General features: G+C 66.7%; 51 protein-coding genes and 1 tRNA gene (1 of these 52 cut by a window edge). 23 read left to right on the forward strand and 29 right to left on the reverse strand.

What is annotated here, in order from left to right; translation table 11 throughout:
* The 9 genes from DIE13_RS14680 to nagE all read left to right on the forward strand — a co-directional run.
* Nucleotides 1–22 carry the final stretch of an ABC transporter ATP-binding protein gene (locus tag DIE13_RS14680; protein WP_096507389.1) on the forward strand. Its footprint begins 773 nt before the window's first position, so only the last 22 of its 795 coding nucleotides appear in the window; its start codon lies beyond the left edge, outside the window; it ends in the stop codon at nucleotides 20–22.
* Nucleotides 23–301: 279 nt separating this feature from the next.
* Entirely contained in the window at nucleotides 302–1,009 is a 708-nt protein-coding gene (gene imuA, locus DIE13_RS14685) for a translesion DNA synthesis-associated protein ImuA (protein WP_124827868.1), read from the forward strand.
* Entirely contained in the window at nucleotides 942–2,429 is a 1,488-nt protein-coding gene (locus tag DIE13_RS14690; protein WP_124827869.1) for a DNA polymerase Y family protein, read from the forward strand. The genes imuA and DIE13_RS14690 overlap by 68 nt, the downstream gene beginning before the upstream one ends.
* A gap of 6 nt (nucleotides 2,430–2,435) precedes the next feature.
* The gene (locus DIE13_RS14695) at nucleotides 2,436–5,654 is read left to right on the forward strand and encodes an error-prone DNA polymerase (protein WP_124827870.1); all 3,219 of its coding nucleotides are present in this window, start codon (nucleotides 2,436–2,438) and stop codon (nucleotides 5,652–5,654) included.
* 318 nt (nucleotides 5,655–5,972) lie between these two features.
* Complete coding sequence (locus tag DIE13_RS14700) at nucleotides 5,973–6,707, forward strand: GntR family transcriptional regulator (RefSeq protein WP_124827871.1); 735 nt, start codon at nucleotides 5,973–5,975, stop codon at nucleotides 6,705–6,707.
* Nucleotides 6,708–6,803: 96 nt separating this feature from the next.
* Nucleotides 6,804–7,907: an N-acetylglucosamine-6-phosphate deacetylase gene (nagA, locus tag DIE13_RS14705; protein ID WP_124827872.1), complete on the forward strand. Its 1,104-nt coding sequence runs from the start codon at nucleotides 6,804–6,806 to the stop codon at nucleotides 7,905–7,907.
* Complete coding sequence (locus DIE13_RS14710) at nucleotides 7,900–8,907, forward strand: SIS domain-containing protein (RefSeq protein WP_124827914.1); 1,008 nt, start codon at nucleotides 7,900–7,902, stop codon at nucleotides 8,905–8,907. The genes nagA and DIE13_RS14710 overlap by 8 nt, the downstream gene beginning before the upstream one ends.
* A gap of 15 nt (nucleotides 8,908–8,922) precedes the next feature.
* Nucleotides 8,923–11,505, forward strand: a complete 2,583-nt coding sequence (gene ptsP, locus DIE13_RS14715) for a phosphoenolpyruvate--protein phosphotransferase (RefSeq protein ID WP_124827873.1) — start codon at nucleotides 8,923–8,925, stop codon at nucleotides 11,503–11,505.
* A gap of 87 nt (nucleotides 11,506–11,592) precedes the next feature.
* Complete coding sequence (gene nagE / locus DIE13_RS14720; protein ID WP_124827874.1) at nucleotides 11,593–13,356, forward strand: N-acetylglucosamine-specific PTS transporter subunit IIBC; 1,764 nt, start codon at nucleotides 11,593–11,595, stop codon at nucleotides 13,354–13,356.
* Between the two features lie 189 nt (nucleotides 13,357–13,545).
* Here the strand turns inward: nagE and cydX are convergent, their stop codons facing one another.
* From cydX to rpoH, 5 genes are all read right to left on the reverse strand, one after another.
* Nucleotides 13,546–13,668 carry a cytochrome bd-I oxidase subunit CydX gene (gene cydX, locus DIE13_RS14725; RefSeq protein WP_014895987.1) on the reverse strand — a complete coding sequence of 41 codons (123 nt, stop codon included), beginning with the start codon at nucleotides 13,666–13,668 and terminating at the stop codon, nucleotides 13,546–13,548.
* Nucleotides 13,669–13,722: 54 nt separating this feature from the next.
* Entirely contained in the window at nucleotides 13,723–14,859 is a 1,137-nt protein-coding gene (cydB, locus tag DIE13_RS14730) for a cytochrome d ubiquinol oxidase subunit II (RefSeq protein WP_124827875.1), read from the reverse strand.
* A 31-nt stretch (nucleotides 14,860–14,890) separates the two neighbouring features.
* Nucleotides 14,891–16,471, reverse strand: coding sequence for a cytochrome ubiquinol oxidase subunit I (locus tag DIE13_RS14735; RefSeq protein WP_124827876.1), 1,581 nt, complete (start codon nucleotides 16,469–16,471; stop codon nucleotides 14,891–14,893).
* Nucleotides 16,461–16,739, reverse strand: a complete 279-nt coding sequence (cydP, locus tag DIE13_RS14740; protein ID WP_098550538.1) for a cytochrome oxidase putative small subunit CydP — start codon at nucleotides 16,737–16,739, stop codon at nucleotides 16,461–16,463. Before cydP ends, DIE13_RS14735 begins: the two co-directional genes overlap by 11 nt.
* Nucleotides 16,740–17,073: 334 nt before the next feature.
* Entirely contained in the window at nucleotides 17,074–18,009 is a 936-nt protein-coding gene (gene rpoH / locus DIE13_RS14745) for an RNA polymerase sigma factor RpoH (RefSeq protein WP_124827877.1), read from the reverse strand.
* A 360-nt stretch (nucleotides 18,010–18,369) separates the two neighbouring features.
* Here rpoH and DIE13_RS14755 point away from each other — a divergent pair, with 360 nt between their 5' ends.
* Entirely contained in the window at nucleotides 18,370–18,939 is a 570-nt protein-coding gene (locus DIE13_RS14755) for an acyloxyacyl hydrolase (RefSeq protein WP_124827879.1), read from the forward strand.
* Nucleotides 18,940–18,985: 46 nt separating this feature from the next.
* Complete coding sequence (locus tag DIE13_RS14760) at nucleotides 18,986–19,369, forward strand: nuclear transport factor 2 family protein (RefSeq protein WP_124827880.1); 384 nt, start codon at nucleotides 18,986–18,988, stop codon at nucleotides 19,367–19,369.
* A gap of 143 nt (nucleotides 19,370–19,512) precedes the next feature.
* Here DIE13_RS14760 and leuA read toward each other — a convergent pair whose 3' ends face one another.
* Together leuA and ybiB are read right to left on the reverse strand one after the other, a co-directional pair.
* Nucleotides 19,513–21,159, reverse strand: a complete 1,647-nt coding sequence (gene leuA / locus DIE13_RS14765) for a 2-isopropylmalate synthase (protein ID WP_124827881.1) — start codon at nucleotides 21,157–21,159, stop codon at nucleotides 19,513–19,515.
* Nucleotides 21,160–21,540: 381 nt separating this feature from the next.
* A complete protein-coding gene (gene ybiB / locus DIE13_RS14770) occupies nucleotides 21,541–22,515 on the reverse strand; it encodes a DNA-binding protein YbiB (protein ID WP_124827882.1) in 975 nt (324 codons plus the stop codon).
* A 200-nt stretch (nucleotides 22,516–22,715) separates the two neighbouring features.
* Here ybiB and maiA point away from each other — a divergent pair, with 200 nt between their 5' ends.
* The gene (gene maiA, locus DIE13_RS14775; protein ID WP_124827883.1) at nucleotides 22,716–23,360 is read left to right on the forward strand and encodes a maleylacetoacetate isomerase; all 645 of its coding nucleotides are present in this window, start codon (nucleotides 22,716–22,718) and stop codon (nucleotides 23,358–23,360) included.
* 77 nt (nucleotides 23,361–23,437) lie between these two features.
* Here maiA and ftsY read toward each other — a convergent pair whose 3' ends face one another.
* A complete protein-coding gene (gene ftsY, locus DIE13_RS14780; RefSeq protein ID WP_124827884.1) occupies nucleotides 23,438–24,577 on the reverse strand; it encodes a signal recognition particle-docking protein FtsY in 1,140 nt (379 codons plus the stop codon).
* A 201-nt stretch (nucleotides 24,578–24,778) separates the two neighbouring features.
* Here ftsY and rsmD point away from each other — a divergent pair, with 201 nt between their 5' ends.
* The 3 genes from rsmD to DIE13_RS14795 all read left to right on the forward strand — a co-directional run bounded on the left by rsmD (nucleotide 24,779) and on the right by DIE13_RS14795 (nucleotide 26,328).
* Entirely contained in the window at nucleotides 24,779–25,393 is a 615-nt protein-coding gene (gene rsmD, locus DIE13_RS14785; protein WP_124827885.1) for a 16S rRNA (guanine(966)-N(2))-methyltransferase RsmD, read from the forward strand.
* A 111-nt stretch (nucleotides 25,394–25,504) separates the two neighbouring features.
* Entirely contained in the window at nucleotides 25,505–26,002 is a 498-nt protein-coding gene (gene coaD, locus DIE13_RS14790) for a pantetheine-phosphate adenylyltransferase (protein ID WP_124827886.1), read from the forward strand.
* Between the two features lie 59 nt (nucleotides 26,003–26,061).
* Nucleotides 26,062–26,328, forward strand: a complete 267-nt coding sequence (locus DIE13_RS14795) for a YfhL family 4Fe-4S dicluster ferredoxin (protein ID WP_039321670.1) — start codon at nucleotides 26,062–26,064, stop codon at nucleotides 26,326–26,328.
* Nucleotides 26,329–26,417: 89 nt separating this feature from the next.
* On the opposite strand, the gene hisC is transcribed toward DIE13_RS14795, so the two are convergent.
* From hisC to DIE13_RS14835, 8 genes are all read right to left on the reverse strand, one after another.
* On the reverse strand, nucleotides 26,418–27,485 hold the full coding sequence (gene hisC / locus DIE13_RS14800; RefSeq protein WP_124827887.1) for a histidinol-phosphate transaminase: 1,068 nt from the start codon (nucleotides 27,483–27,485) through the stop codon (nucleotides 26,418–26,420).
* Between the two features lie 130 nt (nucleotides 27,486–27,615).
* Nucleotides 27,616–28,215: an aminoacyl-tRNA hydrolase gene (gene pth / locus DIE13_RS14805; protein ID WP_124827888.1), complete on the reverse strand. Its 600-nt coding sequence runs from the start codon at nucleotides 28,213–28,215 to the stop codon at nucleotides 27,616–27,618.
* Between the two features lie 119 nt (nucleotides 28,216–28,334).
* On the reverse strand, nucleotides 28,335–28,940 hold the full coding sequence (locus tag DIE13_RS14810) for a 50S ribosomal protein L25/general stress protein Ctc (protein ID WP_124827889.1): 606 nt from the start codon (nucleotides 28,938–28,940) through the stop codon (nucleotides 28,335–28,337).
* Between the two features lie 163 nt (nucleotides 28,941–29,103).
* Nucleotides 29,104–30,066, reverse strand: a complete 963-nt coding sequence (locus tag DIE13_RS14815; protein WP_059233164.1) for a ribose-phosphate pyrophosphokinase — start codon at nucleotides 30,064–30,066, stop codon at nucleotides 29,104–29,106.
* Nucleotides 30,067–30,110: 44 nt separating this feature from the next.
* Nucleotides 30,111–30,187 (reverse strand) — tRNA-Gln (locus tag DIE13_RS14820).
* Between the two features lie 53 nt (nucleotides 30,188–30,240).
* A complete protein-coding gene (gene ispE / locus DIE13_RS14825) occupies nucleotides 30,241–31,122 on the reverse strand; it encodes a 4-(cytidine 5'-diphospho)-2-C-methyl-D-erythritol kinase (protein WP_124827890.1) in 882 nt (293 codons plus the stop codon).
* Between the two features lie 27 nt (nucleotides 31,123–31,149).
* Nucleotides 31,150–31,770 carry a lipoprotein insertase outer membrane protein LolB gene (gene lolB / locus DIE13_RS14830; protein WP_124827891.1) on the reverse strand — a complete coding sequence of 207 codons (621 nt, stop codon included), beginning with the start codon at nucleotides 31,768–31,770 and terminating at the stop codon, nucleotides 31,150–31,152.
* Entirely contained in the window at nucleotides 31,770–33,593 is a 1,824-nt protein-coding gene (locus tag DIE13_RS14835) for a tetratricopeptide repeat protein (protein WP_124827892.1), read from the reverse strand. Before DIE13_RS14835 ends, lolB begins: the two co-directional genes overlap by 1 nt.
* Nucleotides 33,594–33,679: 86 nt before the next feature.
* Here DIE13_RS14835 and mutM point away from each other — a divergent pair, with 86 nt between their 5' ends.
* Together mutM and mutY are read left to right on the forward strand one after the other, a co-directional pair.
* Complete coding sequence (gene mutM, locus DIE13_RS14840) at nucleotides 33,680–34,507, forward strand: bifunctional DNA-formamidopyrimidine glycosylase/DNA-(apurinic or apyrimidinic site) lyase (protein ID WP_124827893.1); 828 nt, start codon at nucleotides 33,680–33,682, stop codon at nucleotides 34,505–34,507.
* A gap of 36 nt (nucleotides 34,508–34,543) precedes the next feature.
* Nucleotides 34,544–35,644 (forward strand): A/G-specific adenine glycosylase, encoded by a 1,101-nt coding sequence (gene mutY / locus DIE13_RS14845; RefSeq protein WP_124827894.1) that lies wholly within the window; start codon nucleotides 34,544–34,546, stop codon nucleotides 35,642–35,644.
* A gap of 111 nt (nucleotides 35,645–35,755) precedes the next feature.
* Here mutY and DIE13_RS14850 read toward each other — a convergent pair whose 3' ends face one another.
* The 11 genes from DIE13_RS14850 to kdsD form a co-directional block, all read right to left on the reverse strand.
* A complete protein-coding gene (locus tag DIE13_RS14850; protein WP_124827895.1) occupies nucleotides 35,756–36,391 on the reverse strand; it encodes an LON peptidase substrate-binding domain-containing protein in 636 nt (211 codons plus the stop codon).
* 26 nt (nucleotides 36,392–36,417) lie between these two features.
* Nucleotides 36,418–37,326 carry an RNase adapter RapZ gene (gene rapZ / locus DIE13_RS14855; RefSeq protein WP_124827896.1) on the reverse strand — a complete coding sequence of 303 codons (909 nt, stop codon included), beginning with the start codon at nucleotides 37,324–37,326 and terminating at the stop codon, nucleotides 36,418–36,420.
* A 75-nt stretch (nucleotides 37,327–37,401) separates the two neighbouring features.
* Entirely contained in the window at nucleotides 37,402–38,370 is a 969-nt protein-coding gene (hprK, locus tag DIE13_RS14860; protein ID WP_006483133.1) for an HPr(Ser) kinase/phosphatase, read from the reverse strand.
* A 129-nt stretch (nucleotides 38,371–38,499) separates the two neighbouring features.
* The gene (locus tag DIE13_RS14865; protein ID WP_059451610.1) at nucleotides 38,500–39,012 is read right to left on the reverse strand and encodes a PTS sugar transporter subunit IIA; all 513 of its coding nucleotides are present in this window, start codon (nucleotides 39,010–39,012) and stop codon (nucleotides 38,500–38,502) included.
* 195 nt (nucleotides 39,013–39,207) lie between these two features.
* Nucleotides 39,208–39,567 carry a ribosome hibernation-promoting factor, HPF/YfiA family gene (gene hpf, locus DIE13_RS14870; protein WP_006477786.1) on the reverse strand — a complete coding sequence of 120 codons (360 nt, stop codon included), beginning with the start codon at nucleotides 39,565–39,567 and terminating at the stop codon, nucleotides 39,208–39,210.
* 159 nt (nucleotides 39,568–39,726) lie between these two features.
* Entirely contained in the window at nucleotides 39,727–41,232 is a 1,506-nt protein-coding gene (locus DIE13_RS14875; protein ID WP_124827897.1) for an RNA polymerase factor sigma-54, read from the reverse strand.
* Nucleotides 41,233–41,402: 170 nt separating this feature from the next.
* On the reverse strand, nucleotides 41,403–42,179 hold the full coding sequence (gene lptB, locus DIE13_RS14880) for an LPS export ABC transporter ATP-binding protein (protein WP_124827898.1): 777 nt from the start codon (nucleotides 42,177–42,179) through the stop codon (nucleotides 41,403–41,405).
* Nucleotides 42,176–42,841: a lipopolysaccharide transport periplasmic protein LptA gene (gene lptA / locus DIE13_RS14885; protein WP_124827899.1), complete on the reverse strand. Its 666-nt coding sequence runs from the start codon at nucleotides 42,839–42,841 to the stop codon at nucleotides 42,176–42,178. Before lptA ends, lptB begins: the two co-directional genes overlap by 4 nt.
* Before the next feature lie 20 nt (nucleotides 42,842–42,861).
* Complete coding sequence (gene lptC / locus DIE13_RS14890; protein WP_096507356.1) at nucleotides 42,862–43,476, reverse strand: LPS export ABC transporter periplasmic protein LptC; 615 nt, start codon at nucleotides 43,474–43,476, stop codon at nucleotides 42,862–42,864.
* A gap of 3 nt (nucleotides 43,477–43,479) precedes the next feature.
* Nucleotides 43,480–44,016 (reverse strand): HAD family hydrolase, encoded by a 537-nt coding sequence (locus DIE13_RS14895; RefSeq protein ID WP_124827900.1) that lies wholly within the window; start codon nucleotides 44,014–44,016, stop codon nucleotides 43,480–43,482.
* On the reverse strand, nucleotides 44,016–44,999 hold the full coding sequence (gene kdsD, locus DIE13_RS14900) for an arabinose 5-phosphate isomerase KdsD (RefSeq protein ID WP_124827901.1): 984 nt from the start codon (nucleotides 44,997–44,999) through the stop codon (nucleotides 44,016–44,018). Before kdsD ends, DIE13_RS14895 begins: the two co-directional genes overlap by 1 nt.
* Nucleotides 45,000–45,124: 125 nt before the next feature.
* On the opposite strand from kdsD, the gene DIE13_RS14905 reads away from it, so the two are divergent.
* The 5 genes from DIE13_RS14905 (at nucleotide 45,125) to purU (ending at nucleotide 50,255) form a co-directional block, all read left to right on the forward strand.
* Nucleotides 45,125–47,131, forward strand: coding sequence for a monovalent cation:proton antiporter family protein (locus DIE13_RS14905; protein WP_124827902.1), 2,007 nt, complete (start codon nucleotides 45,125–45,127; stop codon nucleotides 47,129–47,131).
* An 87-nt stretch (nucleotides 47,132–47,218) separates the two neighbouring features.
* Nucleotides 47,219–47,785: an adenine phosphoribosyltransferase gene (locus DIE13_RS14910; RefSeq protein WP_124827903.1), complete on the forward strand. Its 567-nt coding sequence runs from the start codon at nucleotides 47,219–47,221 to the stop codon at nucleotides 47,783–47,785.
* Between the two features lie 34 nt (nucleotides 47,786–47,819).
* Nucleotides 47,820–48,434 (forward strand): LysE family translocator, encoded by a 615-nt coding sequence (locus DIE13_RS14915; protein WP_124827904.1) that lies wholly within the window; start codon nucleotides 47,820–47,822, stop codon nucleotides 48,432–48,434.
* Between the two features lie 5 nt (nucleotides 48,435–48,439).
* On the forward strand, nucleotides 48,440–49,297 hold the full coding sequence (locus DIE13_RS14920) for a DUF4743 domain-containing protein (RefSeq protein WP_124827905.1): 858 nt from the start codon (nucleotides 48,440–48,442) through the stop codon (nucleotides 49,295–49,297).
* Between the two features lie 73 nt (nucleotides 49,298–49,370).
* Nucleotides 49,371–50,255: a formyltetrahydrofolate deformylase gene (gene purU / locus DIE13_RS14925; protein ID WP_124827906.1), complete on the forward strand. Its 885-nt coding sequence runs from the start codon at nucleotides 49,371–49,373 to the stop codon at nucleotides 50,253–50,255.
* A 112-nt stretch (nucleotides 50,256–50,367) separates the two neighbouring features.
* On the opposite strand, the gene DIE13_RS14930 is transcribed toward purU, so the two are convergent.
* Complete coding sequence (locus DIE13_RS14930) at nucleotides 50,368–51,450, reverse strand: AI-2E family transporter (protein ID WP_175750995.1); 1,083 nt, start codon at nucleotides 51,448–51,450, stop codon at nucleotides 50,368–50,370.
* 260 nt (nucleotides 51,451–51,710) lie between these two features.
* Nucleotides 51,711–54,596 (reverse strand): excinuclease ABC subunit UvrA, encoded by a 2,886-nt coding sequence (uvrA, locus tag DIE13_RS14935; protein ID WP_124827907.1) that lies wholly within the window; start codon nucleotides 54,594–54,596, stop codon nucleotides 51,711–51,713.
* 253 nt (nucleotides 54,597–54,849) lie between these two features.
* Here uvrA and DIE13_RS14940 point away from each other — a divergent pair.
* Nucleotides 54,850–55,211 (forward strand): MFS transporter (locus DIE13_RS14940; protein ID WP_124827908.1); only part of this gene is annotated, 362 nt, incomplete at its 3' end.

The following is a 55,211-nucleotide window of genomic DNA, read 5'->3' on the forward strand; positions in this document are numbered from 1 at the left end:
CGATGCGCTGCTGCTCGGCTGACGCGCGACAGGCGGATCGGCGCGGTGTGCGGTGCGGGCATCGTGCCGGTTTGCTTGCCGGACCGCCGGCGCGATCCGGTTTCGCCGGCGTCGCCCGGGCCGGGGTGGGGGGCGTTCGGCCGGTGCGAGCCGGCCACGCCCGGGCCGGTTCGCCTTGAGATGACAGGCACGCCGGCTTTTCTTCCGCGGTTCATCTGACGAAATACTGGTTTCATACCAGTACTGTGCGACGCGGGCGCATTGCCATATACTGTATATCCATACAGTTGTGGGTGGCGTCATGCTCGCATCCTCCATTTCTCCCGAATCCCTTCATCCGTCGTTGTGGCGCGGCTCGCAGCTCGCGCGCGGCGGTCAGCGCACGATCGACACGGGCTTTGCGCCGTTGTCGGCCGAGCTGCCGGGCGGCGGCTGGCCGGTCGGCGGGCTCGTCGAACTGCTGGCAGCGCAGCCGGGCAGCGGCGAGATGCGGCTGCTCGCGCCGGCACTCGCGCGCACTGTTAGCGCGCGGCGTCCGCTGGCGCTCGTCGCGCCGCCGCAGTCGCCGCATGCGACCGCGCTCGCCAGTCTAGGCGTGCCGTCCGACGCGCTGCTGTGGCTGCGCACCGGCAACCGCGCCGATGCGTTGTGGGCCGCCGAGCAGGCGCTCAGGACGGGCTGCTGCGGTGCGCTGCTGCTCTGGCAGGACGCGCGCCCCGATGCGTTGCGGCGCCTGCATCTCGCGGCCGCGCGCACCGGCGACATGCTGTTCGTGATGCTGCGCCCGCTGTCGGCAGCACGCCAGCCGTCGCCGGCCGTGCTGCGCGTCGCGCTGTATCCGGTGCCGGGCGGCGTATCGCTCGACATCGTCAAGCGTCGCGGGCCCGCGCGCAGCGAGCCGCTTACGCTCGATTTGCCGTCGCCCATCGTGGAGAGCCGCTATGCGCGTCTTGCTCGGCATCCATCTGCCGCGCCTGCCGCTCGACGTGTGCGCCCCGCCGCCGTCTGACGCTGCGGCCGGCGATGCCGGCTGTGCGGTGCTCCAGCAGGGCGTCGTGCTGATTGCCGACGCGCCGGCGCGCGGGCAGGGCGTGCGTGCGGGCATGAAGCGCGGCGGCGTGCTGACGCTTGCGCCCGATACGCGGCTCGTCGAACGCGATCCCGCGCGCGAGACCGATGCGCTGCGCGCGGTCGCGCTCGCGTTGCTGCGTTTCTCGCCGTGCGTCGCGCTCGACGACGAAGCCACGCTGATCGTCGACGTCGGCCCGAGCCTGCGCCTGTTCGGCGGCCTGCCGTCGCTGTGCCGCCAGGTGCGCGCGACGCTCGCTGCGCTCGGTTATGCGGCGCGCTTGTCCGCCGCGCCGACCGGGCGCGGCGCGTGGCTGCTCGCACGCACGTCGGCGCGCGCCCGCATCCGGCGTCGCGTGGCCGCGCCGGCCTCGCTCGTTCGTGCGCTCGATCGCTTGCCGTGCGTGCTGTTGCCCGAGGCGCGCCCGTATGCGGGCTGGCTCGACGGCCTCGGTTGCCGCACGCTTGCCGATCTGCGTCGCCTGCCGCGCGCGGGGCTGCAGCGTCGTTGCGGCCCCGCGCTGCTGGCCGCGCTCGATCGCGCATACGGCGATGCGGTCGAACCGCTTGCGTGGATGGCGGTGCCGCCGGTGTTCGACGTGCGGCTCGAATTGCCGGAGCGCGTCGAATACGCGGAAGCCGTGCTGTTCGCCGCACGGCGGCTCGTCGTGCAGTTGTGCGGGTGGCTGGCCGCGCGACAGTTGTCGCTGGCCGCGATGACGTTCGATCTCGAGCACGAGCGCGGCCGCCAGGCCGTGCCGCCGACGCCGCTCGAACTCGCGTTCGCCGCGCCCGTGCGCGACGAGGCGCATTTCATGCGGCTGCTCGGCGAGCGGCTCGCGCGCGTCGAACTGCCGGCCGCGGTGATCGCGGTTCGGCTGAAGGCCACGCGCGTCGAATCGGTCGCGCCGCCGGCCGACGATCTCTTTCCGGAACCGGGCGGCACGAAAGAGACGCGAGCACGATTGTTCGAACTGCTTGTCGCGCGGCTTGGCGCGGACAACGTACTGCGCGCGGCGCCCGTCGCCGATTACCGCCCCGAGGCCGCGAACCGCTGGCTGCCGCTCGATGCGCAAGCGGGCAAGCCGGCTGGCGGGGCGCCCGCCGCGCCGCCGCGTCCCGCTTGGCTGCTGGCCGAGCCGCTGCCGTTGTTGATGCGCGGCGAGCGGCCGGTATTTCATACGCCGCTCAGGATGATGTCGTCGGCCGAGCGGATCGAAGCCGGGTGGTTCGACGGGCAGTTGGTCGCACGCGATTACCACGTCGCGCAGGACGAAGAGGGGGCGTGCTACTGGGTGTTCCTGGAGCGTTCGAGCAGCCAGGCCGTGCCGCGCTGGTTCCTGCACGGCCTGTTCGGGTGAGCGGCGATGGTTACGGAATTCAGTTGGCTGCCCGATTACGCGGAGTTGTTCTGCCGCTCGAACTTTTCGTTTCTGCATGGCGCGTCGCATGCGGAGGAACTGGTCGAGCGCGCGGCCGAGCTAGGCTATCGCGGGATCGCGATCACCGACGAATGCTCGCTCGCGGGCGCGCCGCGCATGCATGTCGCGGCGAAGGCGAAAGGGCTCCCGCTCGTCATCGGTTCGTATTTCGAAGTCACGCCGGATGAAGTCGCACCGGGCCACGATCCGGGCCCCGGCGCGTTCGGACTCGTGCTGCTCGCGCTGAACCGCGAAGGCTACGGCAACCTGTCCGAGCTGATCTCGTGGCGGCGGATGGCCGCACCGAAGGGCACCTACACGCTCACGTCGCGGATGCTGTCGGCACCGCCCGCGGAGTTTGCCCATCTGCGCGGCATGCCCGACTGCTTTGCGATCCTCGTACCCGCGTATCCGGTGCGCGCCGACGTACTCGATGCGCAGGTCGCGTGGTTTCGCACGACGTTCGGCGAACGTGCGCGGCTCGGGCTCGTGCAGCTGCAGCGTGCGCTGGACGGCGTGCAGCGCGACGAGATCCGCGCGGCCGGCGAGCGGCGTGGCGTGCGGATCGTCGCGCTCGGCGACGTGACGATGCACCGGCGCTCGTGCAAGGCACTGCAGGACGTGATGACGGCGATCCGGGTCGGGATGCCGGTTTCGGAGTGCGGCTACGTGCTCGCGCCGAATGCGGAGCAGCACTTGCGTTGGCGACAGCGCATCGGACAGTTGTATTCGGCGGGCGAGATCGCGGAGACATGTGCGATTCTCGATGCGTGCGATTTCGAACTCGGCGAGTTGAAGTATGAATATCCACTCGAACTTGTGCCGCGCGGACATACGCCAACCAGTTACTTGAGGCAGGAGACATGGGCTGGCGTAGCTCGACGCTATTGGAATGGTGTGCCGGCAAAAGTGGCAAAACAGATTCGGTATGAGCTTGCCCTGATCGAGAAACTGGAATACGAGCCGTTCTTCCTGACCGTCTACGACATCGTCAAATACGCGCGCAGCCAGAACATCCTGTGCCAGGGCCGCGGCTCGGCCGCGAACTCGGTCGTCTGCTACTGCCTCGGCATCACCGAGGTGAATCCGGATCAAAGCACGATGCTGTTCGAGCGTTTCATCAGCGCGGAACGCGGCGAGCCGCCCGATATCGACGTCGACTTCGAGCACCAGCGCCGGGAAGAAGTGATTCAGCATATCTACCGGAAATACGGCCAGGACCGCGCCGCACTCGCGGCGGCCGTGTCGACGTATCGTCCGCGCGGCGTGCTGCGCGAAACCGGCAAGGCGCTCGGCGTCGATCCGATGCTGGTCGACCGCGTCGCGAAGGGGCATCGCTGGTTCGACGGCAGTCGCGACCTGCTGCAGCAATTCGCGTCGACCGGACTCGATCCGGCGACGCCGATCATTCAGACATGGGCCGAACTGGCGGGGCGGCTGCTCAACTTCCCGCGTCACCTGTCGCAGCACTCGGGCGGTTTCGTGATCAGCCGCGGCAAGCTCACGCGGCTCGTGCCGGTCGAGAACGCGGCGATGGACGGGCGGCGCGTGATCCAGTGGGACAAGGACGATCTCGAAGCGCTCGGGCTGATGAAGGTCGACGTGCTCGCGCTCGGCATGCTGTCGGCGCTGCATCGCGCGTTCGACATGCGCACCGCGTGGCGCGGGCCGCCGTCGCCGGACGGCAAGCCGTTTACGCTGAAGCACATTCCGCAGGATGACGAAGCAACCTACGACATGATCTGCCGCGCCGATACGGTCGGCGTGTTCCAGATCGAATCGCGCGCGCAGATGTCGATGCTGCCGCGGCTGAGGCCGCGCAACTACTACGATCTCGTCGTCCAGGTGTCGATCGTGCGGCCCGGCCCGATCCAGGGCGGCGCGGTGCATCCGTATCTGAAGCGGCGCAGGATCGTCGCCGGCGAAGAAGCGGGCGAGGTCACGTACCCGAGCGACGCGCTCAAGGCCGTGCTCGAACGCACGCTCGGCGTGCCGATCTTCCAGGAGCAGGTGATGCAGATCGCGATCGTCGCGGCGGGCTTCACGCCCGGCGAGGCCGACGAATTGCGCCGGGCGATGGCCGCGTGGAAACGCAAGGGCAACCTCGAGAAGTATTACGACAAGATCGTCGACGGGATGCTCGAGCGCAACTACACGCGCGAATTCGCCGAGCAGATCTTCGAGCAGATCAAGGGCTTTGGCGAATACGGTTTCCCTGAGAGCCACGCGGCCAGCTTCGCGAAGCTCGCGTACGCGAGCAGTTGGCTCAAATGCCACGAACCGGCGATCTTCCTCGCCGCGCTGCTGAACAGCCAGCCGATGGGGTTCTACCCGCCGTCGCAACTCGTGCAGGACGCGAAGCGTCACCGTGTGAAGGTGCTGCCGATCGACGTCACGCGAAGCGGCTGGGAAGCGTCGCTCGAAGCGCTGCCGGGCCAGCCGCCACCGCGCGGCCAGCCGGCGGTGCGGCTCGGCCTGTCGCTCGTGCGCGGCCTCGGCGAAGCTGCCGCGCGGCGCATCGAGGCCGCGCGCGCAGACGGCCCGTTCGGGAACGTCGATACGCTCGCGCGTCGCGCGCGGCTCGAACGGCGCGATCTCGAAGCGCTCGCCGCCGCGAACGCGCTCGCGACGCTTGCCGGCCATCGCCGCGATGCGCTGTGGCAAGCCGTCGCCGCGGCGCCCGAACGCGACCTGCTCGCCGCCGCGCCGATCGACGAAGCGGAGAAACCCGCGCTTGGCGCGCCGTCGGAAGCCGACGACATCCTCGCCGACTACGACACCACCGGTCTCACGCTGAACCGCCACCCGGTCGCGCTGCTTCGGCCCGCGCTGCGCGCGCAGCGGCTGTTGTCCGCGGCCGAGCTGCGCGATCGTCCCGACGGCCGGCTCGCGCGCGCGTGCGGGATCGTGATCGCACGACAGATGCCGGGCACCGCGAAGGGCGTGATGTTCATGACGCTCGAGGACGAAACGGGCTGCGTGAACGTGATCGTGCGGCCCGAGCTGCTCGCGCGGCAGCGTCGCGAAACACTCGATTCGCGGCTGCTCGCGGCGTCGGGCGTGTGGCAGGTCGTCAGCGACGTGAGGCACCTCGTCGCGCAGCATTTCGAGGATCTGACGCCGTTGCTCGGCGGCCTGCGCACGTCGAGCCGCGAGTTCCATTGACGCAACGTGCCGGCACGCGTGCGGTTGCCGCGATTCATGCATACCAGTAGGCCGAACTGGTTCTATTCCGGTATCGTTTTAAGCCCGGTCAAACAGTCGAGTCCGGTGTCTGAACTGTCCCCTTGCATACCAATTCGGGTAAATCCCTATCCCGCATCATGTTGTAAACAAAGGCTTTACCGCTACTAAAACGCTTGCCGGGCAAGGCTTTCGGCGATTTTGGCACGGCTAATACCAGTTTGTTGACTGGTATTATTGTGGTTATATAATGCGTTCACTTTCGACGGTCCGAGATCATCGTCCGACACCTGGAGGCACATGGAAACCGGCTGGTCCGAACTGGCGCCCGATCCCGTCAACGACACGCCGCTGTATCTGCAGCTCGCCCGCAATCTGGCGAGCGCGATTCACGCTGGCGCGTGGCGAGCCGGAGAGGCGCTGGCGTCGGAGCGGTTGCTGTCGGTGTCGGTCGGCGTGTCGCGGATCACGGCGCGCCGTGCGCTCGCGCTGCTGGTCGAACAGGGGCTGATCAAGCGGGCGCGCGGTGCGGGCAGCTTCATCACGCCGCGTGTCGCCGATCCGCTGTCGCGTCTCGTCGGCTTCACCGCGAAGATGCAGCAGCGCGGCTTCAGGCCCGATTCGGTGTGGCTGTCGCGCAAGCTGCGCGCCGCGCGCCGCGACGAGATCACGCGGCTCGGTCTCGCGCCCGGCGCGACGGTTGCGCGGCTCGAACGGCTGCGTCGCGCGGACGGCATCGTGATGGCCGTCGAGCATTCGACGCTGCCGGCCGCGGTGGTGCCGGATCCGCAGGCGCTCGGCGCGTCGCTGTACGAATACCTCGAAGCGCGCGGGATGACCGTCGTGCGCGCGCTGCAGCACTTTCGCGCGGCCAATGCGACGCACGAGATCGCGAAGTGGATGGCGGTGAAGCCGGGCTCGGCCCTGCTGGTGATCACGCGCATCGGCTATGGCGCCGACCAGCGCGCGATCGAAGTGACCGAAACGTATTGCCGCGACGATTACTACGACTTCGTCGCCGAACTGAAACGCTGACGCGCGAGACTGCCCGCGCGCCACGCGCAAGAAACGCAACGGATTTGCAAATCGCGACGCGGATGTCCGCGTCACCAGATCATCAAGAGAAACGTCATGCTGACTGGAAATATCCTTACCCCCGACGGCTGGATTCACGGTTCGATCGATAGCGAGAACGGCCGCATCACCACGCTTGACGGCGCGCCCGCCGACCCGGCGAAGAACGACGCGCCGTACATCCTGCCCGGCTTCATCGACCTGCACGTGCACGGCGGCGGCGGCGCCGACGTGATGGAAGGCGGCGACGCGATCGAGACGATCGCGCGCACGCACGCGCAGTTCGGCACGACGAGCCTGCTCGCGACGACGATGACCGCGCCGCGCGACGAACTGATGGAAGTCGTCGCGAACCTCGGCACCGTCGCGCGCACCCGTACGCCGGGCGGCGCGCGCGTGCTCGGCGTGCACCTCGAAGGGCCGTACATCAATCCCGGCAAGCTCGGCGCGCAGCCCGACGCGGCCGTGTCGGCCGTGCTCGACGAAGTGTTGAAGTACCTGTCGATCGCGCCGATCCGCGTCGTCACGCTCGCACCGGAAATCGCCGGACACATCGAGATCATCGGCGAGATGGCCGCGCGCGGCGTGCGCGTGCAGCTCGGCCACTCGCTCGCGACCTACGACGACGCCGTCGCCGCGCTCAAGCACGGCGCGTGCGGCTTCACGCACCTGTTCAACGCGATGTCGCCGCTGCATCACCGCAACCCGGGCCTCGTCGGTGCCGCGCTCGCGCATGCCGAGTACGCGGAAATCATCCCCGATCTGCTGCACGTGCACCCCGGCGCGATTCGTGCGGCGCTGCGCGCGATCCCGCGCCTGTACGTCGTGACCGACAGCACGTCCGCCACCGGCATGCCCGACGGCGAATACCGGCTCGGCAGCCAGCACGTGACCAAGTGCCTCGGCGGCGTGCGGCTCGCCGACGGCACGCTCGCCGGCAGCACGCTGACGATGGACCAGGCGCTGCGCAACCTCGTGTCGATCGGCCTGCCGATCGCCGACGTGTCGAACCGGATGTCGCGCTATGCGGCCGACTACCTCGGCATCGCCGATCGCGGCCGCCTCGAGCGCGGCGCATGGGCCGACCTCGCGGTGTTCGATCGCGACCTGAACCTCACCGCGACCTACGTCGAAGGAGAATCGATTGTCGAATATGCTTAAGGAAGCGCGCGAGTCCGCCCAGGTTGTCGCCGCGCAACTCGCCGACACCACGCGCGTCGAAGCGCTCGCCGGCCAACTGCTCGATCACCCGCCGGCCGTCGCGCTGACGGTCGCGCGCGGCAGCTCGGATCACGCCGCCAGTTATTTCGCGAGCCTGACGATGAGCCGCCTCGGCGTGCCCGTCGCGTCGCTGCCGATGTCGGTCGCGACGCTGCAGCAGGCGCCGCTGAAGGTGCAGGACCAGCTCGCGATCGCGTTCTCCCAGTCGGGCAAGAGCCCCGATCTCGTCAACACGATGGCTGCGCTGCGCGAAGCCGGCGCGCGTACCGTCGCCGCCGTGAACGTGTTGCCGTCGCCGCTCGCCGATGCGTGCGAGCACTCGTTGCCGTTGCTGGCCGGTCCCGAACTGTCGGTCGCCGCGACCAAGAGCTATATCGCGATGCTGTCGGCGTCCGCGCAGATCGTCGCGTACTGGCAGCGCGACGCCGCGCTGATGACCGCACTGCGCGGCCTGCCCGACGTGCTCGCGCAAGCCGGCCAGCTCGACTGGTCGCCGGCCGTCGCCGCGCTCGCGGGTATCGAACGGATGATCGTGATCGGCCGCGGCCTCGGCCTTGCGATCGCGCAGGAAGCCGCGCTTAAGCTGAAGGAAACCTCGGGCATCCAGGCCGAGGCGTTCTCGAGCGCCGAAGTCCGTCATGGCCCGATGGAGCTGATCGACCGCGACTATCCGCTGCTCGTGTTCGCACCTCCGGGGCCCGAGCAGGCAGGGCTGCTGCAGCTCGCGCAGGACATGCGCGCACGCGGCGCGGCCGTGTTGCTCGCGGCGCCCGCCGGCACGCCAGGCGCGACCTTGCCGCTCGCGCAGTCCGCCCATTCGGCGCTCGACCCGATCGCCGCCATTCTTTCGTTCTACGTAATGGCGGCGGATCTCGCCGTCGCGCGCGGCCGCAATCCCGACACGCCGCGCCACCTGAACAAAGTCACCGAAACGCACTGATAGCCGAGACAGCCGATGAGACGCGCCGAGGAGTCCCAGTTGAAGAGTTCCACCCATGATCAGATCGTTCTGCTTGCCCCGCTGACGGGGCCGATCGTTGCGCTGGCCGACGTGCCCGATCCGGTGTTCTCCGGCGGGATGTTCGGCGACGGCATCGGCATCGATCCGCTCGCGGGCAAGCTCGTCGCGCCGTGCGCCGGCGTCGTGTCGCATCTCGCGCGCACCGGCCACGCCGTGACGATCACGACGCCGCAAGGCGCGGAAGTGCTGCTGCACATCGGCATCGACACGGTCGAGCTGAACGGGCAGGGCTTCACGGCGCACGTCGAAGCCGGCGCGCGTGTCGACGCGGGCGACCTGCTGATCGAGTTCGACCAGGACGCGGTCGCGCGCAGCGCGCATTCGCTGGTGTCGGTGATCGCGGTCGCGAACTCCGACGCGTTCGACGTCGTCGAGCGCGCGTGCGGTTTCGCGACGGCCGGCAAGACGCCGCTGCTCACGCTGCGCAGCAAGGGCGCAGCCGCTGCACAGGCGGCGCAGGTCGGTGCGGCGGCGATGAACGAAGTGCGCCGCGAGATCGTGCTGACGCAGCCGGGCGGCCTGCATGCGCGGCCGGCCGCGCGGGCGCGCGAAGCCGCGCGCGGGCTCGACGCGCACGTCGAAGTGCATTTCGACGGTCGCAAGGCGTCGATCGAAAGCGTGGTCGGCCTGCTCGGTCTCGGCGCCGGCGAACGTGCGACCGTCGAGCTCGTCGGTCGCGGTGCGCACGCGCAACAGGCGGTCGATGCGATCGCGAACGAACTGCTGCGCGAAGCGCACGGCGAGGCCGAGGAGAAGCCGGCCCGGCTGCGCTCGCCCGCGCCGCAGGCTATCGTGCGCAACACCGGCGCGCCCCTCGACCCGAACACGCTCGCGGGCGTATGCGCGGCGCCCGGCATAGCGGTCGGCACGCTGGTGCGTCTCGACGATGCCGACATCGTGCCGCCCGAACAGGCGGCCGGCACGCCTGCTGCTGAAAGCCGCCACCTCGACCAGGCGCTGAAGGCGGTCGACGCCGAGCTCGACGAAACGGTGCGCAACGCGTCCGCGCGCGGCGCGGTCGGCGAGGCGGGGATCTTCGCGGTGCATCGCGTATTGCTCGAAGACCCGACGCTCGTCGACGCGGCGCGCGACCAGATCAGCCTCGGCAAGAGCGCGGGCTTCGCATGGCGCGCGACCATCCGCGCGCAGATCGACACGCTGTCGAAGCTCGACGACACGCTGCTCGCCGAGCGCGCGGCCGACCTGCGCGACATCGAAAAGCGCGTGCTGCGCGCACTCGGCCATACGAGCGGTGCGACGCGCACGCTGCCCGACGAAGCCGTGCTCGCCGCCGAGGAATTCACGCCGTCCGACCTGTCGTCGCTCGATCGCCAGCGCGTGACCGCGCTCGTGATGGCGCGCGGCGGTGCGACCTCGCATGCGGCGATCATCGCGCGTCAGCTCGGCATCCCCGCGCTCGTCGCGGTCGGCGATGCGTTGTACGCGATTCCGGACGGCACGCAGGTCGTCGTCGATGCGAGCGCGGGCCGTCTCGAACACGCGCCGACCGCGCTCGACGTCGAGCGCGCCCGGCACGAACGCCAGCGTCTGGACGGCGTGCGCGAAGCGAACCGGCGGATGGCCGGCGCGGCCGCGGCGACCACCGACGGCCGCGCGATCGAGATCGCCGCGAACATCGCGACGCTCGACGACGCGAACACCGCGGTCGACAACGGCGCGGACGCGGTCGGCCTGCTGCGCACCGAGCTGATGTTCATCCATCGCCAGGCGGCGCCCACCGTCGTCGAACACCAGCAGAGCTACCAGTCGATCGTCGACGCGCTGCAGGGCCGCACCGCGATCATCCGCACGCTCGACGTCGGCGCCGACAAGGAGGTCGATTACCTGACGCTGCCGCCCGAACCGAACCCGGCGCTCGGCCTGCGCGGCATCCGCCTCGCGCAGGTGCGCCCGGACCTGCTCGACGATCAGCTGCAGGGCCTGCTCGCGGTGAAGCCGTTCGGCGCGGTGCGCATCCTGCTGCCGATGGTGACGGACGCGGGCGAGCTCGTGCGGCTCAGGAAGCGCATCGACGAATTCGCGCAGGCGCAGGGCCGCACCGAGCGGATCGAGGTCGGCGTGATGATCGAGGTGCCGTCGGCTGCGCTGCTGGCCGACCAGCTCGCGCAGCACGCGGATTTCCTGTCGATCGGCACCAACGACCTCACGCAGTACACGCTCGCGATGGACCGCTGCCAGGCCGATCTCGCCGCGCAGTCCGACGGTCTGCATCCGGCCGTGCTGCGCCTGATCGACATCGCGGTGCGCGGCGCGGAAAAGCACGGCAAGTGGGTCGGCGTGTGCGGCGCGCTGGGCGGCGATCCGCTCGCGGTGCCGATCCTCATCGGGCTCGGCGTGACCGAACTGTCGGTCGACCCGGTATCGGTGCCGGGCATCAAGGCGCGCGTGCGCCGTCTCGATTACCAGCTGTGTCGCCAGCGTGCGCAGGATCTGCTCGCACTCGACTCGGCACAGGCGGTAAGGGCAGCAAGCCGCGAAGTCTGGCCGCTCGACTGAACGTCGACGGCGGGCGCGCGACCCGTTTCACTACGAAAGCAATTAGGTCAACGACGATTAATGACGAGACATGGATTGGAGGACTGAATGGACGGGAATCCGTTTCTGAAAATACAGGGTCTGGGCCGGGCCCTGATGCTACCGATCGCGGTGTTGCCGGTCGCCGGCATCCTGCTGCGACTCGGGCAGCCGGATGTGTTCAACATCAAGATGATCGCCGACGCCGGCGGCGCGATCTTCGACAACCTGCCGCTCCTGTTCGCGATCGGCGTGGCGGTCGGTTTCGCGAAGGACAATAACGGCGTGGCGGCACTCGCGGGCGCGATCGGCTACCTGATCGAAACCGCGATCATGAAGGATATCGATCCCAAGCTGAACATGGGCGTGTTGTCCGGGATCATCGCGGGCGTGGTCGCGGGCTTGCTGTACAACCGCTACAAGGACATCAAGCTGCCCGACTACCTCGCGTTCTTCGGCGGCAAGCGGTTCGTGCCGATCATCACGGGCCTGGTGTGCGTGATACTGGGCATCGTGTTCGGATACGTGTGGCAACCGATCCAGCATGCGATCGACGCGGCCGGTCAGTGGCTGACGACGGCGGGCGCGATCGGTGCGTTCGTGTTCGGCTTCCTGAACCGCCTGCTGCTCGTCACGGGCCTGCACCACATCATCAACTCGCTCGCCTGGTTCGTGTTCGGCAACTTCACGCCGCCCGGCGGCGGCGAGATCGTGCACGGCGACCTGCACCGCTTCTTCGCGGGCGATCCGACCGCGGGCACCTTCATGGCGGGCTTCTTCCCGATCATGATGTTCGGCCTGCCGGCCGCGTGTCTCGCGATGCTGCACGAAGCGCCGAAGGAGCGCCGCGCGATGGTCGGCGGCCTGCTGTTCTCGATGGCGCTCACGTCGTTCCTGACCGGCGTGACCGAGCCGATCGAATTCAGCTTCATGTTCCTCGCGCCGGTGCTGTACGTGATCCACGCGGTGCTCACGGGGCTGTCGCTCGCGATCTGCCAGATCCTCGACGTGAAGCTCGGCTTCACGTTCTCGGCCGGCGCGATCGACTACGTGCTGAACTACGGGCTGTCGACGAAGGGCTGGATCGCGATTCCGCTCGGCATCGCGTATGGCGTCGCGTACTACGGGCTGTTCCGCTTCTTCATCCGCAAGTTCAACATGGCGACGCCGGGCCGCGAGCCGGCGTCGGCCGATGCGGCGACCGAGTCGTATGCGACGGGTGGTGTCGTCGCACCGGCGGCCGGTGCTGCCGCGGCAGCGCCGCGCGCGCAGCGCTACATCGCCGCGCTCGGCGGGGCGGGCAACCTGACGGTCGTCGACGCATGCACGACGCGTCTGCGGTTGACCGTCGTCGATCCTGAGAAGGTGTCGGAGCCGCAACTGAAGTCGATCGGCGCGCGCGGCGTGCTCAAGCGCGGCGGCAACAGCGTGCAGGTGATCATCGGGCCCGAAGCCGACATCATTGCCGACGAAATGCGCTCGGCCATCGGCAGCGGCGCGACCGGCGCAGCGGCGACCGCCACGGCCGCCGCCGCGCAGCCGGTCACGGGCGCGGCGGCCGGTCCGCTCGATCCCGATCCGGTGCGCTGGCTCGCCGTGTTCGGCGGAGCGACCAACGTCGCATCGCTCGACGCGATCGCGACCACGCGCCTGCGTGTCGTCGTGCGCGATGCGTCGGCGGTCGATCGGGATCGCCTCGGCGAGCTCGACGTCGCATGGGTGTCGACGGATACGTTCCACATCGTGTGCGGCAACGCGGCCGCGCGCTATGCCGAACAGCTCGGCGCGCGTCTGCCGTCGACGGGCGGCGGCGCGGTCGCGCAACCGGCCTGATGCGAACCACGACGATGACGCCGGCCTGACCCGCGCTGCGGAATCGGGCTGGTCGACAAAACGAAACGGCTTGCGAATCGCATCGCAAGCCGTTTTTCTTTGGTGCGGTGCCCGGACGAAAAAACTCGCGCGAAGGAGGTTCGTTCCGGCGGGCGGCAGCGGAGCGGAGCGAGCCGCCCCGCACATCGATCAGTCGCGCCGGGCGCGCACCGGCGCTTCCGGCGACTTCTGCCGCGCTTCGAGCCACATCGCGTTGACGATGCCGAACGACAGCGCGACGCCGATACCGAGAATCCAGCTGAAATACCACATGATCCGACTCCTTGCGAAACGGGACGGCGGGGCGCTTGCGCGCCCCGGCCGGGTTCAATACATCGAGTGCGTGTTCTCTTCGAGCGTCTGGCGCGTGACCTTGCCGCGCATCACGCGGTAGACCCAGCTCGTGTAGATCAGGATGATCGGCAGGAACACGATCACCGCGAACAGCATCACCTGCAGCGTCTTCTGACTCGACGTCGAATCCCACACGGTCAGGCTGCTGCGCGGATCGAGCGACGACGGCATGATGAACGGGAACATCGAGAAGCCCGCGGTCAGGATCACGCCGGCGATCATCAGGCCGGTGCAGAAGAACGCCGTCTTTTCCTGCTTCGAGCCGGCAAGCAGCAGCGCGAGCAGGCCGCCGGCGATGCCGACCACCGGCGCCGCGATCATCCACGGATATTCGCCGTAGTTCGCGAGCCACAGCCCCGCGCCGGCGGCGACGTCCTTCAGCAGCGGGTTCGCGACCGTATCGTTCGGCGCCGCGTGCGTGATGTGGAAGCCGCCGATCGTCGATGCGACCAGCACGCCGGCCAGCACGAACAGCACGACCGCGAGGAGCGAGAACACGCGCAGCGCGATCGACGCGCGGCGGGCGATCACGCCGTCGGTCTTCATCTTGATGAACGCGGCGCCGTGCGCGACGAGCATCGTGAGGCTGACGAGCCCGCAGAGCAGCGCGAACGGATTCAGCAGCGCCCAGAAGCTGCCGTAATAGGTCACGCGCAGGTCGCTGTCGAACTGGAACGGCACGCCCTGCAGCAGGTTGCCGAACGCGACGCCGAACACCAGCGCCGGCACGAAGCCGCCGACGAACAGGCCCCAGTCCCAGCCGGCGCGCCAGCGCGGATCAGGGCGCTTGCTGCGATAGTCGAAGCCGACCGGCCGGAAGAACAGCGCGAACAGCACGAGCAGCATCGCGAAGTAGAAGCCGGAGAACGACGCGGCGTAGACGAGCGGCCACGCGGCGAACATCGCGCCGCCGGCCGTGATCAGCCACACCTGGTTGCCTTCCCACGTCGCGCCGACGGTGTTGACGATGATGCGGCGCTCGTCGTCGGTCTTGCCGAGGAACGGCAGCAGCGCGGTCGCGCCCATGTCGAAGCCGTCGGTGACGGCGAAGCCGATCAGCAGCACGCCGACGAGCAGCCACCAGATCAGCTTGAGAGTTGCATAGTCCATAGCGATTCCTTGTTCCGTTGCAGGGGCGTGCTCAAACCGCGGCGCGCTCGCCGGCAGCGGCGAGTTCGTGGTGATAGCGGCCGGTGTGCAGCGACGAAGGGCCGAGGCGTGCGTACTTGAACATCAGCTTGATTTCGATGACGAACAGCACCGTGTAGAACGCGATGAAACCGGCGAGGCTCAGGTACAGGTCCGTGGGCGTCAGGCTCGACGCGGACAGATGCGTCGGCAGGATGCCCGCGATCGTCCAGGGCTGGCGGCCGAGCTCGGCGACGACCCAGCCGAATTCCGCAGCGAGCCACGGCAGAGGAATCGCCCACACCGCATAGCGCAGGAACCAGCGGCGGTTGTCCTGCAGCAGTTGGCGGCGCGCGCAGAACCAGAACGCGGCGACGAAGGTCGCGAGGAACAGGAAACCGAGGAACACCATGATCCGGAACGAGAAGAATACGGGCGCGACCGGCGGGATCGTCTTCCTCGCGGCGGCCTTGATCTGCTCGGGCGTCGCATCGACCACGTTCGGCGTGAACTGCTTGAGCATCAGCCCGTAGCCGAGATACTGCTTGTGCTGATCGAACAGTTCGCGCGTGACAGCGCTCGTGTCGCCTTCCTTCATCTTCTGCAGCGCGCCGTACGCGACCATCCCGCTCTGGATGTGCTCCTCGCTGTGCTTCGCGAGTTCGCGCAGGCCGACCACGGGTTCGTCGATCGAGCGCGTCGCGATCAGGCCGAGCGCGTACGGAATCTTGATCGCGTAGTCGGTACGCTGTTCTTCCTGGTTCGGAAGGCCGATCAGTGTGAACGAGGCGGGTGCCGGCTGCGTTTCCCATTCGGACTCGATCGCGGCGAGCTTCATCTTCTGCACTTCGCCGGTCGTGTAGCCCGACTCGTCGCCGAGCACGATCACGCAGAGCGTCGACGCGAGGCCGAAGCCGGCCGCGACCGCGAACGAGCGCAGCGCGAAATCGGTGTCGCGCTTTTTCAGCAGGTACCACGACGAGATGCCGAGCACGAACATCGCGGCCGTCACGTAGCCGGCCGACACCGTGTGCACGAATTTCACCTGTGCGACCGGGTTGAACAGCACGTCGAACAGGTTCGTCAGCTCCATGCGCATCGTCTGATAGTTGAACTCGGCGCCGACCGGATTGTTCATCCAGCCGTTCGCGACGAGGATCCACAGCGCGGACAGGTTCGAGCCCAGCGCGACGAGGAACGTGACGATCAGGTGCTTGACCTTCGACAGGCGGTTCCAGCCGAAGAAGAACAGGCCGACGAACGTCGATTCGAGGAAGAACGCCATCAGGCCTTCGACCGCGAGCGGCACGCCGAAGATGTCGCCGACGTAGTGCGAGTAGTACGACCAGTTCGTGCCGAACTGGAATTCGAGCGTGATGCCGGTCGTCACGCCCATCGCGAAGTTGATTCCGAACAGCTTGCCCCAGAACTGGGTCATGTCCTTGTAGACCTGCTTGCCGGTCATCACGTAGACGGCTTCCATGATGACGAGCAGCCAGGACAGGCCGAGCGTCAGCGGCACGAACAGGAAGTGGTAGAGCGCCGTGATGCCGAACTGCAGACGCGACAGATCGACGACTTCGCTACTTATCATGGTGGTCTCCCTCGGTAGAGGCGGGCGCCGGCACCGAAAGCAGTCTTTCGGCGACGACAGCAGGCGGCAGCGACATGTGCTCGGCCTGCGGATGATTGAAGAATGCGTATTTGAGCGACATCAGGAGGATCAGCTTGACGATCAGCACCAGCGTGATGTCGCGCACGAGCGTGGGTCCGCGGGCCCACGCGGCGATGCGGGCGCGCCAGCCGATCGCACCGGCGGCCGGCGGGGGAGGCGGCGCAGGCTCTTTATTGATCGAGATCAAGGCGATAATCCTGAATCGATTTACGTCGGTTTTGGGGCGACTTTACGTCGGATTTATGACGGCAGTGAAGCTCTGTTATTAATCCTTTTATGCCGACATGCCAATTTTAAAATGCCGGCTTTCCGATGCCGAGTGCTGCGCTGCGGCAGACCGTCGCGAATTGAGGGTAAAAACTTGAGTTAGATCAAGGTTATGCGGAAGGGGGCGCAAGCCGCCCAATACCCGATCAATAAGGTCGATTAATAGGTGACGCGACTGGCGGGCAAACAGGCGAAAAAAAACCGCTGCCGGAGGGGCAGCGGTTTGGGGGGGAAGCGCTCTGAATCGCCGGGCTTTACGCGTATTCGGCGAGTGCGGTGCGCATCTTTTTCATCGCGCTCGCTTCGATCTGGCGGATGCGTTCTGCGGACACACCGAATTCGGCGGCGAGATCGTGCAGCGTCGAGCCGCCTGAGCCATCGTCGTCGACATTCAGCCAGCGCGCCTCGATGATCCGGCGACTGCGCGCGTCGAGCGCGTCGAGCGCCTGCGAGATGCCGTCAGTCTGCAGCATGTCGCGCTGACGCGCCGCCAGCACGGCGGTCGGCTCGTTGTGCGAATCGGCCAGATAGGCGATCGGCGCGTACGACTCCTCGCCGTCCTCGACTTGCCCTTCGAGCGCGATGTCGCCGCCCGACAGGCGTGTTTCCATCTCGGTCACGTCCTCACGCTTGACGTTGAGTTCCTGCGCGAGGCCGTCGATTTCCTCGGGCGTCATCGCCTGCAGGCCCTTCTTGTGGCTGCGCAGGTTGAAGAACAGCTTGCGCTGCGCCTTCGTCGTCGCGACCTTTACCGTACGCCAGTTGCGCAGGATGTACTCGTGGATCTCGGCCTTGATCCAGTGGATCGCGTACGACACCAGGCGCACGTTTTGCGCCGGGTCGAAACGCTTCACGGCCTTCATCAGGCCGATGTTCCCTTCCTGGATCAGGTCGCCATGCGGCAGCCCGTAGCCGAGATAGTTACGGGCGATCGACACGACGAGCCGGAGGTGCGACAGCACCAGGCGGCGTGCCGAGTCGAGATTGTTGTTGTCGCGGAATTCGGTTGCGTACTGGCGTTCTTCTTCAGCGGTCAGCAGCGGGATGCGGTTGACGGCCTGGATATACGCGTCGATGTTGCCAAGCTGGCCCGGCAACATCGATTGAGTTGCGAGCGCCAGCGAGCCTGCCGATTCGGCCTTGGCCGGCGTCGGGCTCAGGGTATTCGGAAGGGTCAAAGCGTGGCTCACTAAAAAACTCCTTTGGAATCAGGGACAAACCCCTGGTCTCGGATGAGACTCCGAGGGCAATCTTAGCACTCCCGCAATCCGAGTGCTAATTCCTTAGAGCGCACGTGGGCATCGGAGTTCCCAGTTTTCTATCGAAGTAGTCGAGTCGATAGTCTAGAGTGCGACCGGGGAGATGCGGAGAAGTTCCGTAAGCCGTTGTTTCTGAGGGGAATCAGCAGACGGTTTCGATTTTTGTAGTTTTAGAAGCAAACCATTTCGCTTCGTGATGCCGATCCGGAAAGTCCTTTACCATACCATTCAGTTCGCTCGGGCCCGGCCGCTGCGGCAGGCTCCATTCAACCCAAAAAGTTGGAGTGTCAGATGAACAATAAAAAGAATCGCCGGCCTCGCAGCCGGTTTGCGCTGCATGCGATGCTCGCCGCGTCATTGCTTGGCGGATCGACGGCAGCATTCGCGGATCGGTGGGGGATCCAGGCGGGCGGCGGGTTTTCCGATCGTCACGGGATCGACAAGGGCGATCTCGGCGTGGTCTGGGATCCGGGCTGGAACTGGTGGGAAATCGGCGGCTGGCACTTCGCGTTCGTGGTCGAAGGACATGCGGGCTACTGGCACACGGGCGGCAACGTCCACAGCAGCATCGGGGAATTCGGCGTGACGCCGATGTTCCGTTTCATCAAGAGCGCGGGGGAGATACGGCCGTACATCGAGGCCGGCGGCGGCCTCCGGCTGCTGACGCATCCGACGATCTCGAACAATTTCTCGGTGTCGACCGCGTTCCAGTTCGCGCCGACCGCGGGGGTGGGCGTGCAGTTCGGCCAACGGCAACAGTATCAGGTTGGCTACCGTTTCGAACATGTGTCTAACGCGGGTATCAAAGAGCCGAATCCTGGTATAAATTTCCACCAGTTCTACGTGCAGTACAACTTCTGATCCGTACTACGCCCGCACGGCGGGCGCGTTGCCGAGGAGTCAGGCGATGGCGAAGGTGGTCGATGCGATCCGCGCGCTCGAGCGCGATCGGTTCCGGGCGATGGTGGACGGGGACGGCGAAGCGCTCGATGCGCAATTGTCGGACAAGGTGTTCTTCGTGCACACCAACGGCAAACGCGAAACCAAGCAGCAGTTCATCGACGCCATCGTCGCCGGCCGCCGCCGCTATCGCCAGATCGAAATCCAGTCGCAGGATCTGCTGCCGGTCGGCGACGCAACCTGCATCGTTACGGGGCGCGCGCTGATCGAGATGGAAACGAACAACGGCGGGCTCGTCTTCCCGATTGCCTATACTGCCGTCCACACCCACGAGCAGGGCCACTGGCGCCTGCTGGCGTGGCAGGCGACGCGATGTGCGACCGAGACGTGAGCGCAGGTAGCGCCCGTTTTCATGTCCCGACCGAAGCGGCCTTCCGGGCCGCTTTTTGCTGGCCCATGCGACGCGGATCGCGCGGCGCACGGGCGGTCACACACCGCTCGCTGACCTTCAAACCTTGAATCGAAACCCGGCAGTCAGGCTGCCGCGCGGCGGTCGGTGCAATGCCACGCCGAGCGGTTGATCGCGCTCGCGACCGCGTCGAGCGCCGCGCTCGCCGCATCGGCGTGCAGCCCGACGCCATGCCGCAGCGGCGCATCGCCGACCCGGCAGCCGACCGATACTGCGATCCGGCCGTCCGTCGTGCGTACGTGTTCGCACGACGCGACGTCGATCGTCACGCCGGCCGCCGCCGCGAATGCCGCGGCCGCGCGCTGCACGGCGTCCTCGGCCGTCGCGTCGGCCGGCGGTGCGACCGCGATCTCGCGGTGCTGCCAGCGTGCGCCGTTGCCGTGGCGCGCGGCCGGGCCATCCGTTTCGAAGAATTCTCGTGCGAACAGCGCGCAGATCGCATCGCCCGTCACTTCCTCGCCGGATGCGTCGGCGAGCGTCTGCACCGCGGCGCTGAACTCGATCTGCACGCGGCGCGTTGGCGTGAAGCCCATCCCGCGTTCGAGCAGGAACGTTGCGCCGCCCTTGCCGGACTGGCTGTTGACGCGAATCACCGCGTCGTAGCTGCGACCAAGGTCGGCCGGGTCGATCGGCAGATACGGGACTTCCCACACCGCGTCGGGGCGCTGCTGCGCGAAGCCCTTGCGGATCGCGTCCTGATGCGAGCCCGAGAACGCGGTGAACACGAGGTCGCCCGCATACGGATGGCGCGGATGCACGGGAATCTGGTTGCAGCGCTCGACCACGCGGCGCACCGCGTCGATGTCGGAGAAATCGAGGCCCGGGTCGATGCCCTGCGTATAGAGGTTCAGCGCGAGCGTGACGAGGTCCACGTTGCCGGTGCGCTCGCCGTTGCCGAACAGGCAGCCTTCGATGCGGTCGGCGCCTGCGAGCAGCGCGAGTTCGGCGGCCGCGACCGCGGTGCCGCGATCGTTGTGCGGATGCACGGACAGCACGATGCTGTCGCGATACGCGAGGTTGCGGTCCATCCACTCGATCTGGTCGGCGAACACGTTCGGGCTCGCCGCTTCGACGGTCGCGGGCAGGTTCACGATCATCTTGTGATCGCGGGTCGGGCGCCACGTCTGCGCGACCGCATCGCACACTTCGCGCGCGAACGTCAGCTCGGTCATGCTGAAGGTTTCCGGCGAGTACTGATAGGTCCAGTGCGTGTCCGGACGTGCGGCCGCCTGTTCCTTGATGATCCGGGTGCCCTCGACCGCAAGCGCCTTCACGTCGGCCTTCGACATCCCGAACACGATGCGGCGGAACGACGGGCAGACCGCGTTGTAGAGGTGCACGATCGCACTTGGTACGCCTTCGAGCGCGTCGAACGTACGGACGATCAGGTCTTCGCGCGACTGCACGAGTACTTCGATCGTCACGTCGTCGGGGATGCGCTTCTCGTCGATCAGCTTGCGGACGAAATCGAAGTCGGTTTGCGACGCCGACGGAAAACCGACTTCGATCTCCTTGAAACCGATCGCGACCAGCATGTCGAAGAATTCCAGCTTCTGTTCGATGTTCATCGGCTCGATCAGCGACTGGTTGCCGTCGCGCAGGTCGGTGCTCATCCAGACCGGCGCACGCTCGATGGTGCGGGTCGGCCAGCGGCGGCCATGGATACGGACGGGCTCGAATGGGCGGTACTTGTCTTGCGGGTTGCGCTTCATCTTCTGGACCTCGGGTCTCGAGTCGCGAGCGAAGACGGGCGGCATGGGCGACGGTTGGCGCTGCCTCGCACCGTGGCGCCGGATAGCGCTACGGATACGGATGATCTTCGCGAATCGACCGACGGATAGACGGACGAATGCTGACGACTTCGGGTTGTAAAAACTGCGAGAAGGGTGCTGCGAGGAACTGCTGGGAGGGACCGTGCGAACAGCACACGGCGCTACGACAGCCTTAGGCTAGTCGTAGCGATAGCGGCCGCGCTAGGCGGCCGGAGGTAATTCGGAGGGTGTTCGGAAAGGAACGCATGTCGGCAACTCTATGCCAGGATGCGGGCACGTGTCAAATGGTCGGCGGAAATATCGGCGCGAAGCACGCGGCGGTCAGGGCGCGATCCGGGCGATCCGCGCGATCGTTTCGACCTGCCGCGCGAGCGTGTCGGGCACCGGGATTTCGCCGCGCAGCACGGCATCCGTCCATGCGGCCGTCGTCGTCGCGTCGCGCGATTCGGGCAGCGCGACGGGCGCGGCGTCGGTCGACGAGCGCTCGGCCTCGATCAGCGTGTCGCACACGCCGTCGTGCAGCCAGTCGACCTGCACCTGGCGCCGCGTGTCGGCGACTGCCTCGCCTTCGGTGCCGCGTGCGAGCAGCGCGCCGCCGAGCGCGGCGTCGGGATGGTCGCGGAACAGTTGCGCGAGGCTGTCGCGGTACGGCGGATGCGTGTAGTTGACGAGCCGCAGGCCCGTCGGCGCGAACGGCTGCAGGATCTTGACGAGCGTATGCGTGGAGTTGCGCACGCCGAGTATTCCGCGCAGCGCCAGCAGGCGCGCGAGGCGCGGCGCCAGCGCGTCGATCGGCGCGAACGCGACGCGGCGCTCGGCGAGCGTGTCCTCGATCGCATCGTGCGACGTGGACGGCGCGATCGACAGCGCGGAGAAGATTTCCGCGCTCGTCACGCGGCCCGGATCGCGCTCCACGCCGTGCACGAGCACCGGCACGCCTTCGCGTGCGAGCAGCAGTGCGAGCAGCGGCACCAGGTTCGGCTGCTTGCGCGCGCCGTTGTAACTCGGGATCGACACCGGGCGGAACGCCGCATCCTGCACGCGCACCGGTTCGAACGACGCCTGTGCGGCCGCGAGCATGGCGGCCAGTTCGTCGGCGGTTTCGCCCTTCAGGCGGTAGGCGATCAGGATCGCGCCGAGTTCGACGTCCGACACGCGCGCATCGAGCATCGCGCGATAGAGCTCGAACGTGTCGTCGGCGGACAGCGCGCGCGCGCCGTGCGGGCCGCGGCCGATTTCCTTGATGAAGCGGGCGCAAGGGAACGGCGAGGCTGCGGAGTCTTGGGGTGCGGTCATCGGAGCGTGGGGCGTGCGGCCGGTATCGGGCCGCGCGGTGAGCGGTAAGGAATGCCCGGAGTATCGCACGCGCGCGGCTCGCCCAAGCGCACGGCTGCGCGCGCTGATGCGGCCCGGCGCGCTAAACTCTGGTTCCCGGCGGTGTCGCGTGCGTGCCGCGCATACCTGTGCGGGCCGAATACGACCAAGAGAGACGCCCCATGAAGCTCTACAGCTATTTCCGCAGTTCCGCGTCGTACCGCGTGCGGATCGCCCTGAACCTGAAGCAGTTGCCGTACGAAACCATCCCGGTGCACATGCTGCGCGACGGCGGCGAGCAACTGAAGGACGCATACCGCGCGGTGAATCCGGATGCGGTCGTGCCGTCGCTGGTCGACGGCGACGCGACGCTGCAGCAATCGCTCGCGATCATCGAATATCTCGAGGAAACGCATCCCGAACCCGCGCTGCTGCCGACGCAGCCGCTCGATCGCGCGTACGTGCGGGCGATTGCGCTGCAGGTCGCATGCGAGATCCATCCGCTGAACAACCTGCGCGTGCTGAAGTACCTGAAGCACACGCTGAAGGTGCCGGAGGAAGCGAAGAACGAGTGGTACCGGCACTGGATCGAGGCCGGTTTCGCATCGCTCGAGACGCGCCTCGCGAACGATCCGCGCACCGGCAAGCTGTGCTTCGGCGACACGCCGACGCTCGCCGATATCTGCATCGTGCCGCAAGTGTTCAACGCGAACCGGTTCTCGATCGACACGACGCGCTTCCCGACGATCCAGCGGATCGCCGACTACGCATCGTCGCTCGACGCGTTCAAGGCCGCCGAGCCTGGCGTGCAGCCCGACGCCGAATGACGCGGCAGCCGCCGGCGGGCCGCCGCGCATGAAAAAGGGCGCCCGAAGGCGCCCTGTGCGGTGCGGGCCGGCGGCGTTCAGCCGAGCAGCGCATCCGCGAATTCCGCTGCGCTGAACGGCTGCAGGTCTTCCACCTTCTCGCCGACGCCGATGAAGTAGACAGGCACCGGACGCTGCCGCGCGATCGCGGCGAGAATGCCGCCCTTCGCGGTGCCGTCCAGTTTCGTGACGATCAGGCCGGTGAGGCCGAGCGCGTCGTCGAATGCCTTCACCTGCGTGAGCGCGTTCTGGCCCGTGTTCGCGTCGATCACGAGCAGCACCTCGTGCGGCGCGCCGTCGTGCGCCTTCGAGATCACCCGCTTCACCTTTTTCAGCTCTTCCATCAGGTGGAGCTGCGTCGGCAGGCGCCCGGCCGTGTCGGCCATCATCACGTCGATCTTGCGCGCGCGCGCGGCGCTGACCGCGTCGAAGATCACCGCGGCCGGGTCGCCGCTTTCCTGCTGCACGACCGTCACGTTGTTGCGTTCGCCCCAGACCGCCAGCTGTTCGCGCGCGGCCGCGCGGAACGTGTCGCCCGCGGCCAGCAGCACCGACTGGTCGAAGCTCTGCAGATGCTTCGCGAGCTTGCCGATGCTGGTCGTCTTGCCCGCCCCGTTCACGCCGGTGATCATCATCACGAGCGGCTGCGCGCGGCCGAGCATCAGCGATTTCTCGAGCGGCGTCAGCAGCTCGACGAGCAGGTCGTGCAGCGCGCCCTTCACCTGCTGCGGGTCGGTCAGCCGGCCCACGCGCACCTTTTCGCGCAGCGCGCCGAGCAGGTACTCGGTCGCGTCGACGCCGGCGTCGGACATCAGCAGCGCGGTTTCGAGCTCTTCGTACAGATCCTCGTCGATCTTCGTGTTGATGAACACGCCGGTAATGCTCGAGCCCGTCTTCGCGAGCCCCGTTTTCAGGCGGGCGAGCCACGATTTCTTCGCGCTCGCATCCTGCGTGGGCGGCGGCACGATCTCGACCGTTTCGACGACCTCGTCGCTACCGTCGTTGGTCGGCGTGACCGTCATCACGACGGCCGGCGCGGCTGGCTGCGCGGGGGCTTGCGGGGCCTCGGGCGCTTCAGGCGCTTCGGACGTTTCGTCCGGTTGCGGCGCGTCGGCCGATTGCGATTCCGCGGAGTCGGACTCCTGCGTTTTCTTGAATCGTTTGAAGAAGCTGAACATGGTCTGGCGTCGGGAAGAGGGCGGGCGCCGCCATGGCGGAGCGCCGGAGGGGCCGTCCTGCGTGCGCACGGCGGCCGAAACCGTGCATTTTATCAGTGCGGCGGGGCGCTCGCGTCAGTGCGCGCCGCCGCTGTGGTAACGTGCGCCTGTTTGGCGGTGCGCCCTCGTGCGCACCCGGTCCCTCCGTTGTCGATATTCCGTATGTCCCGTTCTTCTTCCGGCCGCGCTGCGGCCCCCTCTAGCCGCGGCAAGCCGCACACGATCCGCATCATCGGCGGTGACTGGAAGCGCACGCCGCTCGCCGTGCTCGATCTCGACGGCCTGCGGCCGACGCCCGATCGCGTGCGCGAGACGCTGTTCAACTGGCTCGGCCAGGATCTCGGAGGCCGGCGCTGTCTCGACCTGTTCGCGGGCACCGGTGCGCTCGGCTTCGAAGCCGCGTCGCGCGGTGCGTCGAGCGTCGTGATGGTCGAGCGTCACCCGCGCGCCGCGCAGCAGCTGCGCGCGATCAAGGACAAGCTCGGCGCACGCTCGGTCGAGGTCGCGGAAGCCGATGCGCTGAGGCTCGCGGCCGGGCTGACGCCGGGTGCGTTCGATGTCGTGTTCCTCGATCCGCCGTTCGGCGAGCAGGCCGTGCTCGATCGCGCGATTGCGCTGTCGGCGTCGCTCGTCGCGCCGGGCGGCGCGCTGTACGTCGAGACGGGCGCGGAACTCGACACGGCCGCGCATGAAGCGCTCGCAGGCTGGCAGGTGGTGAAGCACGGCAAGGCCGGTGCGGTTCACTATCATTTGCTGCGGCGCGAAAATGATGAATAATGCGCGTTCCATACGAGGCGGCGCGCCGCAAAGGCGACGCATGCCCATCTCGGCAGCGGTGTGCGGATTGCACGGCTGCCAACCCGTTTGCGTGATGACAGGAGGAGCGACATGGTAGTCGCCGTGTATCCCGGTACGTTCGATCCGCTGACGCGCGGGCACGAAGACCTCGTGCGGCGTGCGTCGAGCATTTTTGATACGCTGGTAGTCGGCGTTGCGGACAGCCGCGCGAAGAAGCCGTTCTTTTCGCTGGAAGAACGTCTGACGATTGCAAACGAGGTGCTCGGTCATTATCCGAACGTGAAGGTGATGAGTTTCACCGGTCTCCTGAAGGACTTCGTCCGCGTCAACAACGCACGAGTGATCGTGCGCGGCCTGCGCGCCGTGTCCGATTTCGAATATGAGTTCCAGATGGCAGGGATGAACCGCTATCTGCTGCCCGACGTCGAGACGATGTTCATGACGCCGTCCGATCAGTATCAGTTCATCTCGGGGACGATCGTGCGAGAAATCGCACAGTTGGGTGGCGATGTCAGCAAGTTCGTGTTTCCGTCCGTCGAGAAGTGGCTGACCGGGAAAGTTGCTGCGATGGGAGGCCCGGCCGCGTGACGCGGCGCCGGCCGGTTTCGTTGCGAAGCCGGCCGCCGGCCTGAAGAAGTGAGATCAGTATGTCTTTGATGATTACCGACGAGTGCATCAATTGCGACGTGTGCGAGCCCGAGTGCCCGAACGGCGCGATTTCGATGGGCCCGGATATCTACGTGATCGACCCGAACAAGTGCACCGAGTGCGTCGGCCATTTCGACGAACCGCAGTGCCAGCAGGTGTGTCCGGTCGAGTGCATTCCGCGCGATCCGCAGCACGACGAATCGCACGCGCAATTGATGGAGAAGTACCACGCGTTGATCGCCGCGAAGGGCGACGACGCGCAGTGACCCTGCGGTGACGCGCTTCGGCATTGCCGCGCGCGTCACGGTCATGGCGTCACGATTTCCGGCCGGCGCCTTTCGGCGCCGGTTTCGTTTCAGCCCAGCAGCTCGCGCAATGCCGCGACGAGCGCGTCGCACTCGGCATCGGTGCCGACGGTGATGCGCAGATACTGGTCGATTCGCGGCGCGCGGAAGTGCCGCACGAAAATTTCCCGATCCTTCAGCTTTGCCGTGATCGCGCCCGCATCGTGCGCAGGATGGCGCGCGAACACGAAATTCGCCGCCGACGGGACGACGTCGAAACCGAGCCCTTCGAGCGCGTGCGTGAGCCGCTCACGGCTGTCGGTCACGCGCCGGCAGGTCGTACCGAAGTAGTCGGTGTCTTCGTATGCGGCCTGAGCGGCAACCTGCGCGAGCCGGTCGAGCGGATACGAGTTGAAGCTGTCCTTCACGCGATTCAGCGCGTCGATCAACCCTGCATCGCCGAACGCGAAACCGATGCGCATGCCCGCGAGCGAGCGCGCCTTCGACGTCGTGTGCACGACGAGCAGGTTCGGATACCGGTCGATCAGCGTGATGGCCGACTGCGCGCCGAAATCGACGTACGCTTCGTCGATCACCACGACCGACGACGGGTTCGCGGCTGCGATCCGTTCGATGTCCGCGAGCGGCAACGCGCGCCCGGTCGGCGCATTCGGATTCGGAAACAGCACGCCGCCGGCGTCGTCCAGATAGTCTTCGACCCGGATCGAGAAGTCGTCCGCGAGCGGCACGACGGTGGTCTCTATGCCGTACAGGCGTGCATAGGTCGGATAGAAGCTGTAGGAGATGTCCGGGAAACGCAGCGGCCGGTCGTGCTTGAGCAGCGCCTGGAACGCATGCGCGAGCACTTCGTCGGAGCCGTTGCCGACGAAAATCTGCTCGGGCTTGATGCGGTGATGGGCCGCGACCGTCTCGCGCAGCGCGCGCGCGAGCGGATCGGGATAGCGGCGCAGCGTGTCGCCGGTTTCGCCGAGTTCGCGTGCGATCGCCGCGACGACGCGCGGTGAAGGCGGATAGGGATTCTCGTTGGTGTTCAGCTTGACGGGGTGCGCGAGCGCGGGCTGTTCGCCCGGCACGTAAGGCACGAGTTGCTGAACCACGTCGCTCCAGTAACGGCTCACCGCTTGGCTCCTGACGGGCAAAACGACGAGATTACCGCATGTGGGCGTTGCGGTGCGCAATTGCGCGGGAAGCGGCGTGCCGCCCGGCGCAGCCGGACGGCACGATGCACCATGCCGGTGCGATGCGCGTTCAGTTGCGATGCAACTGCATCGTCGCGCGATCGAGTTCGCCCTTGACGACCATCGGCATTACGGCGAGCGCGCGTTCGATCGACGCGTCGATCACGTCCTGTTCCTCGCGGCGTGGGGGCTTCAGCACGAAGTTCGCGACGTCGGGCTTCGCGCCGGCGCGCGCGCCTTCCGGAATCAGGTCGCGCGGATGGCCGATGCCGATCCGCAGTCGCCAGTATTGCTGCGACGACAGGTGCGCGGAAATGTCCTTGAGGCCGTTGTGGCCGCCGCTGCCGCCGCCGAGCTTCAGCTTCACGGTGCCGGGCGGCAGATCGAGCTCGTCGTGGGCGACGAGAATCTGATCGGGCAGGATCTTGAAGAAACTCGCGAGCGCGACGACCGACTGGCCGGAGCGATTCATATAGGTTTGCGGCTCGAGCAGGTGGACTTCCTCGCCGTGCAGGCGCGCTTTCGCGTAGAAGCCGTGGAAGCGGCGCTCGTCGCGCAGCGTCGTACCTGACTCGCGGGCGAGCTGGTCGATCAGCCAGAAGCCGGCGTTGTGGCGCGTCGCGGTGTATTCCGCCCCGGGATTGCCGAGGCCGACGATCAGTTTGATCATGACGTTTCGTGGGCGGCAGGAGCCGCCTGGGCGCAGAAAAAGAAAAACCCGCCGGGCAAGCCGCGGCGGGTTGCGTCGACCGTTTCGTGAAACGGATCGAACGGCGCATAGGCGACCGCTTAAGCAGCCGGCGTTTCGCCTTCTGCTGCGTCCGACACGGCACCAGCCGGGACCGTCGCCGATGCGACAACCGGGTTTTCCGCGTCGACGTGCGCGACCAGCGCGACGCCCTTCGGCAGCGTGATGTCCTTCGCGTGCAGCGACTGACCTGCTTCGATCTTCGACAGATCGACTTCGAGGAATTCCGGCAGAGCCGTCGGCAGGCACTCGACTTCGATTTCCGTCGCGACGTGCGAGACGATTGCGCTCGACAGCTTCACCGCCGGGCTGACTTCAGCGTTCAGGAAGTGCAGCGGCACCTTCGTGTGCAGCTTCTTCTTCGCATCGACGCGCTGGAAGTCAACGTGCAGCACCAGTTGCTTGAACGGGTGGTATTGCACGTCGCGCAGCAGAACCTGTTGCGACTGACCAGCCACTTCGAGGTCGAGGATCGACGAGTGGAAGGCTTCCTTCTTCAGTGCGTGCCACAGCGCGTTGTGATCGAGTTCGATCTTTTGCGGGGCAGCTTCGCCACCGTAGACGATACCCGTGGTCTTACCAGCGTTGCGCAGGCGGCGGCTCGCACCCGTACCTTGCTCTTGGCGCTCGAAAGCGACGACTTTCATGTGATTCTCCAATAGCTGCCCGCGACCAGGCAGTAAAACGGGGCCGGCGAAACGGCGGCCCCCGATGAAGCGGACGGGGTTTCGTCTATCCCGACCGATTGTGCAAAAAGCGAAGCGTTGCCGCTTCGCTTTCTGCGCATTACTTTGTCGTGTCGTGACGCGATCAGGATTCCGCGAACAGCGACATCACCGAATCGCCGCGGCGGATCCGCGAGAACGTTTCGGCCAGCAGGCTTGCGCTCGTCAGCGAGCGGATCTTCGAGCAGGCCAGCGATTCGGCCGACAGCGGGATCGTATCGGTGACGACCAGCTCGTCGAGTGCCGATGCGGCGATACGATCAGCGGCGCCACCCGACAGCACCGGGTGCGTCGCGTATGCAAACACCTGCTTCGCGCCACGATCCTTCAGCACTTGAGCAGCCTTGCAGAGCGTGCCTGCCGTATCGACCATGTCGTCCATGATCACGCAGGTACGGCCTTCGACTTCACCGATGATGTTCATCACTTCGGCGATGTTCGCCTTCGGACGTCGCTTGTCGATGATCGCGAGGTCGCAGTTGAGCTGCTTCGCGAGTGCACGGGCACGCACCACGCCGCCGACGTCCGGGGACACGACGAGCAGATCCGAGTAGTTCTGCTTGCGCAGGTCACCCAGCAGGATCGGCGTTGCGTAGATGTTGTCGACAGGGATGTCGAAGAAGCCTTGAATCTGGTCGGCGTGCAGATCCATCGTGATGATCCGCTCGACGCCGGCGATTTCCAGCATGTTCGCGATGACCTTCGCCGAGATCGCGACGCGCGCCGAGCGCGGGCGACGGTCCTGGCGGGCATAGCCGAAGTAGGGGATGGCAGCAGTGATCCGGCCGGCGGATGCGCGCTTGAGCGCATCGACCATGATCATCAGTTCCATCAGGTTGTCATTCGTCGGCGCGCACGTGGATTGCAGGACAAAAACGTCCTTGCCGCGCACGTTTTCCTGGATCTCGACCTGGATCTCGCCGTCGGAGAAACGGCTGACCATTGCTTTGCCGAGGGGGATTCCAAGGATATTGACGACTTCCTGGGCGAGCGCGGGATTCGCGTTGCCAGTAAAGACCATCAAGCCATCATGGCTGTGGCTGCTCATCGTGCACCTGCTTCAGGCTTAGGCGGGAAATGCGGGAAAATTTTTGGCAGGGGAGGAAGGACTCGAACCCTCGCATGCCGGAATCAAAATCCGGTGCCTTGACCAACTTGGCGACTCCCCTACACTTAACTGATAACTTTACCGGACTTGTAGGCCATCCGATAAAGCAAAACTTCATGACGCGAAAGCGAAGAGCGGATGCTCGTTCAAACTCTCGGCAACTGCACCGTTCCAGCCGGTGGGCAGCTTGGCTTTCGCCGCTTCTGCCTCATGCTTGCTGCGAAACGCCGCAAACACGCTTGCTCCGGAGCCTGTCATCCTCGCGGGGGTCACATTATACAACCATTTGACCACCTGCGCAACTTCCGCGTACTTACTTGCTACAACTTGCTGCATATCGTTCCGGCCGAAACTGTCTGGCCATCCCGCATCGCTGTTTTGCTGTGCAAGAAAGTCAGCAATTGTGACTGGTTTCGTATCTCTTGTCAACAACTCATCTGAAAAAATTTCAGCGGTGGGGACATGAACTCGCGGCGTCACAACCAAGAACCAGCGAGTCGGCAATTCTACCTCAGCTAATTCTTCCCCGATACCCTCTGCGAACGCATTTTTTCCAAAAACAAAAAACGGGACGTCTGCGCCGAGTTTTACCGCGAGCGATTGCAGTTCCGTGCGCGGCAGGTCGAGCTGCCACAGACGGTTCAGCGCGAGCAGCGTCGTCGCCGCGTCGGAGCTGCCGCCGCCGAGGCCTGCACCCATCGGCAGGCGCTTGTCGATTTCGATGTCGACGCCGGCCGCGGCGCCCGTGTGGGCCTTCAGCAGGTTCGCCGCGCGCACGACGAGGTCGCTTTCCTCGGGAACGCCCGGCACGTCCGTGACGCGGGCGACGCGACCGTCGTCGCGCAGCGTGAAGTGCAGCGTATCGCCCCAGTTCAGCAACTGGAACACGCTCTGCAGATCGTGATAACCGTTCGGGCGACGGCCGGTGATGTGCAGGAACAGGTTGAGTTTCGCGGGCGCGAGGCAATTGCGCAGCGAGCGGGTCGAATCGGTCATGCGTATGTCGGGGCTAGGTTCGCGTGCTTACTGGTCGAGCACGAGCTTGATGTCGAGCGGCGGCGTCGCGCGCACGAGGTTGACGCGTTTGACGCCGGTGGCCGGTGCGTCCGCGTAGGCGAGGTAGTCGATCGTCCAGCCGTCCTGGCGAATCTGTTTGACGCGCGTGGCATCGGCCGGGTCGCGCACCGTGTGCGCGGGCGTCGCGGGCGCGGGCGTCGGCAGCAGCCAGTAGCGCAGGCCGGCCAGCGGCAGCGAGAAGCCGAGCGTGTTCTGCATCAGCTCGCCGACGTCCGTCGCGTATTGCGGCTGGCGATTCGGCAGCTCGAGCGACGCGGCCTGCGGCGTCGATTTCACGATCGCGAGCGTCTGGCCGAGCGGGCTGCGCAACTCGAGCGATACGTCGTCGCCGTGCTCCTGCCAGTCGAAGTTGCCGTACACGTTTTGCGGCCTGCCGAGGCTGTCGTTGTACTGCACCGCGAAGCGGCCGTGGTACGCATGCGTTGCGGCCGTCTGCAGTACGGCGCCCGACGGCGCATTCGCCGACGGCGGCGTGCTCGCGCAGCCGGCAAGCGCGAGCGCCGCGCCGGCCGCGGCCAGCGTGCGCAGCGCGCGGGAAGACGGGGAAAGCATCGGGAACATCCGCATCAGAGGCTGTTGATCTGGAAGCGCTTGAGCGTCTGCACGAGCGTGTCGTTGTCGGGCTCGAGCTTCTGCGCGGCACGCCACGCGGCGCGCGCGTCGTCCTGCGCGCCGCTCTTCCACAGCACTTCGCCGAGGTGCGCGCCGATCTCGGCATTCGGCTGCAGGTCGTACGCATGCCGCAGGATCTTCGCCGCGCCGGCCGTGTCGCCCATCCGGTACTTCACCCAGCCGAGGCTGTCCATGATGTACGCATCGTTCGGTGCGAGCGACATTGCCTTGTCGATCAGCTTGCTGGCCTCGGGCAGGCGCTGGTTGCGATCGGCCAGCGAATAGCCGAGCGCGTTGTACGCCTGCGGATTGTCGGGCTGCGTACGGATCAGCTCGCGCAACTGCTTTTCCATCGTCGTGTAGTGGCCGGTCTTTTCGGCCGCCATCGCGTAGTCGTAGCGCAGGTCGGGATCGTCCGGGAAGTCCTGCACCGCCTGCGCGAGCCGCGCCTCGGCTTCCGGATAGCGCTTCGCGGTGAAGAGGATCGACGCGTCGGTGCGTGCGACGACCGCTGCATCGCGCGGATCGCTGATCGGCAGGTCGTCGAGCACCTTGCGCGCTTCGTCGGTCTTGCCCTGTTTCTGCAGCAGCTGCGCGCGCGTGATCTGCGCGGGCAGGTAGTGCTGGCTCGTCTGGTCGACCTTGTCGAGCCATTGCGACGCCTGCGCGTCGTTGCCCTGTTCGATCGCGATCTGCGCGAGATAGATGTAGCCCTGGCCGACGTCGAGGTTCGGCTGCTTGTCGCCGAGCTGCACGTACTGTTTCAGGTACACGCTCGCATCGTCGAGTTTCTTCTGCTGGATCTTGATCAGCGCGAGCGCCATCAGCGGCGTCGGATCCTTCGAGTCGAGCTTGTGCATCGTCTCGAACTGCTTCTGCGCGTCGTCCAGGCGATCGTCGGCGAGATAGAGCTGCGACAGCGCGAGCCGCGCGTCGCGCGACTTCGGATTCTGCTGAACATATTTCTCGAACGACGCGATGCCGGCCGCCCGCTCCGCGGGGCCCATCTGCGACAGCATCAGTGCCGCCGGCAGGTAGTCCGGGCGGATCTGCAGCGCCTGCTTCAGCGACTGCGCGGCGCCGTCCTTGTCGTCGACCGCGAGCTGCTGCCGTGCGATCGCAAGCTGCGCCTCGGGCCGGTTCATGTCGTTCTTCAGCATGTCCTTCAGCACCGCGAGGCCGCCGACGCGGTCGGCGCCGCGCACCAGCAGCGCCTGCAGCGCAAGGATTGCGGGGCCGCGCGTTTCGCCAGTCGCGCGGGCCAGCTCGCGTGCGAGCATCGGTTCTGCGTCGGCCGGCTTGCCGGCGAGCACGAGCAGCGCGGCGTCGACCTGCGATGCGCGGTTCGAATCGGGGGCGTACTGGCGCCACAGGGACGCGGCGGACAGCGCATCGGCCGGGCTCTGCGCGCCGAGCGCGATCTCGGTCGCGCGCTGCGCCATGCGCGGATCGTGCGTGTCGCGGGCGAGCGCGAGATAGGTCTGGTAGGCCGGCGCGGGCTGGTTGCGCTGGAGCGCGACCTCCGCAGCCAGCACCTGGTAGACGATCTGGCTCGTCAGCGGGACGCCGGGGAGATCCTTCTTCTCGTCCGGCATCACGTGCTCGAACGCGCCCTGCGAATCCGCGTCGTCCGATGCCGGATCCTGCGCGTGAGCCGGGAAGGCGGAGAGGGTCCAGGCCGCGAACAGCGCGGCGCCGAGCGCGCGGCGGACCGGGAACGCACGCGCGCCACGCTCGGCGGCGGGGCGCTTCAGAAGCAGCTTCGAGGGCAAGGTCATGGAAATCCGTTCGATGTTTCAACCGATTGTAACGCGCTCGCTACAATACACGCACGATAGTGAATCCAGCCTCAGACCCGCAAAATATGCCAGAGTTGCCAGAAGTCGAAGTCACGCGCCGGGGCATCGAGCCCTTTGTCGCAGGCCGCCGCGTCGAGCGTGTCGACGTCCGTACCGCGATGCTGCGCTGGCCCGTGCCTGCGGGGCTCGCGGAGCAATTGCGCGCGCGCGAGGTGCTCGCGGTCGAGCGTCGCGGCAAGTACCTGCTGTTCGAGGTCGACGCGGGCTGGTTCATCGTCCATCTCGGGATGACGGGCACGTTGCGCGTCCTGCCCGCGGCCGGCGTGCCGGTTGCCGCCAAACACGACCACATCGACTGGATTTTCGACGAATTCGTGCTGCGGTTCCGCGATCCGCGCCGTTTCGGTGCCGTGTTGTGGCACCCCCGCGAAGCGGGCGACGTGCATGCGCATCCGCTGCTCGCGAGCCTCGGCGTCGAGCCGTTCTCGCCCGCGTTCACCGGCGCGCTGCTGCACGCGCGCACGCGCGGCCGCACCGTGTCGGTCAAGCAGGCGCTGCTCGCGGGCGACATGGTCGTCGGCGTCGGCAACATCTATGCGTCCGAGAGCCTGTTTCGCGCCGGTATCCGGCCGACGACGGCCGCCGGCAAGGTATCGTTGCCGCGCTACGAACGGCTGGCCGACGCCGTACGGGCGACGCTCGCCGACGCGATCGAGCGCGGCGGCAGCACGCTGCGCGACTTCGTCGGCAGCAACGGCGAAAGCGGGTATTTCCAGCTCGACTGCTTCGTCTACGATCGCGCAGGCCTGCCTTGCCGCGTATGCGGCACGCCGATCCGGCATATCGTGCAGGGTCAGCGTTCGACCTATTACTGCCCGACCTGCCAGCGCTGAACCTCGCGTTGACCCCTTTTTCACTGATTCGAACACTTGAAGCCGCCTCGCACCGCTCCCGCCCCGTACCCCGTCACGCCGCTGCACAGTACGTTCGCCGCTCGCCTCATCGCATGGCAGCGCGTGCACGGCCGCCACGACCTGCCATGGCAGAACACCCGCGATCCGTACCGGATCTGGTTGTCGGAAATCATGCTGCAGCAGACGCAGGTATCGACCGTCGTTCCGTACTACACGCGTTTTCTCGAACGCTTCCCGACCGTCGTCGCGCTGGCCGACGCGCCGGCCGACGACGTGATGGCGCTGTGGGCCGGCCTCGGCTACTACTCGCGCGCCCGTAACCTGCATCGCTGCGCGCAGGTGGTCGCCGCCGAGCATGGCGGTGTATTCCCGTCGACGCCCGACGCGCTCGCCGAACTGCCCGGCATCGGCCGCTCGACGGCTGCGGCGATCGCGTCATTCGCATACGGCGCGCATGCAACGATTCTCGACGGCAACGTGAAACGCGTGCTCGCGCGGGTGTTCGGCGTCGAAGGCTTTCCGGGCGAGAAGCGCGTCGAGAACGACATGTGGGCGCTTGCCGAATCGTTGTTGCCGGATGCCGCGAATCCGGCCGACGTGAGCGCATACACGCAGGGGCTGATGGATCTCGGCGCGACGCTGTGCATGCGCGGCAAGCCGGATTGCGTGCGTTGTCCGTTCGCGGGCGATTGCGTCGCGCAATCGACGGGGCGGCAGCGCGAACTGCCGGCCGCGCGGCCGAAGAAGGCGGTGCCGACGCGCAAGACCTGGATGCTTGTGCTGCGCGACGGCGATGCCGTGCTGCTCGAGCGGCGTCCGCCGGCCGGCATCTGGGGCGGGCTGTGGTGCCTGCCGCAGGCCGACGGCGACGCCGCGCTCGCGGAACTCGCGCGCGGCTTCGGCGGCGGCGGCCCGGTGCCGCTTGCACCGTTCACGCACACGTTCACGCATTTCCGGCTCGAGATCGAGCCGCGGCTGAGCGACATGGCGGCCGGCGGATTGCCGCTTGCGCAGGATGCCGAGACGGCGTGGGTGCCGCTGAGCAGGCTCGACGCGTACGGCTTGCCGGCACCCGTGCGCAAGCTGCTCGATGCACTGAGCGGGCCGCTGCTGTAACGAAAGGGGCGGTGCGCGGCGGGGGCCGCGTGCTTTCCAAAATGCCGAGTTTTCAACCCGGCCGGTGCACTGCGCGAGATGTCGCCACAAAGCGATGCGCGATGGGCGCGCTTACAGCCACCCGTGCCGGTCGAGCACGTGGTGTACGGCGTCGATGCGTGCGCCGACGTCTGGAAACTCCATCAGCTTCTGCCGCGCGCGCAGGTCGAGCGGCAGCAGTTCGGCGAGGCGGTTCGACACCCAGCTCGGATCGTCGAGGCGGAACGGTTCGCCGAACGGCATCTTGCCCGGTTCCGATTTCTTCAGCGCTTCGATGATACGCTCGAGCACCTCGGCACACGAGCCGAATTGCGCGAGCGCCTGCTCGCCTTCGAGCGGGATGTCGTCGGGCAGCGGCTCAGCGATGCCGACCAGCAGCCCGTTGCCTTCGACGCGATACGACAGCAGCTCGAAGCGCTGCGTGCCGATGGTCTGCAGGAACAGCATCCCGAATTCGCCGGTGTCGCATTCGGTGATGCGTGCCATGCAGCCGATGGTCTCGGGCACCGAGACGGCGCCGTCCTGGGCCACTTCGGGGCCGCTCTTCAGCAGGCACACGCCGAACGGCGCTTCGTCGCGCAGGCACGCGCGGGCCATGTCGAGATAGCGCGCCTCGAACACCTTGAGCGGCAGCCAGCCACCAGGGAACAGCACCGTGTGCAGCGGAAACAGCGGCAGTTCGATCAGGGTGGTCGATAGGGTAGACATGGCGCGCCGGCGAAAGGGCGGAGTCGCTAAGGTCGGTCGACCTCGGTGACAAGCCGCGACGACGCGTCGACATCCACGGGCGCGTCACGATGCCGCACGATCACGTTCGCCTCGGGCGCGAGGCGCGCGGCGAGCGTTTCCGCGATGAACACCGAGCGATGCTGCCCGCCCGTGCAGCCGATGGCGACGGTCAGGTAGCTGCGGTTGTCTTCGCGAAAGTGCGGCAGCCATTTCATCAGGAACGCATGGATGTCGTCGATCATCTGATGGACGATCGGCAGTGCGTCGAGAAAGGCGATGACCGGCTGGTCGAGCCCGGTGAGCGGGCGCAGCTCATGGTCGTAGTACGGATTCGGCAGCGCGCGCACGTCGAACATCAGGTCGGCGTCGAGCGGCACGCCGCGCTTGAAGCCGAACGACTCGAACATCACCATCAGGTCGTTGTTCTTCTGCTCGATGAAGCGCTTGACCCACGTGCGCAGCACGTTCGCACGCAGCGTACTGGTATCGATCTGGTGACCGAATTCGGCGAGCGGTGCGACGAGATCGCGTTCGCGCTCGATCGCCTCCTCGAGCGACGACAGCAGCCCGACGTTCGCATCGTGCGACGGCGAGCCGGACAGCGGGTGGCGCCGGCGCGTTTCGGAGAAGCGCTGAATCAGTGCCTGCGTGCTCGCGTTCAGGAACAGCACGCGAACATCGTGCTTGAGCGACAGCGCACGGATCAGGCCGGGCATTTCGTCGAGCGACGCGCTCGAGCGTGCATCGATTGCAACCGCGAGCCGGTGCTGGCCTGCCTCGGCGAGGTAGCGGGCGAGTTCTGGGAGCACGTGCGGCGGCAGGTTGTCGACGCAGTAATAGCCTGCGTCTTCAAGCGCGTTCAGCGCGACGGATTTGCCTGAGCCGGAGATGCCGGTGATGAGGACGATGCGCATGGGAAGCAGAGAATCCTGACGTTTCATCATAGCACCGGCTCGACGCGTCGGCGCTGCGTGGCCGGCGCGGGAGAATTACACGAGCTTGCCGGGGAACTGACTGTCGGGATCTTGCATCGCGAGTCGTTGCCGATCCATGAAATCGCGCAACGTGTCGATTCCGCGCAACTGCAGGATCGTGTTCCGCACGGCTGCCTCGACGAGCACTGCGAGGTTGCGGCCGGCCGCCACCTGGATCGTCACCTTGCTGATCGGCAGGCCGAGCACGTCGACGGTCTGGCTTTCCAGCGGCAGGCGCTGGAATTCGCCGTCCGGGCGGCGTACGAGCTGAACGATCAGCTTCAGCTTCATTTTCCGCCGTACGGCGGTTTCGCCGAAGATCGTCTTGATGTCGAGCAGGCCGAGGCCGCGAACTTCGAGCAGGTTCTGCAGCAGCGGCGGGCAGCGGCCTTCGACGAAATCGGGGCCAAGTCGGACGAAGTCGACCGCGTCGTCGGCGACGAGGCCGTGACCGCGGCTGATGAGTTCGAGGCCGAGTTCGCTCTTGCCGAGACCGGAGTCGCCGGTGAGCAGAACGCCCATCCCGAGGATGTCGAGGAACACGCCATGCAGCGTCGCGCGCGGCGCGAGGATGCGCGACATGTAGAGCCGCAGGCTATCGATCACCGCGGCGGCCGACATCGGCGTCGTGAACAGCGGGGTGGACGAGCGCGTGCAACGCAGCACGAGTTCGGGCGGCGCCGCCGCGCCGCCGGCGACGACGAGGAACGGCGGCTCGAGTGCGATCAGCTCGGCCATGTGGCGCGAACGGTCTTCGTCGGTCTGCCGCTGGTAGTAGTCGATTTCGGCTTCGCCGAGCACCTGGATCCGGTTCGGGTGGATCAGGTTCAGGTGGCCGACGAGGTCGGCGCTCGACGTCGCGTTGCCGACGGTGTCGGCCGAAAAACCGCGCTCCCAGCCTTCATGCCCCGTCAGCCAGCTCAGCTTCAGCGTGGCTGCGTTGTCGTCGAAGATGCTCTGGGCGTTGATGCTGGACGTATCCATGACTCTCGTCACTCCAATGAGTCGGTGCACGCGCGCGGCGACGGGCGTCGCCATGCGGGACCGGCGCCGGGCAGCCGTGGACGGCGGCGCATGCCGCCTCGCTCGGGAAAATATTCCGCCCGGATCAACTCAAGGTTGCCACTGAGTGAGCAGGCGATGCAACTCGGCGATATCCGTTTCGTTGTGCAGACGCTCGCGCGCGTCGCGATCGGACAGCAGTTGCGCGATTTCCGACAGGATCTCGAGGTGTTGCTGGGTGGCTTGCTCGGGGACGAGCAGGAAAATCAGGAGACCGACCGGCTGGCCGTCGGGCGCTTCGAACGGGATCGCATCGGCGAGCCGAACGAACGCGGCGAGCGGGTGCTTGAGCCCCTTGATACGCCCGTGCGGAATCGCGACGCCTTCGCCGAGCCCGGTCGAGCCGAGGCGCTCGCGCGCGAACAGGTTGTCCGTGACGGTGCTGCGGGCGATGCCGTTCTGATTTTCGAAGATCAGCCCGGCTTGTTCGAAGACGCGTTTCTTGCTGGTGACGGAGAGGTCGATGACGACGTTCTCTATGGGCAGGATTTTGGCTAGGCGATTCATGTTGGCAGGCGATTGGGCGGCCTGGGGTCTCCTTGCTGCGGCAGACTGATTTTCCATGTTCGGCGATATCAAGGCGTTCGGTATCGGCAACCTGCAAGGCAGCTACCGCATCAACGCCCCCCGGCGATAACCGGAACATTATAGAGCACAGCCGCGCGCGTGGCGCAGCATGGACGGACCGGTCGCACCACTGCGTCGAAGCCACAAAAAAAACGCCCGGCGAACCGGGCGGCATGTGTGCTGCAATGACCGTTATTGCGGCGGCAGTTCGATCTGGTCGATCGACGGCTGCAGCTTGATGGGGTCGTGCGCGTGCGTTTGCAGACGCTCCATGTGCTTGACGACCTGGCGATCCAGTTTGTCGATCAGCAGATCGATCGCAGCGTACAGGTTACCGTTCGCGCTTTCGACGAAGATGTCCTTGCCCTTCAGGTGCAGGTTGATTTCCGCGCGCTGCTGCTTGTCCTTTTCCTTGTGGTTGTCGACCGAGAGGATCACAGTGCCATCTATCACCTGATCGCTATGGCGTAGCACCCGGTCCAGCTTGGTGATCACGTATTCGCGAATTGCAGGCGTGACTTCGAGATGATGTCCACTGATCTTCAGGTTCATAGTGCTTCTCCAAGCGAGAGACCACCCGGCCGCATCGAGGCGGCGCTCCGGTCGACTTGCCCCTGCCGCACGCGGCGGCAAATTCGCGGACAGGTCGCCCGGCCTGTTCCCCGTGTGCGCGGTGGCCGGAACACGCCTGCCGCCGGGCAGGCAGCAGGCTTAAAGAGACTTGCGCAGATTCACTGCCGGGATTTTGAGGGCTTCGCGATACTTGGCGACCGTGCGGCGCGCAACCACGAAACCCTGTTCTGCCAGCAGCTCGGCAATGCGGCTGTCCGAAAGTGGCGATTTTGGGTCTTCAGCTCCTATCAGTTGCTTGATCAGGGCTCGGATGGCGGTCGACGAAGCGGCGCCTCCGGTGTCGGTCGAAACGTGTGATCCGAAGAAGTACTTAAATTCAAGCGTCCCGAACGGGGTCAGCATGTACTTGCCTGTTGTCACACGGCTGACAGTCGACTCGTGTAGGCCCAGCGTATCAGCTATTTCCCGCAAAACCAAGGGGCGCATGGCAATTTCACCGTGCGCAAAGAAATTCTTCTGACGCTCGACAATAGCCTGCGCGACGCGCAGGATCGTGTCGAAGCGCTGCTGGATGTTCTTGATCAGCCAGCGTGCTTCCTGGAGCTGCTGTTTCAACGATCCGGCCGACGGATCGCCGCGGCTGTTGCGCAGGATGTTCGCGTACAGGTTGTTGATCCGCAGGCGCGGCATCACTTCCGGATTGAGTTCCGCGAGCCAGTTCTGGCCGGACTTCTTCACGATGATGTCGGGTACGACGTAGTCCGCTTCGGCCTTGCCGTATGCGGCGCCCGGGAACGGCTCCAGCGAACGGATCAGCGCGTGCGCGTCGCGCAGCGCGTCGTCGCTCGCCTTCAGGTGCTTGCGCAGCCGCGTGAAATCGCGCGCGGCGAGCAGCTCGAGATGCTGCGACACGATTTCGAGCGCGAGCGTGCGGGTGGGGGACGGATCGAGGCGCAGCAACTGCAGCTTCAGGCATTCGGATGCCGAGCGCGCACCGACCCCGGCGGGGTCGAAGCTGTGCAGCAGCGCGAGCGCCGCGTTCAGTTCGTCGCAGTCGATTTCAAGTTCGGCCGGCAGATCGGCGAGCACTTCGTCGAGCGACGCGGTCAGGTAGCCGTCGTCGTCGAGCGATTCGATCAGGAACATCACGAGCGCGCGATCGCGCGGGCCGGCCTGCGTGACGCGCAGTTGCGCGGAGAGATGGTCGCGCAGCGACGTCGCGGCTTCCTGCACCTGCAGCGGCGGCAGGTCGTCGTCGTCCGATGCGCCGCTCGAGCGGCCGAACTCGTCGAGATTCCACTGCGGGCCGTCGTTGCCGTCGCCGGATGCGTAGCCGTCGTATTCGTCGGCGCCGGCCGGTTCGTCGCGCTCGGCGCGCTCGCCCGACTGGCCGCTGCCGTTCGCGGCGGCCGGTTCGGCGCTCTGCGCGGGCGGCGTCTGCGCGATCAGCGATCCATCCGCCGCGACACGCAGCGGACTCGCGATCCATTCATCGTCATTTTCGAGCAGCGGATTCTGCGCGACGGCCATCGCGACTTCCTGCTGCAGTTCGAGCGTCGACAACTGCAGAAGCCGGATCGACTGCTGTAGCTGCGGCGTCAGCGCCAAATGTTGCGACAGGCGGAGTTGAAGGCTGGCTTTCATGGCAGAGAGGGAGTCATACCGGCAGTGTGCCACGACCCAGGCGCCTTGAGCCATCCGCGATTACGCGCGGCGCGCCGCCCGGCCGCGGGTAGGGCTGCAACATGGCTGGAAAGCCGCGCGCGGCCCCGCACGGCGGTGCCGGGCGGGGTGCAGCCGGCCACGAGGGGAAGTTACATGCGGAAGTGTTCGCCGAGGTACACGCGGCGCACGCTTTCGTTCTCGATGATGTCGCTCGGCGCGCCGGCGGCGAGCACTGAACCGTCGCTGATGATGTATGCGTGGTCGCAAATGCCGAGCGTTTCGCGGACGTTGTGATCGGTAATCAACACGCCGATATTGCGCTGCTTCAGGAACTTGACGATCTTCTGGATCTCGAGTACTGCGATCGGATCGACGCCGGCGAACGGTTCGTCGAGCAGGATGAAGTTCGGGTTGGTCGCGAGCGCACGCGCGATTTCGACGCGACGGCGTTCGCCGCCCGACAGCGACAGCGCAGGATTGTCGCGCAGGTGGGCGATCTGCAGCTCGTCGAGCAGTGCCTCGGTGCGCGACGCGATCGCATCCTTCGAGAGCCGCTTGCCATCGTCGCCGTACTGCAGCTCGAGCACTGCGCGGATGTTCTCCTCGACGGTCAGCTTGCGGAACACGGATGCTTCCTGCGGCAGGTACGACAGGCCGAGCGATGCGCGCTTGTGGATCGGCAGCAGGCTGATCGAGCTGCCGTTCAGCGAGATCTCGCCCGCATCGAGCGGCACGAGGCCCACGATCATGTAGAACGACGTGGTCTTGCCGGCGCCGTTCGGGCCGAGCAGGCCGACGACCTCGCCGCTCTTCACGTCGAGCGACACGTCCTTGACGACGGTGCGCGAGCCGTAGCGCTTCTTCAGGTTGCGGACGACGAGCGAGCTCGTCGTGCCGGCCGGCTGGCGATTCGGTAGCGCGTTCATTGGCCCGGCGCTCCCTGGATCGTGGTCGACGGCGACAGCTTCGCCGGCGCACCGTTCAGCGGCCCTGCGCCGCCGTTCTTCGGCGACAGCATCGCGCGCACGCGGCCGGTCGGGTTGCCAGGCGCCGCGACGTCCTTGCCGCCCTTCGCGGTGTAGAAGTCGTGCTGGCCGTCGTACGTGATCACGCTGCCGTGCACGGTGTCGGCGATGGTCGACGTGCCCTGCAGGCGGCGCACGGTGGCCGCGGTCGTCAGCGTCGTGAGATCCTGCTTGCCGTCGTAGTCGATGCGCTCGGCATCGCCGTCGATGTACTCGTCGAGGCCTTCGCGCTTCTGGCGGAACGTTGCGTGCTTCTTGCTGCTGCCGAACGACGTCGCGTACTGATAGCCTTCCGGATCCTGGCGCACTTCGACGCGATCGCCCTTGATGATGATCGTGCCCTTCGTGATCACGACGTTGCCGGTCGCGACCGTGACCTGCTTCAGGTCGTCATAGGTCAGGTTGTCCGCCTCGACGTTGATCGGCTTGTTCTGGTCGGCCTTCTCGGCATGGGCGAGCGGCGCCAGCCCGACGAGCGGGAGCGCCACGAGCGTCGCGGCGAGCGCGGCGCGGACGGCGCGCGCAGCGCCGCCGGAATTCTGTCGAGGGAACGGTTCGTTCATGCAGTCACGTGAGGGATGCGTCACCTGGATTGAGCTTTCGAGCCGCCCGACGCGTCGGACGCGGCAATCGTGCCGCGCACGTTGCCGTAAAGCTCGATGACCCGGGTGACGTTGTTGTACTTCATGCCGTCGGTCGCGTTGACGAGCGACAGGCCGCGCTGAAGTTTAACCGGCTTTTCGGTCTGGATCACATCGTCATTGACGAAGATCCGGAAATGCTGGGAATCGGCCTGCATCTGCGGATCGCCGCCGCCGGCCACGCGCAGGATGCGCGCGTCGTCGTACAAATCGACGATCGACACGTCGCCGTTGACGGTGCCGCGCTTCGCGGTGGTCGTCACGACCGGCTTGCCGGGCTGGAACGCGCGCATGGCCGGATCGGTCAGGTCGCTGTTTTCGGTGTCTTCGTAGTGGATCAGCTTCGCGGCCGTCAGCCGGTACTGGGTCGTGCCGGACTGGTCGAGCTCGGTGACCGAGAAGTTGTCCGCGAAATAGTCGGGCGTATGGCGCTTCGGCTGCACGGCGCCCTCGCCGGGCGGCGGCAGCGTTGCCTGCAACAGCCACCACGTGATGCCCGCGAGCGCGGCGACCGCGACGAGCGGCAGCAACTGGGTCCAGCGGAAATGCGTGTTCATTCGTCAGGCTCCGCAGGCGGCCGCGAGCATGGCGTCGTAGCGGCGTTGCGCGCGCAGGATCGCGTCGCACACTTCGCGCACGGCGCCGTGGCCGCCACGGGCCTCGGCCACCCAGTGCGCGCGGGCGATCACCTCGGGGTGCGCATTGGCCGGCGCGGTCGCGAAGCCGCAGCGCAGCATCACCGGCAGGTCGGGCCAGTCGTCGCCCATGTAGCCGCATGCGTCGGCGGCGATGCCGAGCGACGCGATCAGGTCGGCGAACACGGCGAGCTTGTTCTCGACGCCCTGGAACAGGTGCGCGATCTTCATTTCCTTCGCGCGCGCCGCAACGATTTCCGAGCGGCGGCCGGTGATGATCGCGGTCGCGATGCCGGCCTCGCCGAGCAGCTTCACGCCGTGGCCGTCGAGCGAATTGAACGACTTCATCGCGTCGCCGGCCACGGTAAACAGCAGGCCGCCGTCGGTCAGCACGCCGTCGACGTCGAAAATCATCAGCTTCACGCGGCTCGCGCGTTCGGCCGCAGTCAGCGCTGCGCTCATCAGATCACCTTCTTCGAAAACAGGTCGTGCATGTTCAGCGCGCCGATCAGCACGCCGTCGGCATCGACCACCAGCATCTGGTTGATCCGGTGGCGCTCCATCAGTTCCACGGCTTCGACCGCGAGATGTTCAGGGCCGATCGTGCGCGGCTTGCGGGTCATCACGTCGACGATCGGCAGCGTGCGGAAATCGCCGTCGCGGGCAAGCACGCGGCGCAGGTCGCCGTCGGTGAAGATGCCGGCGACGCGGCCGTCGGCATTGACCACGGCCGTCATGCCCATCCGCTTCGCGGTAATCTGGAACAGCGCGTCCGACAGCGTCGCGTCGGCGCCGACCAGCGGCACGTCGTCGCCCGAGCGCATCACGTCGCGCACATGGGTGAGCAGGCGGCGGCCGAGCGCACCGCCCGGATGCGAGCGCGCGAAATCCTCGGAGCCGAAGCCGCGCGCGTCGAGCACCGCGACGGCGAGCGCATCGCCGAGCGCGAGCGCGGCGGTCGTGCTCGCGGTGGGCGCGAGGTTCAGCGGGCACGCTTCCTTCGAGACCGCGGCGTTCAGGTTCACGTCGGCAAGCGTGCCGAGGCTCGATTCCGCACGACCCGTGATCGCGATCAGCTTCGCGCCGATCCGCTTGACGAGCGGCAGGATCGCGACGAGCTCTTCCGACTCGCCCGAATACGAGATACCGATGAAGACGTCGTCCGACGTGACCATGCCGAGGTCGCCGTGGCTGGCTTCGGCCGGATGGACGAAGAAGGCAGGCGTGCCGGTGCTGGCCAGCGTGGCCGCGATCTTGCGGGCAATATGCCCCGATTTGCCGATGCCGGACACCACCACGCGGCCGCGGCAGCCGAGCAGCAGCGCGACGGCCTGGACGAAGTCGCCGTCGAGCTGGTCGCGCAGCGCGCGTACGGCGTCCGCCTCGATGTCGAGCACGTCGCGGGCGAGCGCGAGCGCCCGATCATCATTGATTTTCGCTATCATGCGCGGAGTATAGCAAAGGCGTTTGTTCGCCGCGCCGGGCCTTCGGACTCGTCCGAGGTCGCCTGACCACCGCCACCACCCGCGCCCGCATTGCCGTGGCCCCGACGAACGAGGACGCTTCGCCTGTGATTTCCCCGCTCGAAATGACCCTGCTGCTGCTGCTGGCCTCGGTGGTGGGTGTCGTCGTATTCCGCTCGCTGAACCTGCCGCCGATGCTTGGCTACCTGACCGTCGGCATCCTGGTCGGCCCGCACGCGTTCGGCATTGCCGCGGACCTCGAACGGGCCGAACACCTCGCGGAATTCGGCGTGGTGTTCCTGATGTTCTCGATCGGCCTCGAATTCTCGCTCGCGAAGCTCAGGGCGATGCAGCGGCTCGTGTTCGGGCTAGGACTGCTGCAGGTCGTCGCAACCCTCGTGCTCGCGGTCGTGCTCGGCGCGCTGTTCGAGCGCTGGGTGCACATCACGTGGCAGGGCAGTGTCGCGCTCGGCGGCGCGCTCGCGATGTCGTCGACGGCGATCGTGTCGAAGATGCTCGCCGAGCGGCTCGAGATCGAGACCGCCCACGGCCGCAACATCTTCGGCGTGCTGCTGTTTCAGGATCTCGCGGTGGTGCCGCTGCTGATCGTGATCGCCGCGTTCGGCGCGGAATCGTCGAAGGATCTCGCGATCACGCTCGGCTTCGCGGCGGTCAAGATCGTGATCGCGCTCGCGCTGCTGCTGATCGTCGGCCAGCGTTTCATGACGCGCTGGCTCAACGTCGTTGCGCGGCGCCGCTCGCAGGAGCTGTTCGTGCTGAACCTGCTGCTCGTCACGCTCGGCGCCGCCTTCATCACCGACCGCTTCGGCCTGTCGCTCGCGCTCGGTGCGTTCATCGCCGGGATGCTGATCTCCGAGACGCCGTTTCGCCATCAGGTCGAGGAGGACATCAAGCCGTTTCGCGACGTGCTGCTCGGCCTGTTCTTCGTGACCACCGGGATGCTGCTCGATCCGCGCGTGATCTGGGAGCATCCGCTCCTCGTGTTCGGCTTCTTCGTCGGTCAGATCCTGTTCAAGGGGACGATGATCGCGGGGCTCGCGCGGCTGTTCGGCGCGACGCCGGGCGTCGCGATGCGTACCGGCATCGGGCTCGCGCAGGCCGGCGAATTCGGCTTCGTGCTGCTGAACCTGATCCTCGACCGGCATCTGGTCGATTCGACGCTGCTCCAGGCGATCCTCGCGTCGATGCTGCTGTCGATGCTCGCCGCGCCGTTCCTGATCCAGAACGCCGACCGCATCGTGATGCGGCTGTCGTCGACGGAATGGATGCAGCAGTCGCTGCAGATGACGCGGATCGCGACGCAAAGCCTGAAGCAGCGCGGTCACGTGATCATCTGCGGCTACGGCCGCGCGGGCCAGAACCTGGCGCGCATGCTCGAGCAGGAAGGCATTTCGTACGTCGCGCTCGACCTCGATCCCGATCGCGTGAGCGCGGCCGCGACCGCCGGCGAATCCGTCGTGTTCGGCGATGCGGCGCGCCGCGAATCGCTGCTCGCGGCCGGTATCCACCGCGCGGCGGCCGTCGCGATCACCTATGCGAACACGCCGTCCGCGCTGCGCGTGCTGCATCACGTGCACGAGCTGGAGCCGACGCTGCCGGCGATCGTACGCACCGTCGACGATGCCGATCTCGAGAAGCTGCTCGCGGCCGGCGCGACCGAGGTGATTCCGGAGATCGTCGAGGGCAGCTTGATGCTCGCGTCGCATACGCTCGTGCTGGTCGGCGTGCCGATGCGCAAGGTCGTGCGGCGCGTCGAGGAGATGCGCGACGAGCGCTACAGCCTGCTGCGCGGCTATTTCCGAGGCGCGGACGACGCGGACGACGACGATCACGAGCAGGTGCGGCTACAATCAGTGCCGGTCGACACGCGCGCGGACGCGGTCGGGCGCTCGCTGGAGGAGTTGGGGCTGTATGCGCTCGGGCTGGAAGTCACGGCGATCCGCCGGCACGGCATTCGCGGCGTCGAACCCGATCCGCAGACCAAGCTGCGCGCGAGCGATATCGTGGTGCTGCGCGGGCTGCCAGAGGCGCTCGCGCTCGCGGAGGAACGGTTGTCGCGCCATCGGCGCGAGCCGCCGGCCGCTGTCGCCTGAGTCGCCGGAGTCGCGATTCGATAACCTGACCCGTATTTATTCGAAACGGTGCCCGATCCTCGCGCACCGTTTTTTTCGGAGAGTTTCATGCCGCATTCGTCGTCGGCCGCACCGCTCGATCCGGTCGCCTTCATTCACAGCCAGATCCGCACGGTGCCCGACTGGCCGCAGCCAGGCGTGATGTTCCGCGACATTACGACGCTGCTGCAGAGCCCGAAGGCGCTGCGCATCCTCGTCGACCTGTTCGTCGAACGCTATGTCGATGCGAAGCTCGACTACGTCGCGGGGCTCGATGCGCGCGGCTTCATCATTGCGCCGATCGTCGCGTACGAGCTGAGCGTCGGCTTCGTGCCGATCCGCAAGGTCGGCAAGCTGCCGTACAAGACGCGTTCGGAATCGTACGACCTTGAATACGGCAGTGCGACGGTCGAGATCCACGAAGACGCGTGCCGCCCCGGCGACCGGGTGATCATCATGGACGACCTGATCGCGACCGGCGGCACGATGATGGCGGGGCGCAACCTGCTGCAGCGGCTCGGCGCGGTCGTCGTCGAGGGCGCGGCGATCATCGACCTGCCGGATCTCGGCGGCTCGACGCTGTTGCGCAACGCGGGGCTGCCCGTCTACACCGTCACCGAATTCGCCGGCCACTGAACCACCGGACGCCGGCCCACGCCGCGAGGTCACGATGCCCAACTTCATGCTGTTTCTCGCGACGTCGATCGCGATCACGTTCGCGCCGGGTCCCGACAACCTGCAGGTGCTCGCGCGCGGCATCTCGCAGGGGCGCGCCGCCGGCTTCGTCGCGGCGCTCGGCTTCACGGCCGGGATCCTGTTCCACACGACGCTGGCCGCGCTCGGCGTCGCGGCCGTGCTGCGTTCGTCGCCGGTCGCGTTCCAGACGCTGAAGCTCGCGGGCGCCGCGTACCTCGTGTGGATCGGCATCAAGGCGCTGCGCAGTCAGGGCCTCGCGAACGCGCACGAACGTCCGCCGCAGCCGCTCGCTGCGATCTTCCGCCAGAGCGTGATCGGCAACCTGATGAACCCGAAGGTCACGCTGTTCTTCGTCGTGTTCCTGCCGCAGTTCGTCGATCCGCACGGCGTGCAGAGCGTGACGCTGCAGATGTTCGAGCTGGGTGCGCTGTTCATGCTGCAGACGGCCGCGATCTTCACGCTGTTCGGTGTCGGCGCGGGCGCGATCGGCGCGTGGCTGAAGCGCCGCCCGAAGGCCGGCGTGTGGCTCGACCGGATCGCCGGCGCGACGTTCATCGCGATCGGCATTCGCGTCGCGCTGAAGGACTGAGCCCGATGACGTTTCCGTGCATTGCGGCCGCGCGCCGTTTCGATCAGGCCGCGCACCTGCGTTTCGAGATCGCCGGCGAGCAGGTCGGCTGGGTGCGTCGCCAGGACGTCGCCAAGCTCGCCCGCTGGCCCGACGTGTTCGAGCTGACCGACACGCGCGTGGTGCTGTCGGCGCGTTATGACACCGTGGACGCGCGCAGCATGGCGCTCGCGAGCGCGATCGGCGCGCTGGCGGCCGAGGGGGCGATCCCGGGCTGGCGCGACGAGATCTATGCGATCCGCAACCGCTTCGACGATCCGCCGCTCGCGTACATCGAGCGCGCCGCGTCGCGCTTTTTCGGCACGCAGACCTATGCGGTCCACCTGAACGGCATCGTAGAATATGCGGCTGCGCCCGGTTCGCCCGCGGTGCCGCAGATGTGGCTCGGCCGCCGCAGCGCGACCAAGGCCACCGACCCCGGCATGCTCGACAACGTCGTGGCGGGCGGCATCGGCTGGGGCCTGGGCGTTCACGAGACGCTCACGAAGGAATGCTGGGAAGAGGCCGGCATGCCGGCCGAACTGGCGGCGCGCGCGATCGCGGGCCGCGCGGTGCAGGTACTGTGCTCGCTGCCGGAAGGCACGCAGTCCGAACTGATCTTCGTGTACGACCTGCCGCTGCCGCGCGACTTCGCGCCGCACAACCAGGACGGCGAAGTGGCCGAGCACCTGCTGGCCGGCGTGCCCGAGGTGATCGGCTGGTTGCGCGAAGGCCGCGCGACGATGGATGCGAGCCTCGCGATGCTCGACACGTTGCTGCGCCATCGCTGGCTCGCGGCGGCGGATGCCGCGGGCATCGACGCGCTGTTCGTGCCGCCCGCGTGACGCGCCCTCGGGCCGGGGCGCGGCCGCACGAACGGGCTATTTGACGAATACCGAAACGAAGGGAGTAGCGGTCATGCCGACCGATCACAGCTTTATCCTGAAACTGTCGTGCCCCGACCGGCACGGCATCGTCCACGCGGTCTCGGGCTTCCTGTTCGAGCGCAGCAACAACATCCTCGATTCGGCGCAGTTCGGCGACAGCCGCACCGGCGAGTTCTTCATGCGCGTGCACTTCGAGCAGGATGCCGACGGCACGGACGCCGCGTCGGCGCTCGACACGCTCCGCCAGGAATTCGCGCCGCTCGCCGAGCAGTTCGGGATGCGCTGGGAACTGCACGACGCGGCCGTGAAGCCGCGCGTCGTGATCATGGTGTCGAAGATCGGCCATTGCCTGAACGACCTGCTGTTCCGCTATCGCACCGGCCAGCTGCCGATCGAGATTCCGGCGATCGTGTCGAACCACAAGGAGTTCTACCAGCTCGCCGCGAGCTACAACATTCCGTTCCATCACTTCCCGCTCGTCGGCGGTTCGTCCGATGCGGCGAAGGCCGCGCAGGAAGCGCGCGTTCTGGAAGTGATCGACGAACACCGGGCCGATCTCGTCGTGCTCGCGCGCTACATGCAGATCCTGTCGCCGAACATGTGCCAGCAGCTCGCCGGCCGTGCGATCAACATCCACCATTCGTTCCTGCCGAGCTTCAAGGGCGCGAAGCCGTACTACCAGGCGTTCGACCGCGGCGTGAAGCTGATCGGCGCGACCGCGCACTACGTGACGACCGATCTCGACGAAGGCCCGATCATCGAGCAGGAAGTCGAGCGCGTGGACCACAGCATGACACCCGACCAGTTGACCGCGATCGGTCGCGACGTCGAGTGCGTGACGCTTGCGCGCGCGGTGAAGTGGCATGTCGAGCACCGGATCGTGCTGAACGGGACCAAGACGGTCGTGTTCCGCTGATCGGCTGCCGGCCGGATGGCCGGATGGCCGTCCCCGGATGGCGGTCCCCACACACAAAAACGCCGCGCCCTTTTTGGGGCGCGGCGTTTTTTGTTGTGCGACGTGCGTGGCGTCAGATCAGCCGCAACATGTACAGCTCGCGCTTCAGGTACGCATAGAAGATCGGCGCGGCGATCACGCCGGGGAGCCCGAACGCGGCTTCCATGATCAGCATCGCGAGCAGCAGTTCCCACGCGCGCGACTCGATCTGGCCGCCGATGATCTTCGCGTTCAGGAAGTATTCGAACTTGTGGATGACCACGAGGAACGCGAGCGACGCGATCGCGGTGCCCATGCTGACCGACAGCGACACCGCGACGATCAGTGTGTTCGAGATCAGGTTGCCGATCACCGGCAGCAGGCCGACGATGAAGGTCACGAGCACCAGCGTTTTCGACAGCGGCAGCTGCTGGTGGAAAATCGGCAGTGCGACGAGCAGATAGATGGCCGTGAAGGCAGCGTTGATCGCCGAGATCTTGATCTGCGCGAACACGATCCGGCGGAACGATTCGGCAAAGCGCGACACGCGCGTGACGAGGGCGGTCGACAGCGGCCGCCGCACCTTGCCGTGCTCGACGCCGATCGCGATCATCGCGCCGATGATCATCCCGAACACCACGTGGCCGAAGCCGCGCGCGACGCTCTTGCCGCCTTGCTGGAGCTGATCCATGTGGGAGTGCATCAGCACCGCCGCCTTGGTCTTCATCTGTTCGACGTCGACGGGCAGCAGGTTCGCGATCCACGCCGGCGTGCGCGCGCGCGTTTGCTCGACGATCTGCATCAGCTGGCCGAGCAGGGTCTGCAGGTTCGGCACCGTGTGCTCGAAGTGTTCGATGATGCCGATCGTCAGGCCGGTGAGCCCGCCGACGATCGCGATCGACAGCAGCACGACGGCGACCCAGCGCGCCCGCATGCTGGTGGTGTGGCGTTCGATCACCGGCGCGATCGTGTGGATGAGCTGGTAGACCAGCATGCCGGCCAGCAGCCCGCCGAGGAGCCGCAGTTCGATGACGAGCACCATCGAGACGAGGGCGAACAGGTAGCTGCCGATCTCGATCGCCGACAACTTCGGCAGGCTGAAGTCGCTCGTCAGCCGCACGCTGCGCAGGTGCGGCTCGCGGTTCTGCGCGTCGCGCGACTCTTGTTGCTTCTCCATCGTGGATTCCTGTCGTTCGTGTGTCATGCCGCGCGATGGGCGGCAGAGCGGCGTTCGCCGGGCATCGCACCGGTTTGGTGCGGACGGCGAATCTTACGACCGTAAAGTATAGCTGCCATTATGGCCCGCCATGAGGCAGTTTGGCTCATGGTGTAAACGCAGAAGGGAAAACCACTGAAGGGAAACCGCGGGGGCGGGCGCCGTCGCGGGCCCGAACCGTGCGCGGGCCGGGCGGCCGCGCACGGTAGAAGGGGGCGCCGTCAGCCGGCCGCCGCCTTGCGGGTCGCGCGTTTGAGCAGCGGAGCGAGGTACTTGCCGGTGAAGCTGGCCTTGGTCTTCGCGACTTGCTCGGGCGTACCCTGCGCGATGATCTGGCCGCCGCCGGCGCCGCCCTCGGGGCCGAGGTCGATCACCCAGTCGGCCGTCTTGATCACGTCGAGGTTGTGCTCGATGATCACGACCGTGTTGCCCTGGTCGCGCAGCCGGTGGATCACCTCGAGCAGCAGCGCGATGTCGTGGAAGTGCAGGCCGGTGGTCGGCTCGTCGAGGATGTACAGTGTGCGGCCGGTGTCGCGCTTGGACAGCTCCAGCGACAGCTTCACGCGCTGCGCCTCGCCGCCCGACAGCGTCGTGGCCGACTGGCCGAGGCGGATGTAGCCGAGACCCACGTCGAGCAGCGTCTTCAGCTTGCGCGCGATGACCGGCACCGCGCTGAAGAATTCATACGCGTGTTCGACCGTCATGTCGAGCACTTCGCTGATGTTCTTGCCCTTGTACTGGACCTCGAGCGTTTCGCGGTTGTAGCGCTTGCCGTGGCATACGTCGCACGGCACGTAGACGTCCGGCAGGAAGTGCATCTCGACCTTCAGCACGCCGTCGCCCTGGCACGACTCGCAGCGGCCGCCCTTCACGTTGAACGAGAAGCGGCCCGGGTCGTAGCCGCGCTCCTTCGCGGTCGGCACGCCCGAGAACAGCTCGCGGATCGGCGTGAACAGGCCCGTGTAGGTGGCCGGGTTCGAACGTGGCGTGCGGCCGATCGGCGACTGGTCGACGTTGATCACCTTGTCAAAGTGCTCGAGCCCCTCGATCGCCTCGTGCGCTGCCGGCTCGGCCGACGAGCCGTACAGGTGGCGCGCGACCGCGTGATACAGCGTGTCGTTGATCAGCGTCGACTTGCCGGAGCCCGACACGCCGGTGATGCAGGTCAGCAGGCCGACCGGCAGTTCGAGATCGACGTGCTGCAGGTTGTTGCCGTGCGCGTCGACGATGCGCAGCATCCGCTCGGGATCGGGCGCGAGGCGCTCGTCCGGATACTCGATCGTGCGCTTGCCGACGAGGTACTGGCCCGTCAGCGACTGCGGGTTCGCCTGCACCTGCTTCGGCGTGCCTTCGGCGACCACCACGCCGCCGTGTTCGCCGGCGCCCGGACCCATGTCGACGACGTAGTCGGCCGTGCGGATCATGTCCTCGTCGTGCTCGACGACGATCACCGAGTTGCCGAGGTCGCGCAGGTGCTTGAGCGTACCGATCAGGCGGTCGTTGTCGCGCTGGTGCAGGCCGATCGACGGCTCGTCGAGCACGTACATCACGCCGGTCAGGCCCGAGCCGATCTGCGACGCGAGCCGGATCCGCTGCGCCTCGCCGCCCGACAGGGTTTCCGCACTGCGCTCGAGCGACAGGTAGTCGAGGCCGACGTTGTTCAGGAAGGTCAGGCGCGCGACGATTTCCTTGATCACCTTGTCGGCGATCTCGCGCTTCGCGCCGTCGAGCGTCAGGCCGTCGAAGTAGCCGAGCGCGTCGCGCAGCGGCCAGCCGCTGATTTCGTAGATGCCGCGCGCGTAGTCGCCGGTGCCGACGCGCACGTGGCGCGCTTCGCGGCGCAGGCGCGTGCCTTCGCACGACGGGCACGGCTGGTTGTTCTGGTACTTCGACAGCTCTTCGCGCACCGCGACCGAGTCGGTCTCGCGGTAGCGGCGCTCGAGGTTCGGGATGATCCCTTCGAACACGTGCTCGCGGATCGTCGTGCGACCGCGCTCGTTGATGTACGAGAACGGGATCGTCTGCTTGCCCGAGCCGAACAGCAGCACCTTGCGGATCTTTTCAGGCAGATCCTCGAAGGCGGCGTCGATGTCGAATTCGTAGAACGCCGCGAGGCTCTGCAGCATCTGGAAGTAGAACTGGTTGCGGCGGTCCCAGCCTTTCACGGCGCCCGCGGCGAGCGACAGCGACGGGTGCGCGACGACCCGCTTCGGATCGAAGAACGTGATCTGGCCGAGGCCGTCGCATTCCGGGCATGCGCCCATCGGGTTGTTGAACGAGAACAGCCGCGGCTCGAGCTCCTGCAGCGAATACGAGCAGATCGGGCACGCGAACTTCGAGCTGAACAGGTGCTCGCGGTCGGTATCCATCTCGAGTGCGATCGCGCGGCCGTCGGCGAGCCGCAGCGCGGTCTCGAACGATTCCGCGAGGCGCTGCTTCATGTCCGGGCGGACCTTCAGGCGATCGACGACGACGTCGATCGTGTGCTTGTCGTTCTTCTTCAGCTTCGGCAGCGACTCGACCTCGTAGATCTTCGCGACGCCTTCGTTCGCGGTGCCGCCGCCCGAGCGCACGCGAAAGCGCACGAAGCCCTGGGCCTGCATGTCCTCGAACAGCTCGGCGTGCTCGCCCTTGCGGTTCGCGACGACCGGCGCGAGGATCATCAACTTGGTTTCCTCGGGCAGCGCGAGCGCGGCGTCGACCATCTGCGACACGCTCTGCGCCTCGAGCGGGATGTCGTGGTCGGGGCAGTACGGCGTGCCGACACGTGCGAACAAAAGTCGCAGGTAGTCGTGGATCTCGGTGACCGTGCCGACGGTCGAACGCGGGTTGTGGGATGTCGCCTTCTGCTCGATCGAGATCGCGGGCGACAGGCCCTCGATCAGGTCGACGTCGGGCTTCTCCATCAGTTGCAGGAACTGGCGGGCGTACGCGGACAGGCTTTCGACGTAGCGGCGCTGCCCTTCGGCATATAGGGTGTCGAACGCGAGCGACGACTTGCCTGACCCGGACAACCCGGTAATCACGACGAGCTTGTGGCGCGGCAGGTCGAGATTGACGTTTTTCAGGTTGTGGGTACGTGCCCCACGGATACGGATCTGTTCCATGAACCTGGCGAAAATGGAGGGAACCAAACCTGCTACTATAACGGCTTTTCGAGGCCGTCGTTGGGGGCCCCCAGCCTCGGCAGCAGCTGGCAGCAAGGCAGTCCCGCGCCGGGAAAACGGCCGTGCCGCACGGCTCGCAGGCTGCCTGCGTCATGGCCCGGCAAGCGACTTGCCCGGCCTGCCAGGCCGGTGGCCCTGATCTTCCGCCGCCCGCCGCCGGGCGGACAATCCGATCATTCGAAATTCATTCCCGATGTCCAATCCGTCCGCCACGTCTTCCCGCATGAGCGCGCCCGAACTGCGCGCGACCACGTCGCTCGCGGCAATCTTCGCACTGCGCATGCTCGGCCTGTTCATGATCATGCCGGTGTTCTCTGTCTACGCGAAAACCATCCCGGGCGGCGACAACGTGCTGCTCGTCGGCCTCGCGCTCGGGGCCTACGGCGTCACGCAGTCGCTGTTGTACATCTTCTACGGCTGGGCGTCCGACAAGTTCGGCCGCAAGCCCGTGATTGCCACCGGCCTGCTGATCTTTGCGCTCGGCAGCTTCGTCGCCGCGTCTGCGCACGACATCACGTGGATCATCGTCGGCCGCGTGATCCAGGGGATGGGCGC

Source organism: Burkholderia sp. Bp9016 (assembly GCF_003857765.1).
Classification (GTDB): Bacteria; Pseudomonadota; Gammaproteobacteria; order Burkholderiales; family Burkholderiaceae; genus Burkholderia.

Bases quoted from the DNA above. Each gene is read 5' to 3' on its own strand.
- lptC (WP_096507356.1), bottom strand. From the start codon at position 43,476: ATGAACACGCATTTCCGCTGGACCCAGTTGCTGCCGCTCGTCGCGGTC.
- lolB (WP_124827891.1), bottom strand. From the start codon at position 31,770: ATGCGGATGTTCCCGATGCTTTCCCCGTCTTCCCGCGCGCTGCGCACG.
- pth (WP_124827888.1), bottom strand. From the start codon at position 28,215: ATGATCAAACTGATCGTCGGCCTCGGCAATCCCGGGGCGGAATACACC.
- DIE13_RS14850 (WP_124827895.1), bottom strand. From the start codon at position 36,391: ATGTCTACCCTATCGACCACCCTGATCGAACTGCCGCTGTTTCCGCTG.
- mutM (WP_124827893.1), top strand. From the start codon at position 33,680: ATGCCAGAGTTGCCAGAAGTCGAAGTCACGCGCCGGGGCATCGAGCCC.
- DIE13_RS14895 (WP_124827900.1), bottom strand. From the start codon at position 44,016: ATGAGCGCAGCGCTGACTGCGGCCGAACGCGCGAGCCGCGTGAAGCTG.
- DIE13_RS14915 (WP_124827904.1), top strand. From the start codon at position 47,820: ATGCCCAACTTCATGCTGTTTCTCGCGACGTCGATCGCGATCACGTTC.
- rapZ (WP_124827896.1), bottom strand. From the start codon at position 37,326: ATGCGCATCGTCCTCATCACCGGCATCTCCGGCTCAGGCAAATCCGTC.
- DIE13_RS14835 (WP_124827892.1), bottom strand. From the start codon at position 33,593: ATGACCTTGCCCTCGAAGCTGCTTCTGAAGCGCCCCGCCGCCGAGCGT.
- DIE13_RS14930 (WP_175750995.1), bottom strand. From the start codon at position 51,450: ATGGAGAAGCAACAAGAGTCGCGCGACGCGCAGAACCGCGAGCCGCAC.
- lptB (WP_124827898.1), bottom strand. From the start codon at position 42,179: ATGAACGCGCTACCGAATCGCCAGCCGGCCGGCACGACGAGCTCGCTC.
- DIE13_RS14810 (WP_124827889.1), bottom strand. From the start codon at position 28,940: ATGAAAGTCGTCGCTTTCGAGCGCCAAGAGCAAGGTACGGGTGCGAGC.
- ptsP (WP_124827873.1), top strand. From the start codon at position 8,923: ATGAGACGCGCCGAGGAGTCCCAGTTGAAGAGTTCCACCCATGATCAG.
- DIE13_RS14700 (WP_124827871.1), top strand. From the start codon at position 5,973: ATGGAAACCGGCTGGTCCGAACTGGCGCCCGATCCCGTCAACGACACG.
- ispE (WP_124827890.1), bottom strand. From the start codon at position 31,122: ATGACCGATTCGACCCGCTCGCTGCGCAATTGCCTCGCGCCCGCGAAA.
- rsmD (WP_124827885.1), top strand. From the start codon at position 24,779: ATGTCCCGTTCTTCTTCCGGCCGCGCTGCGGCCCCCTCTAGCCGCGGC.
- nagA (WP_124827872.1), top strand. From the start codon at position 6,804: ATGCTGACTGGAAATATCCTTACCCCCGACGGCTGGATTCACGGTTCG.
- cydB (WP_124827875.1), bottom strand. From the start codon at position 14,859: ATGGACTATGCAACTCTCAAGCTGATCTGGTGGCTGCTCGTCGGCGTG.
- imuA (WP_124827868.1), top strand. From the start codon at position 302: ATGCTCGCATCCTCCATTTCTCCCGAATCCCTTCATCCGTCGTTGTGG.
- DIE13_RS14735 (WP_124827876.1), bottom strand. From the start codon at position 16,471: ATGATAAGTAGCGAAGTCGTCGATCTGTCGCGTCTGCAGTTCGGCATC.
- DIE13_RS14910 (WP_124827903.1), top strand. From the start codon at position 47,219: ATGCCGCATTCGTCGTCGGCCGCACCGCTCGATCCGGTCGCCTTCATT.
- nagE (WP_124827874.1), top strand. From the start codon at position 11,593: ATGGACGGGAATCCGTTTCTGAAAATACAGGGTCTGGGCCGGGCCCTG.
- DIE13_RS14815 (WP_059233164.1), bottom strand. From the start codon at position 30,066: ATGAGCAGCCACAGCCATGATGGCTTGATGGTCTTTACTGGCAACGCG.
- DIE13_RS14690 (WP_124827869.1), top strand. From the start codon at position 942: ATGCGCGTCTTGCTCGGCATCCATCTGCCGCGCCTGCCGCTCGACGTG.
- purU (WP_124827906.1), top strand. From the start codon at position 49,371: ATGCCGACCGATCACAGCTTTATCCTGAAACTGTCGTGCCCCGACCGG.
- maiA (WP_124827883.1), top strand. From the start codon at position 22,716: ATGAAGCTCTACAGCTATTTCCGCAGTTCCGCGTCGTACCGCGTGCGG.
- DIE13_RS14865 (WP_059451610.1), bottom strand. From the start codon at position 39,012: ATGGAAAATCAGTCTGCCGCAGCAAGGAGACCCCAGGCCGCCCAATCG.
- DIE13_RS14795 (WP_039321670.1), top strand. From the start codon at position 26,062: ATGTCTTTGATGATTACCGACGAGTGCATCAATTGCGACGTGTGCGAG.
- DIE13_RS14755 (WP_124827879.1), top strand. From the start codon at position 18,370: ATGAACAATAAAAAGAATCGCCGGCCTCGCAGCCGGTTTGCGCTGCAT.
- DIE13_RS14695 (WP_124827870.1), top strand. From the start codon at position 2,436: ATGGTTACGGAATTCAGTTGGCTGCCCGATTACGCGGAGTTGTTCTGC.
- hpf (WP_006477786.1), bottom strand. From the start codon at position 39,567: ATGAACCTGAAGATCAGTGGACATCATCTCGAAGTCACGCCTGCAATT.
- kdsD (WP_124827901.1), bottom strand. From the start codon at position 44,999: ATGATAGCGAAAATCAATGATGATCGGGCGCTCGCGCTCGCCCGCGAC.
- ybiB (WP_124827882.1), bottom strand. From the start codon at position 22,515: ATGACCGCACCCCAAGACTCCGCAGCCTCGCCGTTCCCTTGCGCCCGC.
- hprK (WP_006483133.1), bottom strand. From the start codon at position 38,370: ATGGATACGTCCAGCATCAACGCCCAGAGCATCTTCGACGACAACGCA.
- DIE13_RS14710 (WP_124827914.1), top strand. From the start codon at position 7,900: ATGCTTAAGGAAGCGCGCGAGTCCGCCCAGGTTGTCGCCGCGCAACTC.
- coaD (WP_124827886.1), top strand. From the start codon at position 25,505: ATGGTAGTCGCCGTGTATCCCGGTACGTTCGATCCGCTGACGCGCGGG.
- leuA (WP_124827881.1), bottom strand. From the start codon at position 21,159: ATGAAGCGCAACCCGCAAGACAAGTACCGCCCATTCGAGCCCGTCCGT.
- lptA (WP_124827899.1), bottom strand. From the start codon at position 42,841: ATGAACGAACCGTTCCCTCGACAGAATTCCGGCGGCGCTGCGCGCGCC.
- ftsY (WP_124827884.1), bottom strand. From the start codon at position 24,577: ATGTTCAGCTTCTTCAAACGATTCAAGAAAACGCAGGAGTCCGACTCC.
- cydX (WP_014895987.1), bottom strand. From the start codon at position 13,668: ATGTGGTATTTCAGCTGGATTCTCGGTATCGGCGTCGCGCTGTCGTTC.
- DIE13_RS14760 (WP_124827880.1), top strand. From the start codon at position 18,986: ATGGCGAAGGTGGTCGATGCGATCCGCGCGCTCGAGCGCGATCGGTTC.
- DIE13_RS14875 (WP_124827897.1), bottom strand. From the start codon at position 41,232: ATGAAAGCCAGCCTTCAACTCCGCCTGTCGCAACATTTGGCGCTGACG.
- DIE13_RS14920 (WP_124827905.1), top strand. From the start codon at position 48,440: ATGACGTTTCCGTGCATTGCGGCCGCGCGCCGTTTCGATCAGGCCGCG.
- uvrA (WP_124827907.1), bottom strand. From the start codon at position 54,596: ATGGAACAGATCCGTATCCGTGGGGCACGTACCCACAACCTGAAAAAC.